Origin of the sequence: Capnocytophaga sp. oral taxon 903 (assembly GCF_013394785.1) — a bacterium.
GTDB classification, from domain to species: Bacteria; Bacteroidota; Bacteroidia; order Flavobacteriales; family Flavobacteriaceae; genus Capnocytophaga; species Capnocytophaga ochracea.
Window position 1 is genome coordinate 461,372 of sequence record NZ_JABXYW010000002.1, and the last position, 57,671, is coordinate 519,042.

40 protein-coding genes (1 of these 40 cut by a window edge) are annotated in these 57,671 nt (G+C 41.2%); 31 read left to right on the top strand and 9 right to left on the bottom strand.

What is annotated here, in order from left to right:
- The first annotated feature begins 711 nt into the window (after positions 1-711).
- Genes HW279_RS01895 through metF form a run of 5 tightly spaced genes read left to right on the top strand, consistent with a single transcriptional unit; the run spans position 712 to position 6,435 of the window.
- Positions 712-1,686, top strand: a complete 975-nt coding sequence (locus tag HW279_RS01895) for an alpha/beta fold hydrolase (RefSeq protein WP_178957751.1) — start codon at positions 712-714, stop codon at positions 1,684-1,686.
- Complete coding sequence (locus tag HW279_RS01900; protein ID WP_178957752.1) at positions 1,686-2,459, top strand: hypothetical protein; 774 nt, start codon at positions 1,686-1,688, stop codon at positions 2,457-2,459. Before HW279_RS01895 ends, HW279_RS01900 begins: the two co-directional genes overlap by 1 nt.
- Positions 2,460-2,463: 4 nt before the next feature.
- Positions 2,464-4,878 carry a bifunctional aspartate kinase/homoserine dehydrogenase I gene (thrA, locus tag HW279_RS01905; RefSeq protein ID WP_178957753.1) on the top strand — a complete coding sequence of 805 codons (2,415 nt, stop codon included), beginning with the start codon at positions 2,464-2,466 and terminating at the stop codon, positions 4,876-4,878.
- 32 nt (positions 4,879-4,910) lie between these two features.
- On the top strand, positions 4,911-5,504 hold the full coding sequence (locus HW279_RS01910; protein WP_178957754.1) for a GrpB family protein: 594 nt from the start codon (positions 4,911-4,913) through the stop codon (positions 5,502-5,504).
- Complete coding sequence (gene metF, locus HW279_RS01915) at positions 5,482-6,435, top strand: methylenetetrahydrofolate reductase [NAD(P)H] (RefSeq protein ID WP_178957755.1); 954 nt, start codon at positions 5,482-5,484, stop codon at positions 6,433-6,435. Before HW279_RS01910 ends, metF begins: the two co-directional genes overlap by 23 nt.
- A 35-nt stretch (positions 6,436-6,470) precedes the next feature.
- On the opposite strand, the gene yihA is transcribed toward metF, so the two are convergent.
- The 5 genes from yihA to HW279_RS01940 form a co-directional block, all read right to left on the bottom strand.
- Positions 6,471-7,076 carry a ribosome biogenesis GTP-binding protein YihA/YsxC gene (yihA, locus tag HW279_RS01920; RefSeq protein ID WP_178957756.1) on the bottom strand — a complete coding sequence of 202 codons (606 nt, stop codon included), beginning with the start codon at positions 7,074-7,076 and terminating at the stop codon, positions 6,471-6,473.
- Complete coding sequence (locus tag HW279_RS01925; protein WP_048746249.1) at positions 7,073-7,837, bottom strand: alpha/beta fold hydrolase; 765 nt, start codon at positions 7,835-7,837, stop codon at positions 7,073-7,075. Before HW279_RS01925 ends, yihA begins: the two co-directional genes overlap by 4 nt.
- Positions 7,838-8,050: 213 nt before the next feature.
- Positions 8,051-8,407, bottom strand: coding sequence for a hypothetical protein (locus HW279_RS01930; RefSeq protein ID WP_178957757.1), 357 nt, complete (start codon positions 8,405-8,407; stop codon positions 8,051-8,053).
- A 180-nt stretch (positions 8,408-8,587) separates the two neighbouring features.
- A complete protein-coding gene (gene pdxH, locus HW279_RS01935) occupies positions 8,588-9,229 on the bottom strand; it encodes a pyridoxamine 5'-phosphate oxidase (protein ID WP_015781734.1) in 642 nt (213 codons plus the stop codon).
- A gap of 225 nt (positions 9,230-9,454) precedes the next feature.
- On the bottom strand, positions 9,455-11,572 hold the full coding sequence (locus HW279_RS01940) for a peptidylprolyl isomerase (protein WP_178957758.1): 2,118 nt from the start codon (positions 11,570-11,572) through the stop codon (positions 9,455-9,457).
- An 894-nt stretch (positions 11,573-12,466) separates the two neighbouring features.
- On the opposite strand from HW279_RS01940, the gene HW279_RS01945 reads away from it, so the two are divergent.
- From HW279_RS01945 to rpoB, 8 genes are all read left to right on the top strand, one after another.
- Positions 12,467-13,849, top strand: a complete 1,383-nt coding sequence (locus HW279_RS01945; RefSeq protein ID WP_178957759.1) for a leucine-rich repeat domain-containing protein — start codon at positions 12,467-12,469, stop codon at positions 13,847-13,849.
- A 266-nt stretch (positions 13,850-14,115) separates the two neighbouring features.
- The gene (secE, locus tag HW279_RS01950) at positions 14,116-14,301 is read left to right on the top strand and encodes a preprotein translocase subunit SecE (RefSeq protein WP_002673667.1); all 186 of its coding nucleotides are present in this window, start codon (positions 14,116-14,118) and stop codon (positions 14,299-14,301) included.
- Between the two features lie 11 nt (positions 14,302-14,312).
- Complete coding sequence (gene nusG / locus HW279_RS01955; RefSeq protein ID WP_002673668.1) at positions 14,313-14,864, top strand: transcription termination/antitermination protein NusG; 552 nt, start codon at positions 14,313-14,315, stop codon at positions 14,862-14,864.
- Between the two features lie 48 nt (positions 14,865-14,912).
- Positions 14,913-15,350: a 50S ribosomal protein L11 gene (gene rplK / locus HW279_RS01960; RefSeq protein WP_002673669.1), complete on the top strand. Its 438-nt coding sequence runs from the start codon at positions 14,913-14,915 to the stop codon at positions 15,348-15,350.
- 12 nt (positions 15,351-15,362) lie between these two features.
- The gene (gene rplA / locus HW279_RS01965) at positions 15,363-16,052 is read left to right on the top strand and encodes a 50S ribosomal protein L1 (protein ID WP_178957760.1); all 690 of its coding nucleotides are present in this window, start codon (positions 15,363-15,365) and stop codon (positions 16,050-16,052) included.
- A 22-nt stretch (positions 16,053-16,074) separates the two neighbouring features.
- Positions 16,075-16,590, top strand: a complete 516-nt coding sequence (rplJ, locus tag HW279_RS01970) for a 50S ribosomal protein L10 (RefSeq protein ID WP_002673671.1) — start codon at positions 16,075-16,077, stop codon at positions 16,588-16,590.
- Between the two features lie 51 nt (positions 16,591-16,641).
- Positions 16,642-17,025 carry a 50S ribosomal protein L7/L12 gene (gene rplL / locus HW279_RS01975; RefSeq protein ID WP_002673673.1) on the top strand — a complete coding sequence of 128 codons (384 nt, stop codon included), beginning with the start codon at positions 16,642-16,644 and terminating at the stop codon, positions 17,023-17,025.
- A gap of 228 nt (positions 17,026-17,253) precedes the next feature.
- Entirely contained in the window at positions 17,254-21,063 is a 3,810-nt protein-coding gene (gene rpoB, locus HW279_RS01980; protein ID WP_178957761.1) for a DNA-directed RNA polymerase subunit beta, read from the top strand.
- 122 nt (positions 21,064-21,185) lie between these two features.
- Here rpoB and HW279_RS01985 read toward each other — a convergent pair whose 3' ends face one another.
- Both HW279_RS01985 and HW279_RS01990 read right to left on the bottom strand, forming a co-directional pair.
- Positions 21,186-21,785, bottom strand: coding sequence for a PD-(D/E)XK nuclease family protein (locus tag HW279_RS01985; protein WP_178957762.1), 600 nt, complete (start codon positions 21,783-21,785; stop codon positions 21,186-21,188).
- A 14-nt stretch (positions 21,786-21,799) separates the two neighbouring features.
- A complete protein-coding gene (locus tag HW279_RS01990) occupies positions 21,800-22,156 on the bottom strand; it encodes an RHS repeat domain-containing protein (RefSeq protein ID WP_178957763.1) in 357 nt (118 codons plus the stop codon).
- Positions 22,157-23,219: 1,063 nt separating this feature from the next.
- Between HW279_RS01990 and rpoC the strand changes: the two genes are divergently transcribed.
- The 5 genes from rpoC to HW279_RS02015 all read left to right on the top strand — a co-directional run bounded on the left by rpoC (position 23,220) and on the right by HW279_RS02015 (position 31,685).
- Positions 23,220-27,506: a DNA-directed RNA polymerase subunit beta' gene (gene rpoC, locus HW279_RS01995; RefSeq protein ID WP_009421992.1), complete on the top strand. Its 4,287-nt coding sequence runs from the start codon at positions 23,220-23,222 to the stop codon at positions 27,504-27,506.
- 3 nt (positions 27,507-27,509) lie between these two features.
- A complete protein-coding gene (locus HW279_RS02000; RefSeq protein WP_009418481.1) occupies positions 27,510-27,821 on the top strand; it encodes a DUF3467 domain-containing protein in 312 nt (103 codons plus the stop codon).
- 425 nt (positions 27,822-28,246) lie between these two features.
- Entirely contained in the window at positions 28,247-28,579 is a 333-nt protein-coding gene (locus tag HW279_RS02005) for a PadR family transcriptional regulator (RefSeq protein ID WP_002673691.1), read from the top strand.
- A gap of 3 nt (positions 28,580-28,582) precedes the next feature.
- A complete protein-coding gene (locus HW279_RS02010; protein ID WP_178957764.1) occupies positions 28,583-29,941 on the top strand; it encodes a PspC domain-containing protein in 1,359 nt (452 codons plus the stop codon).
- 112 nt (positions 29,942-30,053) lie between these two features.
- Positions 30,054-31,685 carry a S8 family peptidase gene (locus HW279_RS02015; RefSeq protein ID WP_178957765.1) on the top strand — a complete coding sequence of 544 codons (1,632 nt, stop codon included), beginning with the start codon at positions 30,054-30,056 and terminating at the stop codon, positions 31,683-31,685.
- Between the two features lie 131 nt (positions 31,686-31,816).
- On the opposite strand, the gene HW279_RS02020 is transcribed toward HW279_RS02015, so the two are convergent.
- Entirely contained in the window at positions 31,817-32,422 is a 606-nt protein-coding gene (locus HW279_RS02020; RefSeq protein WP_178957766.1) for a superoxide dismutase, read from the bottom strand.
- Positions 32,423-32,589: 167 nt separating this feature from the next.
- Here HW279_RS02020 and HW279_RS02025 point away from each other — a divergent pair, with 167 nt between their 5' ends.
- The 12 genes from HW279_RS02025 (at position 32,590) to HW279_RS02080 (ending at position 54,819) form a co-directional block, all read left to right on the top strand.
- Complete coding sequence (locus HW279_RS02025) at positions 32,590-34,098, top strand: sulfatase-like hydrolase/transferase (RefSeq protein ID WP_218975865.1); 1,509 nt, start codon at positions 32,590-32,592, stop codon at positions 34,096-34,098.
- A 540-nt stretch (positions 34,099-34,638) separates the two neighbouring features.
- On the top strand, positions 34,639-37,233 hold the full coding sequence (locus tag HW279_RS02030) for a DNA gyrase/topoisomerase IV subunit A (protein WP_178957767.1): 2,595 nt from the start codon (positions 34,639-34,641) through the stop codon (positions 37,231-37,233).
- Positions 37,234-37,365: 132 nt separating this feature from the next.
- Positions 37,366-38,997, top strand: coding sequence for a DUF6377 domain-containing protein (locus HW279_RS02035; RefSeq protein WP_178957768.1), 1,632 nt, complete (start codon positions 37,366-37,368; stop codon positions 38,995-38,997).
- A 162-nt stretch (positions 38,998-39,159) separates the two neighbouring features.
- Complete coding sequence (locus HW279_RS02040; RefSeq protein WP_178957769.1) at positions 39,160-42,129, top strand: SusC/RagA family TonB-linked outer membrane protein; 2,970 nt, start codon at positions 39,160-39,162, stop codon at positions 42,127-42,129.
- 13 nt (positions 42,130-42,142) lie between these two features.
- The gene (locus tag HW279_RS02045; protein ID WP_178957770.1) at positions 42,143-43,639 is read left to right on the top strand and encodes a RagB/SusD family nutrient uptake outer membrane protein; all 1,497 of its coding nucleotides are present in this window, start codon (positions 42,143-42,145) and stop codon (positions 43,637-43,639) included.
- On the top strand, positions 43,639-45,144 hold the full coding sequence (locus HW279_RS02050; RefSeq protein ID WP_178957771.1) for a glycoside hydrolase family 30 protein: 1,506 nt from the start codon (positions 43,639-43,641) through the stop codon (positions 45,142-45,144). Before HW279_RS02045 ends, HW279_RS02050 begins: the two co-directional genes overlap by 1 nt.
- A 110-nt stretch (positions 45,145-45,254) precedes the next feature.
- Positions 45,255-45,989 carry a GDSL-type esterase/lipase family protein gene (locus HW279_RS02055; protein WP_178957772.1) on the top strand — a complete coding sequence of 245 codons (735 nt, stop codon included), beginning with the start codon at positions 45,255-45,257 and terminating at the stop codon, positions 45,987-45,989.
- 454 nt (positions 45,990-46,443) lie between these two features.
- On the top strand, positions 46,444-48,648 hold the full coding sequence (locus tag HW279_RS02060) for a glycoside hydrolase family 3 C-terminal domain-containing protein (protein WP_178957773.1): 2,205 nt from the start codon (positions 46,444-46,446) through the stop codon (positions 48,646-48,648).
- Between the two features lie 175 nt (positions 48,649-48,823).
- Positions 48,824-50,422 (top strand): apolipoprotein N-acyltransferase, encoded by a 1,599-nt coding sequence (gene lnt / locus HW279_RS02065; protein ID WP_178957774.1) that lies wholly within the window; start codon positions 48,824-48,826, stop codon positions 50,420-50,422.
- Between the two features lie 88 nt (positions 50,423-50,510).
- Positions 50,511-51,899 (top strand): aromatic amino acid ammonia-lyase, encoded by a 1,389-nt coding sequence (locus tag HW279_RS02070; protein WP_178957775.1) that lies wholly within the window; start codon positions 50,511-50,513, stop codon positions 51,897-51,899.
- Between the two features lie 58 nt (positions 51,900-51,957).
- Positions 51,958-53,112 (top strand): lactonase family protein, encoded by a 1,155-nt coding sequence (locus HW279_RS02075; RefSeq protein WP_178957776.1) that lies wholly within the window; start codon positions 51,958-51,960, stop codon positions 53,110-53,112.
- A 39-nt stretch (positions 53,113-53,151) separates the two neighbouring features.
- A complete protein-coding gene (locus HW279_RS02080) occupies positions 53,152-54,819 on the top strand; it encodes a formate--tetrahydrofolate ligase (RefSeq protein WP_178957777.1) in 1,668 nt (555 codons plus the stop codon).
- Between the two features lie 224 nt (positions 54,820-55,043).
- On the opposite strand, the gene HW279_RS02085 is transcribed toward HW279_RS02080, so the two are convergent.
- A complete protein-coding gene (locus HW279_RS02085) occupies positions 55,044-57,620 on the bottom strand; it encodes a BamA/TamA family outer membrane protein (RefSeq protein ID WP_178957778.1) in 2,577 nt (858 codons plus the stop codon).
- Between the two features lie 40 nt (positions 57,621-57,660).
- Here HW279_RS02085 and HW279_RS02090 point away from each other — a divergent pair, with 40 nt between their 5' ends.
- Positions 57,661-57,671 carry the beginning of a TrmH family RNA methyltransferase gene (locus HW279_RS02090; RefSeq protein ID WP_178957779.1) on the top strand. 712 nt of this gene lie beyond the right edge of the window, so only the first 11 of its 723 coding nucleotides appear in the window; it begins with the start codon at positions 57,661-57,663; its stop codon lies beyond the right edge, outside the window.

Below are 57,671 nucleotides of genomic sequence, written 5' to 3' on the forward strand. Positions count from 1 at the left end.
AGGTAGCCATCGACAGCTGGGTATCTGTAAAGGGAAATGTTTCATTATTTTTTTCCGTCACCACATTCCCCTCTCCTTGGGAGAAGTCTCCGAATAGGAGAGTATGTGAACGGGGTGAGGATTCCTTTTCTTTCGCCTCGAAACCCCGTTTTTGCCACTTTTTATATCGCTGTATGATATTATGAATCAACTATTTATATACCCTTCCTATACCAATCGTCCAAGATTCGTATAAGCTTCCTATAAGCTCTCTATAAGCTAACCCCACCCATCTTACACCCCTTTTTCACCAAAATTTCTCCCTCTCTTCTTTCGAGCCTTTCCGTTTTCTTCCGAATCCTCCACATCCTCCCAACACATCGCTTTTTCATCTCAAACTTTGCCAAAGTTAAATAAACTAACAATCCCTCCTCTAGCGCGAAATTGTAGTTCCACCTCATTCTCTCATTCTCTCATTTCCTCATTTCCTCATTTCCTCATTCTCTCATTTCCTCATTTCCTAATTCTCTTGCCTTTCTGAATGATTGTAATAAATGTAATAAAAACTATTTGTCTATTTAGAAAATTATTTTTACTTTTGCGCCTTTCAAAATCAATATAAAAATAATAGCGTTTTAACACAGAATTATTTTCCGATTAGAGTATCTGAAAAAGAAAATAATTCTAAATATATCTAAATGCTTTTCATATAAACTATTTCGCAACGCCTTTATGTCCGATATTCTACATTACCCTCTTACTGATTTCGTTACCTCTTGTGGGGTGCGTATTCCCGCTCTTAGGGTGTATTATCAAGTGTTTGGAAAAGCCTTAGGCACAGCTCCGGTGGTAGTGGTGAATCACGCTTTTACAGGCAATTCACAAGTTACGGGTGAAAACGGCTGGTGGAAAGAAGCCATCGGTGAAGGGAAATTGATAGATACCCTCAAATACACGGTAGTAGCTTTTAATATCCCTGGCAATGGTTTTGGAGCACGCGAAGAAGATATGATTCCTAACTATGAGCATTGGGCGGGTATAGATATAGCGCGCATTTTCAACCAAGGGCTCACCGAGCATTTAAGACTTAAAGAAGTATTTGCCCTTGTAGGGTGCTCGTTAGGTGGCGGTATTGCTTGGGAAATGGCTACCCTCGCTCCTACCCTTTTCAAAGAATTGGTAATCGTAGCTGCCGATTGGAAAGCAACCGACTGGATTATAGGCAACTGCCTCTTGCAAGAGCAGATACTCAAAAACTCTACACACCCCTTGCACGATGCACGTCTCCACGCGATGTTGTGTTACCGCACTCCTCAATCGTTAAAATTGAAGTTTGAGCGCACCACCAACATTCCGTTGCAGTTGTACAATGTAGAAACGTGGCTTTTGCACCACGGAGAGAAGCTACACAAACGCTTTTCACTCTCCGCCTACAAACTAATGAACCAATTGGTAAAAACGATAGATATTTCAAAAGAACACGGTAGTTTTGCCGAAGCAGTAGCGCCTATCACCGCACACATTACCATCGTAAGCACCGATTCTGATTTGTATTTCGTTCCTCAAGAGAACCGCGATACCGTAACCGAACTCCGTGAAATGGGTAAACCAGTAGATTATTACGAAATCCACTCCGTACACGGTCACGATGCTTTCCTGATAGAACACAAACAGTTAGAACAGTATTTAAAGAAAGTGTTTAATTAATGATTGATGATAAATTATTGATGGATAATGAGCTCAAAATTATAGCTAAAAGCAACGGAGCTCAAAATGCAAATATAAAACTCCTCTTATTATTGCTATTTTTTATAAGTGCATATGCGTTTACTTTTGCGCAGAGAAAAATAGAAGGTAAGTATTATATAAAGGAGAAAGAAATGCACATAGAGTGTTGTGCTACTGATACCTACACGTTTTATAGCAATGGCATTTTTGATTATGCTGAGGAAAGTGAGTTAGGAATTGTTCATTATGGCAAAGGTCATTACACCCTCACGAAGGATTCTTTAGTGTTAAATTACGATTTAACAGAGGTAAAATACCCTGGATATTATATCGCTAAACCTTATACTAATTATAAAGATTACATCACTTTAAACTTAACAGTATACGATTTAGAAAAGAAGCCTTTACCGAATGTAGATGTTTCTCTGTTTAAAGAAGGAGCGCCTACAGGAGGTGATACTGACGAAAATGGGAAATTGATTATAAAAGTACCTAAGACGAATGAAAAGTGTGATTTATTACTCACCTATAATCACGAATCTATGTATAAAGTGGAATCTATAGACCTTAATTTATGCTATGATTTAGAATTTTACCTCACTAAAACTCCAATGAGCTTTTTTGATATAGGAAATGCTATTAAAGATGAGGTAAGTCGTTTTAAAATTGTAAAACTTAGAGGAGATGAGTTTGTGGTGCGTAATGATAAAAAAGGAGAAGTTACTTTCAAAAAGGTAGAAGATAAAAAGTAAACAAATGAAGATATTAAAATTTGGTGGAAAATCACTTGCCAATGACGGCATTGAAAAGGTACTCAGTATCATTGCTGGGCTTGCTAAAACTGAACCTATATCAGTAGTAGTTTCAGCACGAGGCAACACTACCGATGAATTAGAGGCTTTGCTCGAAAAAGCGAGTAAAGGCGAGGATTATACTGCCGACTTTCAACAACTGAAAGACGAACAACAGTATAACGATAGTGTGTCGTTTGAGCCTGAATTTCAGTTGCTCGAAAAACTCCTTGAAGGCGTTTCGCTACTGAAAGACTACAGCCCTAAGACCAAAGATTTGGTATTGGCACAAGGTGAACTGATGTCGGCTAAGCTCGTGGTAGCACTACTCCAGCGCAAGGGCTTGGAAAGTACCTTTGTAGATAGTCGTGAAATCTTCAAAACCGATGCTGTGGTAGGCAATGCACAAATTATCAACTCAATATCCGAAAAACTCACTCGCGACCGCTTTGCAACCATTCCTCCTAATTGTGTGGCAGTGGTTACGGGCTTTATCGCTTCCACTGAAAAAGGCGACACTACTACCTTAGGACGCAATGGCAGTAACTATTCGGCTGCCCTTTTGGCTAACTACCTCAACGCTTCCGAACTGCAAAACTACACCCACGTCGATGGTATCTTCACTGCCAATCCTGAGTTAGTACCCGAAGCCAAAATTATACGTCATCTTTCTTACGAAGAAGCCAATGAGTTAGCTAACTTTGGAGCTTCTATTCTCCACGCTAAAACCATTATCCCACTCATTGAAAAAGGCATTCCGTTGCGTATCAAAAACACTTTTAACAGTGAAGACGCCGGCACGCTCATTCACCAAGAAAGCGTGCAAGAGGGCATCAAATCGATTTCGGTAATTAAAGACAATGCCCTTATCGTGATGGAAGGTCGTGGACTCTTGGGCAAAGTGGGCGTAGATGCTCGTATTTTTAAAGCCCTCGCACAAAAAGGTATCAGTGTGAGTATCATCTCACAAGGTTCATCGGAGCGCGGAGTAGGCTTGGTAGTAGCTTCTAAAGATGCTAAACTTGCCAAAGCTGCTATAGACGAGGAATTCTCACACGATTTCTACACCAATGATGTGAGCAGTGTGAGCATCGTAGAAGATGTAGCCGTAATTTCTATCGTAGGGCAACCGCTTGCTACTTTTCATCACCCTTATAACGCACTGATACGCAACCAAATCGTTCCTTTGCTCATCAACAATGCCGTAACGGGTAGAAATGTGAGTTTGGTACTCAAAACCGAAAAACTCCACAAGGCATTGAACGTAATTCACGGTGAAATCTTTGGGGTTTCACGCCGTATCAACTTGGTAATCTTTGGTAAAGGAACCGTAGGTGCTACCCTCATCGACCAAGTGATTGCTGCACACGACAATATACTCCATCGCAAGAACATCAGTTTGCGTATCGTTGCTATCGCTAATTCACAACAACTGCTCACCAATGCAAAAGGAATTAATAACAATTGGCGCTCTACCTTCGATAAAGAAGCCGTGCCTTATAGCTTCGACACTCTGCAAGTCTTTGTAGATAAAAATCACTTAGAGAACCTCATCGCAGTAGATGTAACTGCCAGCAAAACCTTTGTAGACAACTATATTCCACTTATCAAGAGCGGTTACGACTTGGTTTCAGCTAATAAAATAGCAAATACTATTTCGTTTGGTTTCTACCAAGAACTGCGTAAAACCCTCAAACAACACCAAAAAACTTATCTCTACGAAACCAATGTAGGGGCAGGCTTACCACTGATAGACACTATTCGCCTCTTGCACCATTCGGGCGAGAACATCACTCGCATCAAGGGAATTTTCTCAGGAACGCTCAGCTATCTGTTCAACACCTTTTCAGCAGAAAACAAGCCGTTTAGCGAGGTGCTCCAGCACGCTATCAACAGTGGTTATACGGAACCCGACCCTCGTGAAGACCTTTGTGGTAATGATGTAGGTCGCAAACTGCTCATTTTAGCCCGCGAACTCGATTTAGGTAATGAGTTCACCGATGTGAAGATACAAAACCTTATCCCCGAACATTTGAGAGAAGGCTCAGTGCAAGACTTTTTGCAACGTTTAGACGAGTTCAATGCGCCTTATCAGCAAATCAAAGAAGCTCAAGCCCCTGACCACGTACTGCGTTATGTAGGCGACCTTCACGGCGACTTAGCTTCTACCGAAACGGTACAGTTAGATGTATCGCTCGTATCGGTTCCGCGCAACAGTGCCCTCGGTCAGGTAAAAGGTGCCGACTCTATTTTTGAGATTTACACCGAATCTTACGGCGATAACCCTATCGTGATACAAGGAGCAGGAGCAGGCGCTTCGGTAACCGCACGCGGGGTATTTGGCGACATTTTAAGATTAGCAGAGAAGAGTAGGTTTTAGGCATCAGGTTTCAGGTTTTAGGTGTTAGGACTATGAATCAAGAAGAAAATCCTTTGTTACAAATGTCGTTGCAGGAATTGTGGCAACTGTTCCCTATCAATCTTACGCCGCACAACCCGTTGTGGAAAGAATGGTATGAGGAAGAACGCTGTTTCCTTTTAAAACAATTACCCTCTAACGAAATAATACGACTAAGCCATATAGGCAGTACCGCTGTGGAAGGGATACAAGCCAAACCTATTGTAGATATGCTATTGGAAGTGAAGAAAGACAGTTCATTTCAGAAGCTAAAAGAAGTCATTTTACAATCAGGTTATCTATGTATGAATGAAACAAGCGATAGAATTTCTTTTAATAAAGGCTATACTATTAATGGCTTTGCAGAACGTGTATTTCACTTGCACTTGCGTTATGAAGGCGATAATGACGAACTCTATTTTCGCGATGAACTGCAAGCACACCCATCGGTAGCCAAAGACTATGAAACGCTTAAATTATCACTTTGGAAGCCTTTTGAGCACGACAGAGATGCTTATACCGCTCACAAAACAGACTTTGTGAAACAATATACACTGATAGCAAAAGAAGAATTTAAAGGAAAATATGAAAATAACAGACCATATTAAGAATGCCAAAGGAAAAACACTCTTCTCCTTTGAAGTAGTACCTCCTAAAAAGGGAAATAATATTGAAGAACTTTACCAAAACATAGACCCCCTAATGGAGTTCAATCCTCCGTTTATAGATGTAACTACCTCACGCGAGGAGTATTATTACATTGAACACCCTAATGGGCTATTGGAAAAGAAAGTAACCCGTATGCGCCCTGGTACGGTGGGTATTTGTGCGGCTATTCAGCATAAATACAAGGTAGATACAGTACCTCACGTACTTTGCGGTGGTTTTTCAAAAGAAGAAACTGAGTACCTATTGGTAGATTGCCTCTACTTAGGTATTGACAACATAATGGCACTGCGCGGCGATGCGATGAAAGAACAACGCTACTTTCAGCCTACTGAGGGCGGACATACTTACGCTACCGAACTCGTTACTCAAATCAGTAATTTGAACAAAGGGATTTACCTCAACGGTATTGCTGCCGACCATAAGGCTAATTTCTGCATAGGAGTAGCAGGATATCCTGAAAAACACATTGAAGCTCCCTCACTCACCTCGGACTTGGCGCGCCTTAAAGAAAAGGTAGATGCCGGTGCCGACTATGTGGTAACACAAATGTTTTTTGACAATCAGAAGTATTTTGAGTTTGTAGAGAAAGCCAAAGAAGCGGGCATCAATGTGCCTATCATACCAGGGATTAAACCTATTGCTATTAAAAAGCACCTCAACCTTCTGTCACAAGCCTTTAAAATAGATTTTCCCGAAGAGCTCATCAAAGCTGTGGAATCTTGCAAGAACAATAATGAGGTAAAACAAGTGGGTATAGAGTGGGCAATTCAGCAGAGCAAAGAGCTCAAAGCCGCTGGGGTACCTGTTTTGCACTACTATTCAATGGGAAAATCGGATAATATCGTGAAAGTAATATCAGAAGTATTTTAATTAGATAAGAGATAAGAGGTAAGAAATCCTACTTTTTATCTCTTATTTTTTATTTCTTCATTAATTTGTTCGATGTAATGGGTTAGTTCTTCTTTGCCGGTTTTGTTTTCGGCTGAAGTGATGAAGTAAGGAGGAAATTCTTCCCAAGTTTCGAGAAGTACTTGTTGATAAGCAGCTATATTGCGCTCAATTACCAAAGGTTTGAGTTTATCAGCTTTGGTGAAGACAATAGCAAACGGAATGCCGTGTTCGCCTAACCATTGCATAAACTCTACATCTATCTTCTGAGGTTCGTGGCGCACATCTACTAATACAAATGCACATACCAATTGTTGTCGTTCCTCAAAATATTTAGTAATAAATTGCTGAAATACCTTTTTAGTTTCTTTGGACACTCTTGCATACCCATAACCAGGGAGGTCTACTAAAAACCAACTATTGTCTATTTTGAAGTGATTGATGAGTTGGGTTTTTCCTGGACGACCAGAAGTTTTAGCCAAATTCTTGTGATTGGTAAGCATATTGATGAGCGACGATTTCCCAACATTAGAACGCCCTATAAAAGCATATTCAGGTAAGTTTTCCTTGGGACACTTACTCACCTGAGAGTTACTCATCACAAATTCAGCTTTTTTTATCATCTTACCTCCTTATTTTCAAGCCACTTATTTAAAATCTCATTGAACTGTTGAGGGTGCTCCATCATTGGGGCGTGACCACATTTGTCTATCCAATGCAGTTCGGAATTAGGCAATAGTTCGTGGAATTCTTCAGCGACTTTAGGAGGGGTTACATTGTCGTTTTTACCCCAGATAAGGCAAGTAGGGGTTTCCATTTTAGGCAAATCCTTTGCCATATTATTGCGGATAGCACTTTTGGCAAGTGCCAAAGTTTTGATAAGTTTAGAACGATCGGAGATATTAGCAAATACCTCATCTACAATTTCTTTAGTAGCTACGGCAGGGTCGTAGAACACTTCTTCGCATTTCTTTTTGATGAAATCGTAATCACCACGACGTGGATAGCCATCGCTCATTGCTTTTTCGTATAGCCCAGAACTACCTGTGAGCACTAATCCGAGTACGTTTTTAGGGTGCATTTTAGCATAAAGCAAGCCTACGTGTCCACCAAGCGAATTGCCGAGCAGGATTACTTTTTCAAACTTCTTGTGTTTGATAAATTTCTGTATATATTTAGCCAATGTTTTCACTGAAGTTGTGAGCAAAGGCATAGAGAAGAGAGGCAGTTCGGGGACTACCACTTTATATTTGCTGGAAAAAAAAGAAACTACTTCTTCAAAGTTACTAAGCCCCCCCATCAAGCCGTGTAAGATAATGATAGGAGTGCCCTCACCTTTTTCGATGTATGAAAATTTACCTTCTTTTTTTACTTCTACTGTCATTGGTTTTTATCAAAAAGTTTTTTGAGCTACAAAGGTAATATTTTTATTTCTATTTACGTGCAGGAAAGTGAAAATATTTTTTACTCTCTCTTCTTATTATTAACGCAAATAGTTATTTATTAAGCAAATACAATAAAATATCACATCGTACAACAATGTTTTTTCCAATGTGAAAAATAAGAAATAGTTACAAATTAGCAAATTAACCAAAGGTTATTGTAACTTATGTATGAGTTCTTGTAAATGAGTATTTCTTCTGAAAGAATATTCTTTGCTACTACGATTGAGGTATTTTATAATATCAGCGGTTTTCTGGAGGGTAGCTTTATCATCGAAAAAAAACAATAGTTCTGAGATGATTTCTAAGGTATCTTCACTATTTTTATAGGCTAAAAGTATTGTTTCAGTAGGAGTATTGATGAAATAAGTAAGTGTGTGTGGAGTATATTTTTCGGCTAAGTAGTCCAAATATTTGAGTTGCTCTTCTTTTGCGGGCTTTTTGCTCAATAGTGCGGTGAGCTCTTCAAAGAAAAGGTTTATTTGCCGTTTGAGGTAATCTTTCTCTATCATAGGATTTAGGTGTTAGTTTTTAGTCTTTAACTTTTGGAAAGGAGACGTCAATAGTTGCTAATTTTATGTTGTATTATTATGGCGCGAGCTACAAGCTCACGCCAGCGGAGAAAACATTCATAAATAATTGATAATTCAACTTTGCCTAAATTTGAAACTTTGGGAAAGTGTGCGACTCTTTCACGGTGCTAATCGCTCTAATTTCCAATCGTAGTCTTCAGTAAGAGTGTAACGCAGGCGGTCGTGTAGACGATTAGGGCGTCCTTGCCAAAATTCAAGGCTTTGTGGTCGGACTAAGAAACCTCCCCAATGCTCAGGACGAGGTACTTCTTTGCCCTCGTATTGTTTTTCTAATGCGTGCAGGTGCTCTTCGAGGTATTCTCTTGAAGGGATTACTTCGCTTTGTGGCGATACTATTGCCCCTAACTGACTGCCCAAAGGGCGTGACTCAAAATAACCGTCGGAGGTATTGGCAGGGACTTTTTCAGCAATACCTTTGATGATGATTTGCCTTTCGAGAGAGGGCCAGAAAAAAGATAAACACAAGTGAGGATTGGCGAGAATGGCTTTCCCTTTTTCGCTGTTGTAATTGGTGTAGAAAATAAAGCCTTCGTAAGTGTACTGTTTGAGGAGTACTACGCGGGTCTTTGGGTAACCATCGAGCCCTATGGTACTTACTGACATCGCATTAGCTTCGTCTACACTGTTGCTCTCATCGGCTTCGTAGAACCAGGTTTGAAAGAGCTGCATAGGATTCTCAGGAGCATCGCTTTCTAAAAGAGCACGCTTGTCGTAGGTTTTTCGGTAGTTGCTTAAATCCATTTGTTTAGGTAAAAGATAAAGAGTAAAAGGTAAAAGGTAAAAGGTTGGCGGTGCAAAGATAAAAAATAATTAGCAAACTTGAAAATTAGAATGGGCACGAGCTACAAGCTCGCGCCAGCTGAGATTAACAAATTAGCAAATTTGAAAATTACTAAATGTAAGAAAAAAGGAGTTAAAGAACATACATCTTTAACTCCTTTTTTCTATTTTCCTAATTTCTATTTACTAATAGAAAAGGCTTAGGTTTTCTTTAATGGTGGCGGTGCTTTCCAATGATTTGAGAATACCTTGAGCAGCACGGTCGGTGCGGAGTTTCTCAACAGTTTCAGCATAGGTTTTATAGTTGTCCAATGCAGGAGCTACGGTAGCTGAGGTGAGCTGGATTACGTATACCGCATTTTCGCCGTCGATAGGTTTAGAAAGCTGACCTTGTTTAAGACCGAAGGCTGCACCTACTACTTTAGGTTCACGCCCTTCGCCTATGATAGTTGGGTTTTTCATTATAAGGTTGGCAGCGCTTTTCACTTCGGTTTTGTTAGCTGAAGCGATAGCTTCGAGGCTATTGCCTTTGGCTTTCTCTTTTAAGATAGCGGCTTTTTTCTCGCGAATGAGAATTGGTTTTACTATAGGAGCAGCATCTTGTACTGAGCTAATACCTTCTTCGCCTTGTTTTACCAATTGGGCTACAATATAGTTACCACCACTGGTGAATTTCTTGATATCGCCTATTTTAGTATCCTTTTGGAACAACCATTGTACGATAGAGCGGTTAGAGCCCAAGCCTATAATTTGGTCGTCGTTCTTATGTAGGTTATCGGCACGGAGCACTGAAAGTTCACTTTTCTTAGCGATATTAGCAAACTCTTTGGGATTTTGAGCTGCCTTCATTTCGAAATTGGTTACCTTAGAGAAAAGAGAGTTGATAGTCGCTTCGGAAGGGTCTACTTTACGGCTGATAGTAGCGATGTTCACTGCTTCGGCTTTATCAGTTACTTTTACTACGTGGAAGCCAAAATCGGTTTCTACTAACCCGATAGTACCTACAGCATTGTTGAAAGCAAATTCTTCAAAAGGTTTTACCATAGCGCCTTTGGAGAAGAACCCGAGATCGCCTGCACTGTAAACAGCTCCTGGTTCTTCGGAATTTTCACGAGCGAGTTGCGCAAAATCAGCACCTGCTGTTTTGGCTTGAGCTAAAAGCTCTTCGGCTTTTGCCTTAGCTTCTTCCTTAGTACGGGTAGTATTAGGCGTAGCTGCCTGACTGCCGGCGTAGGCTATAAGAATATGGCTTGCTTTCACAGCACCGCCTGGTTGTTTGGCAATCATACGGCTGAGTTTGAGACTTCCATCTTCTTGATAAGGACCGAACACTTTGCCTACCGGAAGGTTAAAAAGAGTATCGGCGTAAGAAGAACGAAGATTGTCTTTATTTACAAAAGTGCTATCGTAAGGCACATCGGAATGACGGTCTACGAAATCTTTGATATTTTTTGTTTTAGCAAAGCCTGCAATAGTATCGTTTTTATTGGTTTTGCTGTTAAACACTACTTCGGGTTGCAAAAGCTTGAGTAGGCTTTCTTTTTCGGTTTCAATATCGGTTTGCGATGGTTTTTCACTCACGACTATATATTGGATATTGCGATAAGCCTCTTGCTTAAATTGTTTTTCGTGTTTCTTGATATAATCTTGTATCTCGCTATCGGTTACCTTTACGCTTTTATCATCGATAGAGCTGTATTGCAAGGCTACATAGCTGATATCGGCGAGGTCTTTTTCTTGATGGTATTCCATTTCGGCTTCGGTATTGGTAACGCCAAGACCTGCGCGGATAAGGCTGAAATACATTCGCTGTTTAGCATCTTCGATAATAGCATCTTCTTGCATTTTCCACTGAGCATAGGCTTGTGGATTGGTGTTTTTGAGGGTTGCCAAATAGTTGGTGAATTTATTTGCGTCGAACACTCCGTACTCATTCACAAACTGAGGGTTTTGAGCGAGCGGTGTTTTAGCAAGAATTGCCAAAATCTGGTCTTTTTCTACACTGAGACCTAATTTTTCGATTTGTTGGTTGAGTAGGATTTGTTGGACGTTTTGTTCCCAGACGTATTTAGCGACTTCGATGCTAGATACTTGTCCGTTAGCTTGACGGGTAGCATTTTCGACTTGCTGACGGAATGCATCGATAGGTACATCTTCGCCATTTACGCTACCTATTTCGTTAGGGTTATGGTTGCTAAAGCGCCCTTTACCTATGAAGTCGGAGATGATGAAAGCGAAGAGGGCGAGCCCAATAATCGCAATAAGGAATACGGTTTTACTTCTAATCTTTTCGAGTACTGCCATTGTTTATAAATCGTTTATAAAAGTATAAATTTGTATTGGTGTTATTAATCAAACGGCAAAAGTAATGCTTTTTGTGGAAATGCAAAAATAATTCTGAAAATTATTTAAGTAAAAGGTAAAAGGTAAAAGGTAAAAGGCTGTTGATTAAATGGTTAGTGGTTAATGGTTAGTGGTTAATTGATAAATTAGAAAATGAGGGAATGAGAAAATTAGAAAATTTGAGAATTAGAAAATGAGGTGCGAGCTTGAGTTAAGAGGAATGAGGCTGTGCCTCAGAAATTAAACAAAATCAAGGCTACGCCTTGTGAAATGGGGAGAGAGGTTAGTCGGAGTTTTCGGAGAAACTCGAAGAGACTCTGAGCTATCGGAAGGAAACGAAAAAGTTCGGAAGTGAGTCGGGAGGGGTTTTGGTGAAAAAAGTGTGTAAGAAGGGTGGGGTTAGCTTATAGAGAGCTTATAGGAAGCTTATACGAATCTTGGACGATTGGTATAGGAAGGGTGTATAAGCAATTGATTCATAGCACAATACAACAAGGTTAAAAATGGTAAAAAGAGGGTTTCGAGGCGAAAGAAAGAGAAATAGGTGATAGGCCTTAGGCCATAGGCACTAGGGGGAGTGTGACGGAAAAGAGAAGGGATAATTAGAAAATTAGCAAATTTGAAAATGAGAAAATGGGGTGGTGCGAGTCGCACGGACAGTTAAATTAGGAATTTTGAAAATGAGAAAATGGGGTGGTGTGGGGTCTTAGGCCATAGGTAATATTGACGAAGGGAATATGAGAGCATAACGCGACTGGTAATTTAATTAGCATATTTGAAAATTAGAGAATTAGAAGATGTGTTTGTGAGTTCTGCTAAAAATATGTACTTTTGCCCCCTAAAAACATCAGAATAATGACTACCGCTATCTACAAATACTTCTTTTTGGGGTTTCTCTTTTTAAGTCAGTTTATCTTTGCACAAAAGGGATTGGAGGCGCTTATCATCAGTGATGGGGTACTGCTGAAATGCGACAACAGTAAGTTGCCCCGCGATGGAAGCATCGAACTGCCTCGCACTGTAAACAGAATTGCCAAAGAAGTCTTTAAAGACTGTCTTCCACTGAAATCTATCAGCATTGCGGGAACGGTAACTACTATTGAAGAGGGGGCTTTCTCGGGCTGTACTAACCTTACGAAAGTGGAAATATTGCCTAATTCGGTAACCTACATAGGAGCTCGTGCTTTTGCGAATTGTACTAAACTGTTGATGATATATCTGCCTAATTCGGTTACTAATATAGGGGAAGAAGCGTTTAGAGGATGTTCTTCACTGAAAAAGATAGAGATTCCGGAAAATGTGAATGAGTTGGGCAATCGGGCTTTTATGGATTGTTCGGGCTTGCAACAGGTGAATTTTCTCGGCGAAAAACTATCGGTGATTTCTTCACAACTCTTCTACCAATGCAAGCAGTTACAGAAGACGGTGCTCCCTGAAAGCGTGAAAAATATAAGAAGTAGTGCTTTTGCGTACTGCGAAAACCTCTCTTCGGTAACATTTCCTAAGCAATTAGAAAGTATAGGTGACGATGCTTTTGAGTATTGCAGACGATTGATAAGCATTGATATCCCTGATAGTGTAGTGTTTGTAGGGGCAAGTGCTTTCAATAGTTGTAGCAGTTTGATGAAGGTGAAACTGCCTTACGGGTTGCGCCATATCCTAAACGATACTTTTTTGGACTGTACGAGTCTTACTGCTGTTGTGATTCCGGATACGGTAGAGAAAATCAATATACAGGCTTTTAAGAATTGTAGTTCGCTAGTGCGGGTGCAGATGCCTTTGGCACTTACCAATATTTATTACGCAGCTTTCTACGGCTGTAAGAGTTTGCAATACATTGATTTGCCTGATGAGGTAAAATATATAGGAGGTTTTGCTTTTGGTGAATGCCAGAATATACAAACGGTAGAACTACCCAAAGCGGTAACTGTAATTGCTTCGAAGGTATTTTACAACTGCACAAACCTCACAGAGGTGAAACTATCGAAGTTTACGACTTCAATAGGGGTGCAGGCGTTTTACGGTTGCGCGAATTTAAAAGAGCTGAATTTGCCGAGCTCCATAGAAAAAATAGATTTAGGAGCCTTTGAGAATAGTGGACTTATGGAATTACACAGTAAAGCTACAACACCTCCTATTATAAATAAAATAGGCTACCGCGGTAAAGTGGTAGTGCCACATAGGTCACTAAGTTTATACAGAGAAGCGGTAGGGTGGAAAGATTGTGCTTTGGAATAGTGGGAGGGAAAGGTAAAAGGTAAAAGATAAAAGGTAAAGCCAGCGAGGGCTCACAGCTGGGTATGTGAGTAAAAGATAATGAGGTGGACGGGAATGGTAAAAGATAGGAGATAATAAGGTGAGAGGTAAAAGAATGAGGTAGGGAAGAATAAATATTAAAAAAATAATGTGAAAAGTTTGGCGGATTGAAAAATTCGCCGTACTTTTGCCACCCAAAAGCGCACATAAATAGGCGTAATATTACTCACTTATAACACTAATAAGTTATGATTCAATACATTAAAGAGTCTTATGAAGAGCTAACGAACCACGTTACGTGGCCTACTATTTCGGACGCACAGAGAGAAATGGTGGTAGTAGTGGTGTTTTCCATTTTATTTTCATTGGTAATTTGGGGAATGGATTCTTCATTTGAATACCTTATAGGTAAGTATTTTGAATTTATGAAATAAAAACAGCGAGGATGTCTGGATTAATAGAAAAAAAATGGTATGTAATTAAAACCGTTACCGGTCAGGAGAACAAAATAAAGAACTACATAGAGAACGAGACCTCACGATTGGGGTATGCGGACTATGTGGAAGAAGTATTAGTGCCTACTGAAAAGGTGGTTCAGGTGCGCAATGGCAAGAAGACCACTAAGGATAGGGTTCATATGCCCGGTTATGTAATGGTGAAAGTTCACTTAGCAGGTGAGGTAGTGCATATCATTAAGTCTATCCCAGGAGTAGTAGGTTTTTTGAGTGAAACCAAAGGAGGCGACCCGCTACCCTTGCGCAAAGCTGATGTAAGCCGTATGCTCGGTCAGGTAGATGAATTGGCTGAGACGGTAGAGACGGTAGCGATTCCGTTTGAAGTAGGTGAAATGGTGAAACTTATAGATGGACCTTTCAACGGCTTTAATGCTACCATAGAGCGCGTGAATGAAGAGAAGCGCAAACTTGAGGTGATGGTAAAAATCTTTGGACGCAAAACGCCATTAGAGTTAAGCTACACTCAAGTAGAGAAATTGTAACAAAGCCCTCGTAAAAGAGGCATTTAAATAAATTATTAATTATAAACAATGGCAAAAGAAGTTAGTAAAGTAGTTAAACTACAAGCTCGGGGAGGTCAAGCGAATCCTTCGCCACCAATTGGACCCGCATTAGGTGCTGCCGGTGTTAATATTATGGAGTTCTGCAAGCAGTTCAACGCACGTACGCAGGACAAACAAGGAAAAGTGCTTCCTGTGGTTATCACCGTATACAAGGACAAGTCATTCGACTTTGTTATCAAGACTGCGCCTGCTGCTGTTCAGCTGTTGGAAGCCGCTAAGGTTAAAGGAGGTTCCGGAGAGCCAAACCGTAAGAAAGTAGCAAGTATCACTTGGGAACAAGTGAGAGCAATTGCAGAAGACAAAATGCCGGATTTGAGTGCATTTACAATTGAATCTGCAATGAGTATGGTTGCTGGTACGGCACGTTCAATGGGTATTACAGTAACTGGAGAAAAACCTTTTTAATCGCAAAGCAATATGGCAAAATTAACAAAGAAACACAAAGAAGCTCTTGCAAAAGTTGATAGAAACAAACTCTATTCATTAAAAGAGGCTTCAGTATTACTCAAAGAAATCACTTACACTAAATTTGATGCTTCTGTGGACATTGCAGTGCGTTTAGGGGTAGACCCACGTAAAGCAAACCAAATGGTGCGAGGCGTAGTTACGCTTCCTCACGGAACAGGTAAAGACGTGCGAGTGCTTGCCTTAGTAACTCCAGAGAAAGAAGCAGAAGCTAAAGCTGCTGGAGCTGATTATGTAGGGCTTGATGAATATCTGCAAAAGATAAAAGATGGCTGGACAGATGTAGACGTAATCGTTACTATGCCAGCAGTAATGGGTAAGTTAGGTCCTTTAGGACGTGTATTGGGTCCTCGAGGCTTAATGCCAAACCCTAAAACTGGTACTGTTACTATGGAAATCGGAAAAGCTGTACAAGAAGTAAAGTCTGGTAAAATCGACTTCCGCGTAGACAAAACAGGTATCGTTCACGCCTCTATCGGTAAAATATCCTTCACTGCCGATAAGATTGTAGACAACGCCAATGAGTTAATTCAAACATTAATAAAGATGAAACCTACTGCCGCTAAAGGTGCGTATATGAAATCGATTTATCTTTCATCTACTATGAGCCCAAGTATTGCAGTAGATACTAAAACAGTTTAATTTGTAGTTAAAAACCGAAATTATGACAAGAGAAGAAAAATCATTAGTAATAGATAATTTAACTGCACAGTTAGCTGAGAGTAATGTTATTTATGTAACAGATTTAACTGGTTTGAATGCTCAGGACACAAGCGCATTGCGTCGTGCTTGTTTCAAAGCAAATATCAAATTGGCAGTTGTAAAGAACACTTTGCTTGCCAAAGCAATGGAAGTTTCAGAAAAAGAGTTTGGTGAATTGCCAACTATTCTTAAAGGAAATACCTCATTGATGTATGCTGAAGTAGGGAATGCTCCTGCTAAGCTCATTAAAGAGTTCCGCAAGAAATCAGAGAAACCTATCTTGAAAGGGGCATATGTAGATGCAGCTGTATTTATCGGCGACAATCAATTAGACGCCTTATCAGCTCTCAAATCTAAGAACGAAGTTATTGGTGAAATCATTGGCTTGCTCCAATCACCTGCCAAGAACGTTGTTTCAGCTCTTAAATCAGGAGGAGGTAAATTGGCTGGTATCATCAAGACCTTATCTGAAAAATAAAACTAAACGCACAAAATTATTTTTAAACAATTAAACAAAAACGATAGAAAAATGGCAGATTTAAAAAAATTCGCAGAACAATTAGTAAACTTAACCGTTAAAGAAGTAAACGAGCTTGCACAAATCTTGAAAGATGAGTACGGCATTGAGCCAGCAGCTGCAGCAGTAGCAGTAGCAGCTGGAGGTGCAGTAGCCGGAGGTGCAGCAGAAGCTGGTGCTGAAAAAACAGAATTTGATGTATTCTTGAAATCAGCAGGTGCTAACAAATTAGCGGTTGTTAAATTAGTAAAAGACTTAACTGGTCTTGGACTAAAAGAAGCTAAAGAAGTAGTAGACGGCGCTCCTTCAAAAGTAAAAGAAGGTGTTTCTAAAGAAGAAGCTGAAGGGCTTAAAAAATCTTTAGAAGAAGCTGGCGCAGAAGTAGAATTGAAATAATTTTACTTATAAACCCTATAAGGTTTAGGTCTTTTTCAGTAGGAATTAGACCTAAACCATTTTGTAATTTAAGGCAACAATACAACAACGATATTATGGCAAGAGATTTGTGCCATATGAACTTTAAAAAAGTTTAGGACTTTGACAAAGTCTTAACTATGACAAACTCACGACTAACGACTAACGACTTACTACTAACGATTAAACAATAATATTAAAGTAAAGAAAATGCTTACGAATCAAACCGCAAGAGTGAATTTTGCTTCCGTGAAACACGTTCCTGAATATCCTGACTTCTTGGATATTCAAATCAAATCGTTTCAAGAGTTCTTTCAGATGGAGACCAAATCGGAAGACCGAGTGCACGAGGGATTGTATCATACCTTTAAAGAGAACTTTCCTATATCGGACACTCGCAACCAATTCGTATTGGAGTTTCTCGACTATTTCGTAGACCCTCCTCGCTACACTATCCAAGAATGTATAGAACGCGGTCTTACCTATAGTGTGCCTCTGAAAGCCCGATTAAAGCTTTATTGTACTGACCCCGAGCACGAAGATTTTGAAACTATCGTACAAGACGTTTATTTGGGGACAATCCCTTATATGACGGCAAGCGGAACATTCGTTATCAACGGAGCTGAGCGTGTAGTAGTATCGCAGTTACACCGTTCACCAGGGGTATTCTTCGGTCAGTCGTTTCACGCTAATGGTACTAAACTCTACTCCGCACGTATCATTCCTTTCAAAGGTTCGTGGATTGAGTTTGCTACCGATATCAACAACGTGATGTATGCCTATATCGACCGTAAGAAGAAACTTCCTGTAACAACACTTTTCCGTGCGATTGGGTTTGAACGCGATAAAGATATATTGGAAATATTCGACCTTGCAGAAGAAATAAAGGTTTCTAAAACAGGGCTTAAAAAATACATCGGTCGTCGTTTGGCTGCCCGTGTGCTCAACACTTGGCACGAAGACTTCGTAGATGAAGATACCGGAGAGGTAGTATCTATTGAGCGTAATGAGATTATCCTCGACCGCGATACTGTACTCGACGAAGATAACATTCAAGAAATCTTAGAAGCTGATGTAAAGACCATTCTTCTCCACAAAGAAGATAGTCAGGCTACTGATTATACCATTATCCACAATACTTTACAAAAAGACCCTACCAACTCTGAGAAAGAAGCGGTGGAACACATTTACCGACAGTTGCGTAATGCTGAACCACCCGATGAGGAAACTGCTCGCGGTATTATCGACAAGCTATTCTTCTCAGACCAACGTTACAACTTGGGAGACGTAGGGCGTTACCGTATCAACAAAAAATTGGGATTGGATACCCCTATGGAAAAGCAAGTGCTTACCAAAGAGGATATCATCACCATCGTGAAATACTTGATTGAGCTCATCAACTCTAAAGCAGAGGTAGATGATATCGACCACTTGTCTAACCGCCGTGTACGCACAGTAGGAGAGCAATTGGCAGCTCAATTTGGCGTAGGTCTTTCTCGTATGTCGCGCACTATTCGCGAACGTATGAACGTACGTGACAACGAGGTATTTACTCCTATTGATTTGATCAATGCGAAGACCCTTTCGTCTGTGATTAACTCGTTCTTTGGTACGAACCAATTATCTCAGTTTATGGATCAAACGAATCCATTGGCTGAGATTACCCACAAACGCCGTTTGTCTGCCTTAGGACCTGGAGGTTTGTCACGTGAGCGTGCGGGATTTGAGGTGCGAGACGTACACTATACTCACTACGGGCGTTTGTGTCCTATTGAAACCCCAGAAGGACCAAATATCGGTTTGATATCTTCGTTGGCGGTATTCTCGAAGGTAAACGGTATGGGCTTTATAGAAACCCCTTATCACAAAGTTACTAATGGTAAGGTAGATCTTAAAGATATGACCTACCTCACTGCCGAAGACGAAGAAGGACTCAAAATTGGTATGGCTAATATCGCATTAGACGATAAAGCTAATATTACTGAGGAAAAAGTGGTTGTAAAAGAAGATGGTGACTTCCCTGTAATTGAACCTAATGAGGTGCAATATATAGACGTTGCTCCTAACCAAATCGCTTCTATTTCGGCTTCCCTTATTCCGTTCTTGGAACACGACGACGCGAACCGTGCGTTAATGGGCTCGAATATGATGCGTCAAGCAGTACCTTTGTTAAGACCTGAAGCGCCTATCGTAGGAACAGGTTTGGAACGCCGTGTAGCTTCAGATGCCCGTGTGCTTATGAACGCAGAGGGTGATGGTACCGTTGATTATGTAGATGCTGATAAAATCATTATCACTTATGACCGTACTGATGAACAAAAATTGGTAAGCTTTGATGCTGATGAAACAGTATATAACCTTATCAAATTCCAAAAAACAAACCAAGGCACTTGTATCAACCTAAAACCGATAGTTGAAAAAGGTGAGAGAGTGAAAAAAGGTCAGGTGCTGTGTGAAGGTTATGCTACTGAAAACGGAGAGTTAGCACTCGGTCGTAATATGAAGGTAGCGTTTATGCCTTGGAAAGGTTATAACTTTGAGGACGCGATTGTGATTTCGGAACGCGCTGTACGCGAGGATTTATTTACTTCTATCCATATTGATGAATACGCTTTGGAAGTGCGTGATACTAAATTGGGAGCTGAAGAGCTTACCAATGATATCCCTAACGTATCGGAAGATGCGACCAAAGATTTGGACGAATACGGTATGATTCGCATTGGAGCAGAAGTACGCCCAGGGGATATTCTTATCGGTAAGATTACTCCTAAAGGAGAATCAGACCCTACCCCTGAAGAGAAACTCCTCCGTGCTATCTTTGGTGATAAAGCGGGCGATGTGAAAGACGCTTCTCTAAAAGCTTCACCTTCACTTTACGGGGTGGTTATCGACAAGAAATTGTTCTCACGTGCGGTAAAAGACAAGCGCAAACGCAGTAAAGATAAAGAAGACGTAGCACAATTAGAAGCTGATTACAACGCTAAGTTTGAAGCTCTTCGCTCTAAATTATTGGAAAAATTATATAGCTTGGTAGCTGAAAAGACTTCGGAAGGAGTAGTGAACGACCTCGGTGAAGAAATAGTGCCTAAAGGTAAGAAATATACTAAGAAAGTGCTTGAAGGCATTGAGGATTATGCACACCTTACTTCTGCAGGTTGGACTGACGATAAGCACATCAACGGTCTTATAGACGACCTTTTGCACAACTATCGCATTCGTGAAAATGACCTACAAGGAGGATTACGTCGCGATAAATTCACTATTGCTGTTGGTGACGAATTGCCTGCAGGTATCCTCAAATTAGCTAAGATTTATGTGGCTAAGAAACGTAAGCTAAAAGTAGGGGATAAGATGGCAGGTCGTCACGGTAACAAGGGTATCGTAGCACGTATCGTTCGCGATGAGGATATGCCTTTCCTTGAAGACGGAACTCCGGTAGACATCGTGTTGAACCCACTTGGGGTACCTTCACGTATGAACATCGGTCAGATATACGAAACTGTATTGGGTTGGGCAGGACAAAAACTCGGCAAGAAGTTTGCAACTCCTATCTTCGATGGAGCATCGCTTGAGCAAATCAACGAGCTTACCGATGAAGCAGGCGTACCGCGTTTCGGTCATACTTACCTATACGATGGTGGTACCGGCGAACGTTTCGACCAAAAAGCAACCGTAGGTGTGATTTATATGATTAAGCTCGGACATATGATTGACGATAAGATGCACGCACGTTCTATCGGTCCGTACTCACTCATCACCCAACAACCATTGGGAGGTAAAGCCCAATTTGGTGGTCAGCGTTTTGGAGAGATGGAGGTATGGGCATTGGAGGCTTATGGAGCTTCTAGTACCTTACGCGAAATCTTAACTGTAAAATCCGACGACGTAGTAGGTCGTGCAAAAACTTACGAAGCGATTGTAAAAGGTGAGACAATGCCAGAACCAGGCTTACCAGAATCGTTCAACGTATTGATGCACGAGCTTAAAGGTCTTGGATTGGATATTAGACTTGAAGAATAATGATTAATTATTAACGGTTAATGGTTAATAATTAATTGTTGAAATTATAATAAAATTCCAAACTATTGAATATTCAGTAGTTTGGAATTTTTGTTTTTATAGGAGTTAGGGAAAAGGGATGATTATCCCCAAGTACTTAACCAAAATTCATCAAAAAGGGCATTATCTGTCCAATCCCATTCTTTCCCCTTTCTTGCTGAGTTAAATACCTCATCCATAGTATAAGCTCTATAGCTTGCTGAGATACATTCTTCTTTTTCCCAATCGCTCAGTTCACCTTTGCAAGAAAAAAATACGTATTCACAGTTGAATTCTGTATCTTTATAGTATTGCTCAAAAGTTTCTTTATAGTTATGCAATTGGTTGTTATGAATAGAAGTATAAACTTTATTTTCAAGAAGGAGTGCGTACTTTTCTTCCTTTTGTGCTTCGTTGTTAAACAAATAAAACTCTGCACGGAGGTCTATGTTTTTCCATTGCAACCAAGTTTTTACTTGTTCAACTTTGTAGTTATTTAGTTTCTCAGCATCACCAAAAAGCAGTACAGAAGTTATACTTTTGCAGTATTCTTCCATTTTAGGGTTACGATAATCTCTTTCTTTGTTAGTAATGCAACGAAGTGTCCAAGATAAAAAGAAGTCTACCAAACTTTCTTTTTTGCTTGTATTTTTCTCATCGTGCATAAAGAACGATTTTGTTTGGGGCATTCTGTTTTTTTCCATTTTCATATAATTTTTTAATAATATTCTATGCTTCTTTCGATGAGAATTTTATTTTGACACTTTTCTACCCAATTACCTTTTTCGTCGTATTTATAAGTAATTTTATCTCCTCCATTAGAAACTTCTTCTATAAGATTGTCCTTATGGTCATACTTATAAAAAGTTTTGTTACCATCTGAGGTTGTTTGTTCTACAAGATTATTACTCTCATTGTACTTGTAGATAGCTTCTGTTCTTTCTAACACAGAATTTGTATGGTAGACTTGGATTTTCTTAATCAAATTATTACTGTCATCATAGTTATAAAAGTAATCTATATCACCCAATCTTCTTTCTTCTACTATTCTACCTTGTGAATCATATTTTTTCATTTCACCATCTGAAGAGTTTTCTTCTATTAGATTCCCATTTTCATATTTGTAGTTATAAGTACGTACTATATCTATAGGTATCTTTTCTATCTCAAAGTCTCCACCTTCAGAATAATAAAACCCTTTTAAAGTTTCTTTGACAAGTTTATCTTTATCATCATATTTTTATGATAGGAAAATGTAACGCAAAACGCTAATATTTCTTATGTCTTTAAATTATTCTTGGTTATCTAATTTTGGTGTATAGTTACAGCAAATTTTTGTACTATGCAAGTTTTTAACATTATTTTTTTAAGTATCTTTTATAAAATAATGTAAATCAATAATATTTTAGATTTTTATTAATTAGCAAATGTGTTAATTATTTTCTATTTTTGTTGCTTAAAGTTTAAACACAAATTATTAACAATTGAAGATTTTATCGAAGAAGATTGAGAGATTCGGAAGGAAACGGAAAAGTTCGGAAGAGGGGAGGAAGGGTTTTTGATGAAAAAAGGCTGTAAGTAGGGTGTGGTTAGCTTATAGAGAGCTTATAGGAAGCTTATACGAATCTTGGACGATTGATATAGGAAGGGTATATAAGTAATTGATTCATAATGTAATACAACAATGCCAAAAATACCAAAAATGGGGTTTCGAGGCGAAAGAAAGAGGAAGTAATGACGAGAGACGAATGACGAATGACGAGGGAAGAGGGACGAAAAAAGGGGAATGTGGCGGCTGAAAAGAGAAGAAACGACGAGTGACCAGGGACGAATGACGAAGGTAATACGAAGGAGATTTCAACTTTGAGAAAGGGCATAGCACGACAAGCAAATTAGAAACTTTGGCAAAGGCTGTAGCAGGACAGACGTGCAGAAACTTTGAAAGTGTAAAAGTTTAAGACTTTGAGAAAGTTTATGCTACTAACTATCAACCTCTTAAAATATTCTTCTAAAAATATTACGAAAAAATAATTGCTATTTTAAAAAATAGTTGTACTTTTGCACGATATTTTGTAAATAGGCTTCGTGGGGAGACCTCTATGAAGCCCGATAAATTTATTATATTCACCATAAATAATATGGCAAGAGAAAAAAATACAGCTGTTCCTAAATTTGATAAGATTTCGATTGGTTTGGCCTCTCCTGAATCTATCTTAGCCGTTTCACGCGGTGAGGTTACTAAACCTGAAACTATCAACTATCGTACTCACAAACCTGAACGCGACGGGTTGTTTTGTGAGCGTATTTTTGGTCCTGTAAAGGACTATGAATGTGCTTGTGGTAAATACAAACGCATTCGTTATAAAGGCATCGTCTGCGACCGTTGTGGCGTGGAAGTAACCGAGAAAAAAGTACGCCGCGAAAGAGTAGGACATATCAACCTTGTGGTGCCTATCGCTCACATTTGGTATTTCCGCTCATTACCTAACAAAATAGGTTATTTGTTAGGGCTTCCTTCGAAAAAGTTGGATATGATTATCTACTACGAGCGCTATGTAGTTATCCAACCAGGTATTGCCAAAGGACCAGAAGGTGAAGATTTACAATACTTAGACTTCCTTTCAGAAGAAGAATATCTCGCTATTACTGAGAGTCTTCCTGCTGATAACCAATATTTAGAAGATACTGACCCTAATAAGTTTATCGCTAAAATGGGGGCTGAGTGTCTTCTTGAACTCTTAGAACGTTTGGATTTAGACGCTCTTTCTTACGACTTGCGTCACAAAGCTAATAACGAAAGTTCTAAACAACGCAAAACTGAAGCTCTTAAACGCTTACAAGTGGTAGAGGCGTTCCGCGAATCTCAAAGAAACCGCGAGAACAAACCTGAATGGATGATAATGAAGGTGATTCCTGTGATTCCGCCTGAATTGCGCCCGTTAGTACCACTCGATGGGGGACGTTTTGCGACTTCCGACCTTAACGATCTTTACAGACGTGTGATTATTCGCAATAACCGTCTAAAACGCTTGATGGAAATCAAAGCGCCTGATGTGATTTTGCGCAATGAGAAACGTATGCTTCAAGAGTCGGTAGATTCACTTTTCGACAACACACGTAAATCATCAGCTGTAAAAACAGAGTCTAATCGTCCGCTTAAATCACTTTCTGATTCATTGAAAGGTAAGCAAGGGCGCTTCCGTCAGAACCTCCTCGGTAAACGTGTAGACTATTCAGCACGTTCGGTAATTGTGGTAGGTCCTGAACTCAAAATGTACGAATGTGGTTTGCCAAAGAATATGGCAGCCGAACTCTATAAGCCGTTTGTAATACGTAAGCTCATTGAGCGCGGTATTGTGAAAACGGTGAAATCAGCTAAGAAAATCATTGACAAGAAAGAGCCCGTAGTATGGGATATCTTGGAGAATGTAATTAAAGGTCACCCTGTACTACTGAACCGTGCTCCTACTTTGCACCGTTTGGGTATTCAGGCATTCCAACCTAAGCTTATCGAAGGGAAAGCAATACAGTTGCACCCACTTGTATGTACAGCGTTCAATGCCGACTTTGACGGTGACCAAATGGCGGTGCACTTGCCATTAGGTCCTGAGGCTATCTTAGAGGCACAACTCTTGATGTTGGCTTCACACAATATCCTCAACCCTGCGAATGGTTCGCCTATTACTGTACCTTCACAAGATATGGTCTTGGGGCTTTACTACATCACCAAAGGTCGTAAGTCTACCCCTGAACATCCTATTAAAGGGGAAGGCTCAGTTTTTTATTCAGCAGAAGAAGTGAATATCGCTTATAACGAAGGAAAGCTCAGCTTAAACGCCTTTATTAAAGTGAAAGTGCGTGACCTCGACGAAAATGGCAATGTGTATTACCCCGTAGTAGAAACAACCACTGGACGTGTGCTCTTCAATGAGCTTGTGCCTTTGGAAGTAGGCTACATCAACGAGGTACTTACCAAAAAATCATTGCGTGATATCATCGGTCGTATCCTCAAAGCTACTAGCATTCCTGTAACGGGAGACTTCCTTGACAAAATCAAGAATATGGGATACCGTTTTGCCTTTAAAGGCGGATTGTCGTTCAGTTTAGGGGATATCATCATTCCGCAAGAAAAAGCTGATATGATAGCCGAAGCTAACGGACTCGTAGATGGTATTATGATGAACTATAATATGGGGCTCATCACCAACAACGAACGTTATAATCAGGTGATTGACGTGTGGACATCTACCAATGCGCAACTTACTGAATTGGCGATGAAACGCATCAGTACAGACCAACAAGGGTTCAACTCAGTGTATATGATGCTCGACTCGGGAGCGCGTGGTTCTAAGGAGCAAATTCGTCAGCTTACCGGTATGCGTGGTTTGATGGCAAAACCTAAGAAATCGAGCGTAGGGGGTGGTGAAATTATCGAGAATCCTATCTTGTCAAACTTTAAAGAAGGTCTATCTATCCTTGAATACTTTATCTCTACCCACGGTGCCCGTAAAGGTCTTGCCGATACTGCTTTGAAAACAGCCGATGCGGGTTACTTAACTCGTCGTTTGGTAGACGTTTCGCAAGACGTGATTATTAATACAGAAGACTGTGGAACCTTGCGTGGGGTGGAAGTGCGTGCGCTCAAAAAGAACGAGGAAGTAGTAGAAACTCTTGGCGAGCGCGTTTTAGGACGTGTGTCGCTCCACGATGTATACAATCCTCTCACCGAAGAACTTATTGTGGGTGCTGGTGAAGAAATTACTGAAAAAATAGTAGATAAAATAGAAGCTGCTCCTATCGATATGATAGAAGTACGCTCGGCACTTACCTGTGAAGCAAAACACGGTATTTGTGCAAAATGTTACGGTCGCAACCTTTCTACCGGACGTATGGTACAGAAAGGGGAAGCCGTAGGGGTAGTTGCTGCCCAGTCTATCGGTGAACCAGGTACCCAGCTTACCTTGCGTACCTTCCACGCAGGTGGGGTTGCGGGTAACGTATCAGAAGAAAATAAAACTGAAGCCCGTTTTGACGGTGTATTAGAGATAGAAGACTTACGCGTAGTTCGTGGTAAAGACAACGAACAAAACCCTGTGGACGTAGTAGTGCGTTCATCTGAGCTCCGCGTGCTTGACCCTACTACCAAAATGGTACTTCAAACACACGATATCCCTTATGGAGCGCATATCTTTGTAAAAGACAAAGAAGAGGTGAAAAAAGGAACTTTACTCTTCCAGTGGGATCCCTATAATGCGGTAATCATCTCGGAATACTCTGGTAAAATCGCTTATGAAGATATCGAACAGGGAGTTACTTACCAAGTGGAAATAGACGAGCAAACAGGCTTCCAAGAAAAAGTGATTGTAGAATCGCGTAACAAGAAGTTGATTCCTACCTTGCTCATCACTGATAAGAATGGTGAGACGCTCCGCTCTTACAACTTGCCTGTGGGTGCTCACATTATGGTGGACAACAACAGCAAGATTGAAGAAGGTAAGGTGCTTGTTAAAATACCGCGTAGCTCTGCCAAAGCTGGGGATATTACAGGAGGTCTTCCTCGTGTTACCGAGCTCTTCGAAGCACGTAACCCATCGAACCCTGCCATCGTATCCGAAATAGACGGGGTAGTATCGTTCGGTAAAATCAAACGCGGTAATAAAGAGGTAATCGTTACCTCACGCTCGGGCGAAGAACGCAAATACTTGGTGAAATTATCGAGTCAAATCTTGGTACAAGAAAACGACTTTGTACGTGCAGGTAAACCACTTTCCGACGGCTCTGTAACACCTGATGATATCTTGCGTATTAAAGGACCATCGGCAGTACAACAGTATTTAGTAAACGAAGTACAAGAGGTATATCGCTTGCAAGGGGTGAAAATTAACGATAAACACTTTGAGGTTATCGTCCGCCAGATGATGCGTAAAGTGGAAATCCAAGACCCAGGTGATACTCTTTACCTCGAAGGTCAGTTGGTTCACAAAGACGACTTTATCGAAGAAAACGACCGCTTGTTTGGTAAGAAAGTAGTAGAAGATGCCGGAGATTCTGAAAACTTAAAAGCCGGACAGATAGTGAGCTTACGTGAATTGCGCGATGAGAACTCTCTGCTCAAACGCTCCGATAAGAACTTGGTAATCGCTCGCGATGTGATTCCTGCTACTGCTATGCCAGTGCTACAAGGTATCACTCGTGCATCGCTACAAACCAAATCGTTTATCTCAGCAGCTTCTTTCCAAGAAACTACGAAGGTATTAAATGAAGCAGCGGTAAGTGGTAAGGTAGACTTCCTCGACGGTTTGAAAGAAAATGTAATCGTAGGTCACCGTATACCAGCAGGTACTGGACTTAAAGAATACGAGAAAATCATCGTAGGCTCTAAAGCCGATTTAGAACCTGTGGTAGAAAAGAAAAAATCGAGATAACCAATGGACGAAGTAGAAGAAAAAGAAGGACAGTTGAGCATTGAGCTCGACGACAAGGTTGCCAAGGGAGTATACTCTAACTTAGCAATTATCAACCACTCGTCTACCGAGTTTGTAGTCGATTTTGTGAGTGTAATGCCAGGGATGCCCAAAGGGAAGGTGCGCAGTCGCATTATCCTTACCCCTGAGCACGCCAAACGCCTGCTATTCGCCTTAGATGATAATATCCAGAAGTTTGAACAAGCCAATGGCACTATCACCAATAGCGACGACCGTCACGCCATTCCTCTCTTTGGTGTAACCGGACAAGCCTAATTTAATTACAAATAATCATAACTTTGCCAAAGATGTTAACCGCCTATGCGGCTCACACCTTTGGCAATTTTTTATTACACTTTCTTCAAAAGCAATTCCTTTTTTAGCTTTTTACCTTTTATCGCCCTACTAAACTTATTTTTAATGTCGTTTTTCTTCACTCTCTACCTCTCTCATACATAGTGCATTATACACTCTTCCTATACCAATCGTCCAAGCTTCCTATAAGCTCTCTATAAGCTCCCCATACCCAAAATACATCTCTACCACCAAAAAAATATATCTTTTTCTTACCTTTTCTTTCTATCAATAAATCAGCGACTTAAGTATTTCTAATACAAAAATATTGATTATTTCTGGTACTATGCATTGCATAATACTTATTTTTGTCGTATCTTTGCCCCGAATTTAAAAACATCAAAACTATGGAAGAATTTAATGTCGAAAAAACAAGAACACAAATGCGCAAAGGCATCTTAGAAATGTGTATTCTTTCCATTATTGACAAAAACAAAGAAGCTTATGTTTCCGACCTGATTGAGGCGCTCAAAACAGCTGATATGATAGTGGTCGAAGGAACGTTATACCCTTTGCTTACCCGATTGAAAAACAGCGGGCTACTTACCTATCAATGGAAAGAATCTACTTCGGGTCCTCCTCGTAAATACTACATACTAACCGAATCAGGCAGACGCTTCTTAAACGAAACCGTAAAAGCCTGGCGTGATTTACAAACAATGATTGATAAAATTATTTAAATTATGGACAAAATAAAAAACATCAGTTTGGGTGGTTTTTCTTTTATCATCGAAGAGACCGCCTACAATGCCCTCAATAACTATCTCAATGAGGTGCGTAATCATTTGAACCAAAATACCGATAGAGAAGAAATTCTCTACGATGTAGAGCAACGTATGGCTGAACTACTCAAAGTTCGTCTTAAAGAGCGCGAAGTAGTAATCGGTCAAGACGTGCAATATCTTATAGAAGTATTAGGCCGTCCCGAACAATACGTTGAGAGTGAAGAAACCTCTTCTGCTGAAACCAAATTTACCTTTTCTTCTTTGAAAGGGCGAAAGTTATACCGCGATATCGATGATAAGAAAATCGGTGGCGTACTCTCAGGCATAGCCCATTACCTTCAATACGACGTTACTTGGGTACGCATCTTCTTTCTATTAGTCTTACTGGTAAATATCTTCATTCTTCACTTTTTTACCTCTGCTCTGTTGCTTTTGTATATTGCGTTTTGGGCTGTGGTACCTCCCGCACGCACAGCCGCTCAGAAGTTAGAAATGAAAGGTGAAGCCGTAACCATCGATACCCTTTCCAACTTCTCTTTTACGGGTAAAGAAACCCTAAAACCTCAAAGGAATGGCTTCCCTATCTTACTGAAAGTAATACTCTACTTTATCGCAATTCTATTACTATTGCCATTGTTTATATCCTTAGTAGCCATAGTGCTCTCCTTATTTGGTATAACCGTATTCGGAAGCATTAGTCTGCTTGCTCTTAACGATTTTCTCCCTTTTATAGTGACGGCAACTTGGCAACGCTCTTTGTTGTACCTTTCAGCAGTATTATTACTCTTGTTTCCTGTTTCAGTTATTTTACTGCTTTGCTTCAAACTTTTTGTAAAGGATTTTCATACGCCCAAAAGCTGGATAGTGTTCAATGTGTTGAGCTTAACCGTAGGTATCATAGGAGGTTTCACAGTCTTAGGAACTGTTTTAAGAGACTTTACCTCCGAAACCGTTATACAAGAAAAAATACCCGTTGTTACCACTTCCGATACTTTGGTAGTACACCGTAACTATACTCACAAGATGAGTCTTATGGGTATCAAAAACGATAGTCTTGTGGTTGCCGATTGCAATTTCAATGTTAATGAATTACCCAAAGACGCACAGCCCTATATTGAAGTTTCTACCCATTCAAGAGGCAGGAACATAGGTCAAGCCGAACAGTATACTAAAAATATCCATTATACCTTACGAGTGAAAGATAACCAAATCACTATCCCTGAAACCTATCAAATAGCAAAAGGAGATTTCTATCGCGCACAACGCCTGCAAATCACTCTATTTGTACCCAAAGGTAAGGAAGTAAAAAGAGATTAATGTAATTTTTTTGTCATTCGTAATTTGTAATTCGCAATTATTTCGTACTTTTGCACGGTTTTTGTTATAAGATGAAAATCTATAGAATTTAAATACGTAATTAACTAATAGAATGAAAAAATCATTTATCTGGGTTGCCTTAGCAACTTTCCTATTTGTGGGCTGTCGGGCTACTAAAGTTAGTGCCGATATGGACAAAGCTCCCGCAACACCTTTAGCTCAGAAAACTTACAATGATGCTACCCTCAAAGGTTGGCCTCACGAAGGTTTTAAACAAAACTTCCCTGGACTGAACTTGCAAGAAGCCTATGCCCTACTCAAAGGTCTTACCCCTAAAAAAGTAATCGTAGCAGTGGTAGATTCCGGTGTGGATATCAACCACGAAGACCTTAAAAACGTAGTGTGGGTAAACACTAAAGAAATTCCTGACAACGGAATTGACGACGACAAAAACGGTTATGTAGACGACGTACACGGCTGGAACTTCCTCGGTAATATCGCTCAAGAAAATACCGAGATGACTCGTATTTACAAAACTAAGGATAAGAAAAATCCTGATTATGCCAATGCTAAAAAAGAATTCGATAAAGAAACTGCTGAGACTAAAAAGCGCAAAGGCTATTATGAGCAACTTATCCAAATAACTGAATTTGCCGATAACAACTTGCGTAAAATCACAGGTAAAGAAGTGTATACCTCTGAGGACATCGATGCTGCTACCAAAGGCAAAACTTTCGATGCCCCTACTACCGAGATGATTCAGTTTATGAAACAGCTATTAGCAGGCGCCTCTAATTCTGGTGATATCAAAAAAGAACTCAACGACGCTATTGAGTATTTCGATACAAAACTGAAATATCACCTCAACCCCGATTTTTCGCCTCGTAAAACTATCTTAAAAGATAATGAAAACGACTTTACCAAAAAGTATTACGGCAATAATAACGTAATAGGTCCTAATATCAAAGATGCCCTACACGGCACACACGTGGCAGGTATTATTGGAGCTGAACGCAATAACGGAATCGGTATAAATGGGGTTGCCGATAATGTGCTCATTATGGCAGTACGCGCTGTCCCCGATGGTGATGAGTACGACAAAGATGTCGCCCTTGCTTTGCGTTATGCAGTAGATAACGGAGCCAAAGTAATAAACACTAGCTTTGGTAAAGCATTTTCTCCTCACAAAGAATGGGTGTATGACGCTATCAAATACGCAGCTTCTAAAGATGTTCTTATCGTGAACGCTGCGGGTAACGACTCTCAAGATATCGACGTGAAAGATACTTATCCTAACGACGAAGTAAACAAGAAAGAAATCTCTGATAACTTCCTTACCGTAGGGGCTTTAAACTATGAATATAACAAGAATTTAGTAGCCTCTTTCTCAAACTATGGTAAACGCAATGTCGATGTATTTGCCCCTGGGGTAAAAATCTATTCTACCACTCCTGAGAATAAATACGAGTTCTTGCAAGGAACCTCAATGGCTTCTCCTATAGTTGCCGGAGTTGCAGCCTTGTTGCGCTCTTACTTCCCAAGTCTCAGTGCTGCCGAAGTGAAGAAAATCATTATGGAGTCTGGTGTAAAAGTAGATATGAAAGTACTCGTAGGTGAAGATGATGAAGGTAAAAAACGCAAAGAAATGAACTTCGCCGACCTTTCTACTACAGGTACTATTGTAAATGCTAAAAATGCAGTAATCTTAGCCGCTAAAATTACTAAAACAAAACTTAGCAAATAGAAATTTATATAATACAATGAAAAGCCGTGTGAGAAATTCTCATACGGCTTTTTTCATATTTGCTTGTTATTCATATAAGTCATTAGCATTTAAAATGCCTGTCGTGCTACGACTGCTACGACTGCTACGACCTATTTATGAGCGTTGTAAAGCTCGGCAACTTTCTCCCAATTAATCACGTTAAAAAACGCCTCAATATAATCAGGACGACGGTTCTGATAGTGCAAGTAATAAGCGTGTTCCCACACATCTAATCCCAAGATAGGAAAACCACCACAACCAGTGTTAGGCATTAGCGGGTTATCTTGGTTTGCAGTAGAGCAAATCTCAAGCTTACCTCCTTTGTGTACACAAAGCCACGCCCAACCAGAACCGAAACGAGTAGCCGCAGCCTTGCTAAAAGCTTCTTTAAAAGCTTCAAAACTTCCAAAAGCCTCATCAATTGCTTTAGCCAATTCTCCCGTAGGTTTACCTCCGCCATTAGGACTCATCACTTCCCAAAAAAGATTGTGATTGTAAAAACCACCAGCGTTATTGCGAAGAGCAGCATTGTCCATATCAAGTGAGGTAAGAATTTCCTCAATAGTTTTGCCTTCTACCCCTGCTGGAGCCAAAGCCGTATTCAGGTTCGTAGTATAAGCGTTGTGGTGCTTAGTATAGTGTATTTCCATTGTACGCGCATCGATGTAAGGTTCAAGCGCATTGTAAGCATACGGTAATTTAGGTAATGTAAACATAGTATTTTCTTTTTAAATTTTTAGCAAAAGTACTATAAAATCTAATTGGTTGAGATACTTTAATGATAGATTTTCTTTATATAGGTATAATTATATTTTGGGAAGTATAATTATTTTCGTACTTTTGCAAGGTATTTTTATTTTACAAAAACCACTACCCTATAATTATGAAACATTGTATCTTTTTTCTCCTTTATAGCTTTATTTTCGCTACTTATGCTCAAAAACCTAATGTCATCATCATTGTAGCCGATGATTTAGGCTATGGCGACCTAAGTTGCTATGGCGAAAAGACAATTCATACCCCGCAGGTAGCTTCACTCGCCAAACAAGGAATGGTCTTTACGAACGTACATTCCACCGCTGCCACTTGCACACCTTCGCGCTATTCACTCTTCACGGGATTGTACAATTGGCGACGCAATGACACTGGTATTGCTCCTGGTGATGCTGCTATGGTCATTCGTCCTGAGCAAACCACCATTGCCGATGTGTTCAAAGCAGCAGGCTATACTACTGGCGCTATTGGCAAATGGCACTTGGGCTTAGGAGGCGAACGTGGTAAACAGGATTGGAACGGCTTTATCACCCCTGGACCTTCCGATATAGGCTTCGAATATTCCTGCATAATGGCTGCCACAGCCGACCGTGTGCCTTGCGTGTGGATAGAAAACCAACGCGTAGCCAATTACGACCCCTCAGCACCCATCGAAGTGAGCTATAGCAAGCCTTTTGAAGGTGAACCTACGGGTAAGAACAACCCCGAACTGCTCACTAAGCTCAAACCTTCCTTACACCACGGTCACGACCAAGCCATAGTGAACGGCATTTCGCGTATCGGCTATATGAAAGGAGGTGGCAAAGCGCTCTGGACGGACGAACATCTCGCCGATACCATTGTAGCCAAAACAGTAAAATACATCGAAAATCACAAATCTCAACCTTTCTTTCTCTATGTGGGTACTAATGATATACACGTACCTCGCTACCCCAATCCGCGTTTTGTAGGCAAAAGTGGTATGGGTTATCGCGGTGATGCAATTCTCCAATTCGACTGGACTGTGGGTGAAATCGTAAAAGCCCTCAAAGCTAATAAGCTATACGATAATACGCTCATCATCATCACCAGCGACAATGGTCCTGTGATAGACGATGGTTATCAAGATCAAGCCGAAGAACTCTTAGGCAAACATCGTCCGTGGGGAGCTTTTCACAACCACGGAGGCAAGTACAGCAATTACGAAGCGGGTACGCGTGTGCCCTTTATCTTACGCTATCCTAAGATAGTGAAAAAAGGTACTTCCGACGCTTTGCTTTCACATATCGACCTCTTTGCCTCTTTGAGTAAATTTATTGGTGCTGAGATACCCGCAGGAGCAGCCACCGATAGCGAAGATTACCTCAAAGCCTTCTTAGGCAAGGACAAGAAAGGTCGCCCTTATGTAATAGCCTCTGGGGGAGCGCTCTCCATCACCGATGGTCGTTGGAAATATGTAGTCCCCAGCGATAACCCTTCTTATCAACTCCTCACTCGCACACATCTGGGCAACTATCCTGAGCTCCGATTGTACGACCTTAAAGAAGACATAATGGAGCTCTACAATGTAGCAAAAGACCATCCCGAAGAGCTCTCCAGACTCAAAACAATGCTCCACAATATTAAAAACAGAAAATAGCGCTTTAACAATCAATAATGATATTCGCTCCAAAAAAGTATCTATCTTTTTTGGAGCGATGTAATATCAATACTTTTTCTTTTATTCTCCCTTCTATTTCCCTTTTTCTTTCGTTTATTCTTCATCTGTTCGTGCGGCTTGCACCGTCTTTTGTGTAAACTTTGCCAAAGTTTCAAACATTGCCAAAGTTGAAGTCCACTAATAACCTTCTTTCTATCTCTATCTTAAATTCGCCTTACCTTCATCGTAGGTTCGTTTTCTGTTCATCATTCCTTCGTCTTTTGTTCGTTGTAGACCCACTGTAGAGCCACTCATCGTTCGCCTTACCTTTGTCTTTCCATCGCTACATACTTTGCCAAAGTTGAAATCCCCTCCGCTTTACCTTCGTCATTCGTCATTCGTCATTCGTCATTCGTCACTCGTCATTCGTCACTCGTCATTTCTTTTTTTACCTTTTACCTTTTACCTTTTACCTAAAACCTATTTTTTGTCATTTGCTAATTATTTTCTATTTTTGCATTTTAAAAAGAATCTGTTCCGATGGAAGACAATACACCTCAAAACACTACTCATCAAGGAGATAGCATCATTAAAATCACGGGTATGTACCAAGATTGGTTCTTGGATTATGCTTCGTACGTAATCCTCGAACGCGCTGTACCAGCAATCGAAGATGGCTTTAAGCCCGTACAACGCCGTATTATGCACTCGCTTAAAGAATTAGACGATGGTCGTTACAACAAGGTGGCTAACGTGGTGGGGAATACAATGCAGTATCACCCTCACGGCGATGCGAGTATAGGCGATGCTATTGTGCAAATCGGTCAGAAGGACTTGCTCATCGATACGCAAGGTAACTGGGGGAATATCCTCACAGGTGATGATGCCGCAGCCCCTCGTTATATCGAGGCACGCCTTTCTAAGTTCGCCCTCGATGTGGTGTTTAGCCCTAAGGTAACCGAATGGCAATCCAGCTATGACGGTCGTAAGAAAGAGCCTATCAGTTTGCCGGTGAAGTTCCCGCTCCTCTTGGCACAAGGCACCGAGGGGATAGCCGTGGGTCTTTCTACTAAGATATTGCCCCACAACTTCATCGAGCTTATCGAGGCTTCCATTGCTTACCTCAAAAATAAACCTTTTGAATTATACCCCGATTTCCCTACTGCGGGTATTATGGACGTAAGTGGCTATAACGATGGGGCAAGAGGCGGACGTGTGCGGGTGCGTGCTAAGATTTCGCAACTCGACAAGAGTACGCTTTGCATCACCGAAATTCCGTTTACTACCACCACTACCTCGCTCATCGACTCTATACTAAAAGCCAACGAAAAAGGCAAGATAAAAATCAAAAAGGTAGACGATAACACAGCTGCCAATGTAGAGATATTAGTGCACTTGCCCAACGGCACGTCGCCCGATAAGACTATCGATGCACTCTACGCCTTCACTGCCTGCGAAACGGCTATTTCGCCCATTACTTGTGTGATTGAGGACAACAAACCGCATTTCCTCACCGTTTCAGAAGTGTTGCGCCGCAGTACCGACCGCACAGTAAGTCTGCTAAAACAAGAGCTCGAAATTGAACTTTCTGAACTCGAAATGCAATGGCACAGTGCCTCGCTCGAAAAGATTTTCATCAGAGAAGAGATGTATATCGACTTCAAGAACTACACCGATAGAGAGAGTTTGTACGAGTACTTGTACCAGCGTTTTGAACCTTTCAAAAAAGATTTGATCCGTGAGATTACCGATGACGATTTGGCTAAACTCACTCAAATACCAATGATTCGTATCACCCGCTTCGACTCTTATAAGGCTGATGAAAATATCCTCAAAATAGAAGCCGATATCGAGGAAGTGAAAAACCACCTCGCAAACCTTATCGATTATGCGATTTCCCATTTCGAACGACTCAAAAAGACTTATGGTAAGGGGCGCGAACGGAAAACCGAAATGCGCGTATTCGATACCATCGAGGCGACCAAAGTAGTGGTGCGTAATACCAAACTCTATGTGAACAAAGCAGAAGGTTTTATAGGTACAGGCTTGCGCAAAGACGAGTATGTAGGTGATTGCAGTGATATCGACGATGTGATTGTATTTACCGAAAGCGGTGCAATGTACGTTACCAAAGTAGCTGAGAAACAATATATAGAGAAAAACATCATACACGTAGCGGTCTTTAAGAAAGACGACAAGCGCACTGTGTACAATATGATTTATAAGGACGGACAAACGGGCTTCTCTTATATCAAGCGCTTCAACGTTACGGGTATTACCCGCGATAAGAAATACGAGCTCATTCCTCAACACAAAGAGTCGCGTGTGCTCTATTTCACAGCCAACCCTAATGGTGAAGCCGAAGTGGTAACCGTGAACTTGCGTCAGTTAGGCACTTTGCGCAAACTGCGATGGGATATCGATTTTGCCGATACCCTCATCAAAGGGCGTGGCGTGAAAGGAAACCTCGTGAGCAAATACGCTATCAAGCGCATCGAGCTAAAAGAAAAAGGCGTATCAACCCTCAAACCGCGCAAGATATGGTTCGACGATATTGTAAAACGCCTCAACACCGAAGAACGTGGCACGCTACTCGGGGCTTTCAAAGGCGATGACCGTATGCTTCTCATTACCAAAGAGGGCGTCGTGAAGACCATTATCCCCGAATTGAGTCTGCATTTCGAGAACAATATCGCCGTAATGGAGAAATGGGTGCCCGAGAAACCTATTTCAGTAATTTACTACGATGGCGAAAAAGAACGCGTGTTTGTAAAACGCTTTGTGGTAGAGAACGAAAACCGCGAAGAGTTAGTCATTACCGAACATCCTAAATCGCAATTGCTCTTTGTCTCTGCCGATTGGCGACCTATGGCTGAGGTGGTCTTCACCAAAGAAAAAGGCAAGGAGAAAGAGAACCTCACGGTGAATTTAGAAGAGTTCATCAGTGTAAAAGGCATCAAAGCCTTGGGCAACCAGCTCACCACCGACAAGGTGAAAACTGTCAACACGCTTGAATCTCTCCCCTACGAAGAACCTCAAGAAGAGGAACCCGTAGAAGACCTCGGCGATGAAGAAATCGTACCTCCTTCGTCTGAAAATGATAGCGACGGCACCCAAACAGAATTAGAATTTTAATTAGGTAAGAGATAAGAGGTAAGAAAATAATCAAGTCGCTTTTGCGTCGCTACACTTTGCCAAAGTTTTTAATTCCTCGTCATGCTACGACCTTTGGCAAAGTTGATTAAGCAAAATAAAAAAGCAAACCTTATGAAAAACTATATCACACTCTTTGTCATATTGTTGTTGGGTAGGAATGTAGCGGTGGCACAAGAGAGTAAAGAAGCTGTACTCCACCGGCTCAACCAAACCATTGAGCAGAGTGCCACTTATATACAAGCCAAAGAACAGCGTATTACTTCTTTGAAAAAGGCTCTTAAAAAAGCCTCTCAACCAACAGAAAAATACGACCTGCACAAACAATTGTATACCGAATACCGAAAATTTAAGGTCGATTCGGCAGTAGCCTATTTGCTGAAAAACGAACAAATAGCAATAGCTTTAAACGATGCTGAAAAGCAAGACGAAACCCATATTTTACTTTCTAAACTCTACTCGGTAAAAGGAATGTACGTAGAAGCGTTGCAACTACTAAAAGCTATCGATAAACACAGATTACCCAAGAAATCTCTGTGTGAATATTACGATTCGTGTTATGCCTTGTGCAGTCATTATGGGCAAAGTATCAACAATAGTGCTTATTTAAGTGCCTCCAACCGCTACCGCGATTCCTTATTATTGTGCATAGACAAACAGTCGCTTACTTTTAAAGTAAACAGTGCTATCGATGAGTTCTTTACAGGAGACAAAAACCGTGCTATGCAACAGTTTCAGCAACTATTGCCTCAAACTACCGAAGAGGAACCTGAACGTGCTATAATAGCTTATTATTTAGGTCTTGTAGAACGAGAAAAAGGAAATGACGACCTTCAAGAGTACTATTTTGCCCTTTCTGCTATCGCCGACATCAAAAATGCAATCAAAGATAACGCTTCCTTGCAGAGCTTAGCGCTTACTTACTACAAACGAGGGAATATAAGCAAAGCCTATCAGTTTATCAAAATGGCAATAGATGATGCTGCCTTCTGCAATGTGCGACACCGCGCCGAAGAAGGTGCCTCTTTCTATTCTATCATAAACACCGCCTATCAAGAGAAAGAAGCCAAACAAAAGAAAGAATTACAACTGTATTTGGTACTCATCAGTGTGTTATCAGTAGCCTTGATTATCGCTTTGGTATATGTGTACAAACAAGTTAAGCGACTGATAAAAATGCGTAGAGAGCTCTCACATAACAATCAGCAACTCGAAAAGCTCAACACCGACCTGCAACAGATGAACCAAACCCTCGAAGAGGCAAACCTCAACCTCGAAGAGGCAAACCTTATCAAAGAAGAGTACATTGCACGTTTCTTCAACCTTTGTTCAGCGTATATTGATAAGATTGAGAACTATCGGAAACTACTCTACAAAAAGGCTTCTAAACATCAGTTTGACGACCTTACCAAGGTGCTAAAATCTACCTCCGTAGTAGAAGAAGAATTAGAGGCTCTCTACAAGAATTTTGATACTATCTTCCTCAATATATACCCGCATTTTGTAACCCACTTCAACGCTCTTTTAGAAGAAGGAGAGCAAATCTTCCCTAAAAAAGGTGAACTACTGAATACCGAATTGCGTATTTTTGCCCTCATCCGTTTAGGCATCACCGATAGTAATAAGATAGCCGAATTCTTGCGCTATTCTCTTCGTACAGTGTACAACTATCGCACCAAAGTACGGAATAAAGCGAAAGGAGAACGCGATACTTTCGAAGAAAAAGTGAAGAAAATACGTAATTAATAGGTGAAATTTCAGTACTTTTTTAAGCCTTTTTCACAATTCAATTAGCTAATATTCAATTCGATATTTTTTGAAAGCAGTACTTTTCTAATACCCGATTGCGCACAAGTGTTTTTTTGCTGTACTTTTGGAGCGACTAAACAAACGTAATGTTTTTATTTTATGAAAGTACTCAAAGAACATTTAATGCTAACAGTGGTACTGTTGCTCGGTGTGATAGGACTTGCCCAAGCACAATACAGCAGAGTAACAGGTACCGTAACCGATGACAAAGGAGCACCTCTTCCTGGTGTTTCTGTAGTAATAAAAGGTACTAACAAAGGCGTAGCTACTGATTTCGACGGTAAGTATACACTTACTGAAGTAGCTCGAGGAGCTGTTTTAGAGTTTTCTTCTGTAGGCTACAAAACCCTCGATTTAAAAGTAACAGGTGAACAGCTCAATGTTAAACTTTCTGAAGTTGCCCAAGACCTCGATGAGATAGTAGTAGTGGGCTATGGTACTCAAAAACGTGGTGATGTAACCACTGCTATCACCTCAGTAAAGACCCAAGACCTCGACCAACGTCCTGTAACTTCAGCAGCTCAAGCTATTCAAGGGCGTGCTGCGGGTATCCAAGTAGTACAACCTAGTGGTGCTCCAGGCGCAGGCTTGGCAGTGCGCATTCGCGGGAACACCTCTATCAGCGCTTCCAACGACCCTCTATATGTGGTTGATGGTATCCCTGTGCAAGACATCAGTGGGATTGCCCCTACCGATATCGAGAATATGCAAGTACTTAAAGACGCTTCCTCAGCAGCTATCTACGGTTCACGTGCTGCTAATGGCGTAGTGCTTATCACTACCAAACACGGAAAACGCAACGAGCCTAAAGTATCTGTTAATACTTATGTGGGTATCTCGCAAGTAGCCAAACGCATAGAATCCTTAAATACGGCTCAATACAACGAACTGATGAAAGAAACAGGTGCTGTTACTCTTCCTTCAGGACTTACCGATAAAACTGATTGGTTTGATGAAACCTTCCGTAAGAGTATTATCCGCAATACACAGCTTTCTATCTCAAATGCAACTGAAAATACCAAGTATTACATTTCAGCAGGGAACTCTAAAGATGAAGGGGTTATTCGCTCTTCTTTTTTCGAGCGTTATAATGTGCGCCTCAACTTAGAAACCAAAATGCGCAAATGGCTCACTTTTGAAACTAATCTATCCTATTCCGATTACTCGTCTAATGGAATTATCACTGGTACAGGTTCTAACCGTGCAGGGGTAGTGCTTTCGGTAATCAATACGCCTAAATACGCCCCTATATGGAGTGATAAACCCGGTGAAGAAGGTTGGTATTACTACAATTTCTATGGAGCAAACCTCACTCACCCTGTAGAGAATATCTCTCGTAATGCTGACAATACCTCTAAGAGCAATCGCTTGGTAGGAAGTGTATCGGCTATTGTAACTTTCTTGCCGAGCTTGAAGTTCAAATCTACAGTAGGTATCGACCGTTTAGGACGCACTCAAACTCATTGGACTGACCCTAAACTCACCGAATATGGACGTAAGATCTTCGGTACTGCCGACGATATTCGTACTAACAACACTGTGATGACTTACGACAATTTGCTTACCTTCGATAAGAGTTTCGGCAAGCACAACCTTTCTGCTTTGGCAGGTACTTCAGGAACGGTATCTAAATGGAACGAAAGCTATTTGTACGCCTCTCACTTCCTTACACCCGACATCAAAACCCTCAACGCTGCCAATAAGATAGAACAAGGTAGTGGTTCGAATGCTGCCGAATGGGCGATTATGTCCTATTTAGGTCGTATTTCTTATAACTACGATAGTAAATATCTTCTTACAGCTAATTTCCGTGCCGATGGTTCTTCAAAATTAGCACCAGGAAAACGCTGGGGCTACTTCCCTTCAGTATCTGTAGGGTGGAGACTTTCACAAGAAAACTTCTTGAAAGAAGTAGATTGGCTTAGCGAACTCAAATTGCGTGGAGGCTGGGGGCAAACAGGTAACCAAGCGGGTATATCCGATTATGGCTACTTGCAACGCTTTTCTATCACCCGTCAAAACTGGTGGGAGGCTGGCAAAGGTGATGCAATGGTAACCTTGCGCCCTAATTCATTCTCTAACCCTAACCTCACTTGGGAAACCACCACTCAAAGCAATATAGGGCTCGACCTTTCACTTTTCAAAAACCGTATCTCTTTAGCGGTAGATGCTTACCTTAAAAAGACTACCGATTTGCTAATGGATGTGCCTCTTCCTGCTACTTCACCAGTGCCCTCTATCTATCGCAATGAGGGCGAAATGACCAATAAAGGGATTGAATTTGCGCTTGATACGCGTAACCTCACAGGAGATTTTACTTGGAATACTAATTTCAATATCTCGTTCAACCGCAATGAGCTAACTAAACTTACCCTTCAAAAAGTGTATTACTACGCCAGCACTTCCGAAGCTATTACTGAACAAGTGGTGCGTATTACCGAAGGGCAGCCTTTGGGCAAGTTCTGGGGATTTATAAGTGAAGGAGTAGATCCTAAGACAGGCGATATCAAATACAAAGACCTCAATGGCGATGGTAAAATCTCAGTTTCCGATAAAACTTATATAGGCGACCCTAACCCTGATTTTACCTTTGGGCTTACCAATGACTTCACTTATAAGAACTTTACTTTGAGTGTTTTCTTCCAAGGTTCTTATGGTAATGATATCTACAACGCTTCTCGTATAGAAACTGAAGGTATGTACGATGGTAAAAACCAATCAACAGCGGTACTCAACCGCTGGAGAAAACCTGGTGATATTACCGACATCCCTCGTGCTGTAAGAAGTACCGATAACATCAAAGCTTCTTCGCGTTGGGTAGAAGATGGTTCGTATTTGCGTCTCAAAACGCTTACTTTAGCTTATAACCTCTCCAATGACGAGTTGTTGAGATACGGTATCCGCAAGATACAGCCTTATTTCACCGCTCAAAACCTTTGGACACTCACTAACTACAAAGGTTTTGACCCCGAAGTAAACCAAGGGCTTTCAGGTCCTACGATGGGTATTGATTGGGGTACTTATCCTCAAACCAAAACCTTTATCTTTGGCTTAAATATTGATTTTTAATACCTGTACAAAAATGAAAAGATACATATTCCTTGCACTCTCGTTAGCAACGCTAACGGCGTGCAGTTTAGATAAAGACCCTATTTCGGAGTTCAACGAGAAAAACACAACTGCCGAGGGCAAAAGCTCTTCTGCCATAGAAACCAAAGCACAAATGCAAACCCGCTACGATGCTATCTATGCTTTTGTACGAGGTTCTGCACAAGAGTTCTGGACGTTAGACTTCCTACAAAATACCGAAACTCGTGCCGACAACGCTTATGCAGGTACTTCTGGTGTTGCTATTACTTCTATTGAACAGAATAGCCAAGATGCATCTAACGGAAATATCAAACGTGATTGGCAAAAATACTTAGAAGGCATCAACTTAGCCAATGTAGTAATTGCCAATGTAGATAAAGTACCCGATGCCTCGCTTACAACAACTGAACGAAAACAGTGGAAAGCCGAAGCTAAAATACTCAAATCGTGGCTTTTATTTGATATGGTGCGCTTTTGGGGAGCAGTACCTATTCCTCCTATTGAAGTCCCTGAAATATCTTCTGAGAATGTAGAAGAAACCTACAAATTGCTCTTTCCTGAACGCACTTCTGTTGCCGAGGTGTACAACATCATTCGCACCAACCTCGAGGAGGCTCTCGTCGATGCTCCTGCTGTGAAGGCTAACGATAAGTTCTTTTTTAGTCGTGCGGTTGCTAATGCGCTCTTAGCTCACGTATATGCCGAAAAACCTATACGCGACTACAACAAAACCATTCAGTATTGCACAGCCGTAGAAGCCGATGGTTTTTCTCTATTGCCCAATTACGCCGATTTATTTCAAATCAATGATGCTAAAACCGATGTAAAAGTGCGTAATTCTGCTGAGTCTATTTTTGAGATTACCTACTCTCAAGGTGGACAAACGTGGTTACCAGGGCTCTTCGGCTTAAACTACACCAACCCCAATAGCACTTACAACTGGGCAAAATGGGTAACCCCTTCACGCGACCTCATAGCTGCTTTTGATGCTGAGGGCGATACTGTGCGCAAAAACCAAGCTATCGTTTACGGGCAACCCTCTTGGGAAAATTATTACCCTTCTAAACACTATCCTTTTATGTATAAAATACGTTCAGGAGGCAGTAGTATCATTAAGTTGCGTTTAGCCGATATCCTCTTGCTAAAAGCTGAAGCCTATGCTGCTTTAGGTCAAACCGCTCAGGCGGCTGCCTTAGTAAATCAAGTACGCGCAAGGGTAGGACTTGCCGCTATTTCCTCCTCTCTTTCACAAGAACAAATGAAAGCAGCCGTGCTTAAAGAACGTCGCCTTGAATTGGCTTTTGAGGGCTTCCGTTGGTTCGATTTGTTGCGCAATGATAAAGCTATTGAAACAATGAATTCTCTCAATGCAAGAGATACTGGTAGACTAAAACAAACCTACCCTCTCAATGAGAATACAGTGCTTTATCCTATACCTCAAACAGAATTAGAAAACAACAAAAAACTCACCCAAAACCCTGGTTACTAATGAAATTATTCCCGTCTTTTTTACTTGTAATACTCTGGAGCATCGCTTCTTGCAGCTGTCAGAAAAAATCCAATACAGGGGAGGAACCTACTCCTCCCCCTGTTGTTGAGCCATCGGTAGGAAAAGTGAGCGTATTGCTGACTACAGCCAATCGCCAAAAAGAATTCTACAAAGAGCAAACCGACCTAAAGCTCATCAAAAACCCTAACGCATCTTATAGTATCACCCTAAAACCTACTGAAAAATTCCAAAGTATCTATGGATTCGGCTCTGCCATTACAGGTTCTACCTGCTATAACTTGATGCAGATGTCCTCTGCTGATAGAAAGAACTTTCTCACCCAAACTTTCTCTGAAACCGAAGGCTTTGGGCAAAGTTATGTGAGGGTTTCTATTGGCTGTTCCGACTTTTCCCTAAGTGAATACACCCTTTGCGATACCAAGGGAATAGAGCATTTTGCCCTCACCAAAGAGGAAACGCAATACGTGATTCCTATACTCAAAGAGATTCTCGCTATCAACCCCAAAGTGCAAATCATAGGCTCTCCTTGGACACCTCCCCGCTGGATGAAGGTCAATAACCTTACCGATTTGCAACCTCATAACCAATGGACAAGCGGTCAGCTGAACCCTGCTCACTATCAGGATTACGCGTTGTACTTCGCCAAATGGTTGCAAGCGATGAAAGACAATGGCTTGAATGTCAATGCTATCACTATACAAAATGAACCTCTCAACAGGGGCAACTCGGCTTCTATGTATATGGGATGGGACGAGCAACTAGCCTTTATCAAAAACGCCTTAGGAAAAACCCTGCGCGACAAAGGCTTTGCTGAGGTTAAAATCTACCTCTTCGACCATAACTACAACTACGATAATAAGCCTTCACAACAGCAATACCCCTTGCATATCTATAAAGATGCCGATGCCTCTCAGTACGTTGCGGGGGCTGCTTACCATAACTACGGGGGGAATCCTAACGAATTGAGCAACATTCATAACCAATATCCTAATAAAGAACTCATTTTCACCGAAACTTCCATAGGTACTTGGAACGACGGTCACAACCTTGAACGCCGTCTCACCGAAGATATGCAAGAGCTTGGTATCAAAACTCTCAACAATCATTGCAAGGCAGTGATAGTGTGGAATTTAATGCTCGACGAGCACGGAGCTCCCAATCGTGAAGGCGGTTGCAAAACTTGTTTTGGTGCGGTCGATATCCAAACATCCGATTATAAGACGATGCAACGCAATTCGCACTACTATGTCATAAGTCATCTTTCGGCGGTCATCAAGCAGGGTGCGACCCGTATAGGCGTTGAGAAAACCACTGATGACAATGTGCAATGTACGGCATTCGAGAATCCCGATGGCTCTTTGGCTTGTGTGCTACTGAATAAAAAGAAAGAAGCAACCTATCTGACCCTAAGCACCGGCAAGCATTATTTCTCTTATGAAGTGCCTGCTAACAGCGTGGTATCCTTTTTGATACCCAAAATATAAATAGAAATTACAAACTTTCTCAAAGTCAAATCAAATAGAGTAGAATAGCTCCTCTTCTACGGATTGTCCCCCTTCGGGGGACGGGGGCTTAAAATAATTAAATTACGCAAATGAAAAGAATATTATTGTCACTATTCGCAATTGCTTCTGTAGCATTTGCCAAAGCGCAAACCGCAACCCCTACAACCCTTATCAAAACCGTTATTCCATTTGAACAACGCGACGAAACTTCTTGGATTACCCGTTATCAAGGCGATATCAATCGTTATCAAAAGGAGAATAAACGCTTAAAAGACCTCTCTTGCGATGTACTCTTTCTGGGGAGTTCATCTATCAATCTGTGGGATACTATCTATGAAGATTTCGCCCCACTGAAACTCATTCGTCGTTCTTATGGAGGGGCTACTTTGCGTGATATGATTTACAATTACAACACTATTGCCAAAGGCTATACTCCTAAGAGCATTTTGCTATACGTGGAAAACGATTTGGGCAATCATAAGGAAGGTGTAAATGCCGTGAAGTGTTTTGACCTGTTCCGTATATTTATCGACAAGCTCAAAAAAGACTACCCTAATACGCCTCTGATTGTGGTATCGCTAAAACCCTCACAACACAAAGCCGACCAGCTGAAAGACCAACTCTTGGTAAATGCTTTGTTGGAAGAAAACGCGACAACACAAGGCTATACTTATGTAGATATTACCAAAGTAATGTACGATGAAGCGGGTAATCTTCGCACTGATATCTTTAAAGAAGACAACCTACATATGAATGCCGAAGGTTATAAGCTCTGGACAGCCATTCTCAAACCACTTCTGCTCAAAAGTATAAGAGGAGAATAGATTAACAAATAAGCAAATAAGCAGATTTGTAAATGAAGTATGAGACGTATGTTAGGTGATATAGAACTTTTATATTGCTGAAAAAATGTTAAAGTATGCTAAAAGGACAAGAAAAACACAAACTTTTTTAGGAGGTACTCATTTTTTACCTTAAATAACTAAAATACTAATAATCATTTTATTACATTACTTTTTATGTTTTACTTTTCAGCCACTTTGGACGAAGCTAAAGCGAACCTAAGGCGAAGGTAAGGCGAAGCTAAACCGAAGATAAGGTGTTACTAAACTGAAAATCAATTGGCTAAAAAAGGGTATGAAAATCTGAAAAAAATATGTTAAAAATGAGTTTTTGACGAAAAAAACGCAAAAATATTATCTCTAAAAAAAATGAAATTTGTTTTATTGATAGGTAGTATTTCTATTTGCTCAATTCTAAGAACACTAACAACTAAAAATGACTAATATGAAAAATATAAAAACTTTATTGCTTTGCTGTGCCGTAGGTACGCTCTCAGCCCAGCAAATGCCAGTTTATTTAGACACTTCGCAACCCATTGAGAAGCGTATAGACGATGCTCTCTCGCGAATGACCTTAGAGGAAAAAGTAGCTATGTGCCACGCTCAATCTAAGTTCAGTTCACCTGGCGTGCCCCGCTTGGGTATCCCCGAAAACTGGATGACCGATGGCCCTCACGGCATACGCCCCGAAGTACTCTGGGACGAGTGGATTCAAGCAGGATGGACAAATGATAAATGTACCGCTTTCCCCGCCCTCACTTGCCTTGCTGCTACGTGGAATCCTGCTCTCAGCAAAGCCTACGGGAAAGCTATAGGCGAAGAAGCCCGCTATCGCAACAAAAACGTACTCTTAGGCCCTGGGGTGAACATCTACCGCATTCCTCTCAACGGGCGCAATTTCGAGTATATGGGTGAAGACCCTTATTTGGCATCCAAAATGGTCGTGCCTTATGTACAAGGCGTGCAAGCCAATGGTGTGGCTGCTTGTGTGAAGCATTATGCCCTCAACAATCAAGAAATCAACCGTCATACCGTGAATGTAAAGGTAGACGACCGTGCCCTGTATGAGATTTACCTCCCTGCTTTCAAAGCTGCTGTACAAGAAGGAAAAGCGTGGAGCATAATGGGAGCTTATAACAAATACAAAGACCAATGGGCTTGCCAAAACCAATACCTATTGCAAGACATCTTGCGCAAAGAATGGGGTTTTGACGGCGCCGTAGTATCCGATTGGGGTGGAGTGAACAACACTGATGGCGCTGCTCTCCACGGATTGGATATGGAATTTGGAACTTGGACTGATGGAATGGTCGAAAACCGCTCGAATGCTTACGACCATTACTTCCTTGCTCAACCTTTTCTTGAGAAACTGAAATCAGGAGAAATAAAAGAAGAAGTAGTGAATGAAAAGGTGCGCAATATCCTCCGACTCGTATTCCGCACCAATATGGCGACCAATCGACCCTTTGGGTCATTCGCTTCACCAGAACACTTTGCCGTAGCTCGCAAGATAGGGCAAGAAGGCATCGTACTACTCAAAAACGATAAAAATGTATTGCCTATCGACATTAAAAAGGCAAAAACCATAGCCGTAATAGGCGAGAATGCTATCAAAATGATGACCGTAGGTGGAGGAAGTTCCTCACTGAAAGCCGTTCACGAGATACTTCCCTTAGACGGAATTAAAAACCGTGTAGGCAATACAGCCAAAGTGCTCTATGCACGTGGCTATGCCAGCGACGATTACAAAGACCAAGACGGGCTTGCTGCTAACGACATCACCGATAAACGTCCGGCACAAGAACTCCTTGCCGAAGCTGTTAAAACCGCTAAACAAGCTGATGTAGTTATCTTTATAGGCGGACTCAACAAACACGACGGTCAGGATTGCGAAGGCAACGACCGCAAACAATACGGCTTGCCTTACGGACAAGATGCTGTGATTGAGGCTTTGGCAAAAGCTAATAAAAACTTAGCAGTAGTGCTTATTTCGGGTAATGCAATGGCAATGCCTTGGGTCAAAAGTGTGCCCGCTATCGTACAAGATTGGTATTTAGGCTCCGAAGCAGGCAACTCCCTCGCCGATGTACTCTTCGGTGATGTGAACCCTTCGGGGAAATTGCCTTTCACTTTCCCAGTGCGTTTGGAGGACAATGCAGCCATAGCCTTAGGTGAATACCCAGGGGACAAAGAGGTTGCCTACAATGAAGGCATTTTGGTAGGCTACCGCTACGCCGATACTAAAGGCGTAAAACCGCTATTCCCTTTCGGTCACGGACTCTCTTACACCACTTTCAAATACGGCAAACTCACTGTCAATAAGAAAACCACCAACGGCGATATCAGCTTCTCGGTAACAGTACAGAACACCGGCAAACGCGATGGTGCCGAAGTAGTACAACTCTATTTGCACGACGAAGAAGCCTCTGTATTACGCCCGTACAAGGAGCTCAAAGGATTTGAGAAAGTATTCTTGAAGGCAGGAGAAACCAAAACCGTAACCTTCCACATCACCAAGCAAGACCTCTCCTTCTTCGACCCTGAGCAACACGCTTGGGTAGCCGAAAAAGGAACTTTTAAAGCCTTAGTAGGCACCTCTTCTGGCGACATTAAAAGCACAGTAGATTTCACCTTAGAATAAATATTTTTTACTTTTCATATGAGAAAAGCTTGAAGTCTTGTGGACTTCAAGCTTTTTTGCTTAAAAGAGCTTGAGACATTTTGCCAAAGTTGAATTGGTGACAACATTTTTTCATCATTTATCATTTATCATTCGCAATTGTTTTTTATCTTTGCCACATTATTAAGTGTCTATAATGAAGAAAAACATACTCCTCGCCCTACTTTCAGGGGCTTTACTCGCTTGTGCGTGGGTAACTTATGGCATTACTGCTCTTATATTCATTGCCTTAGTGCCTCTTTTACTAATGGAAGCGCGTATTAGGCGTGATTACCAACATACCAAACGCAAGGTGTTTGCACTCTCTTATTTGGCTTTTCTCACTTGGAATATCCCCACCACCTGGTGGATATGGTACTCTACCCAAATAGGGGCAGTTTTTGCTATTTTGGCAAACACTCTCTTAATGACACTCACTTTCTTTCTCTATCATATCGTAGCGAAACGTATGAACCGCAAAGTGTCGCTCGTTTTCTTAGTAGCTATATGGCTCTCTTTTGAGAAATTCCACCTCACGTGGGATGTTTCTTGGCCTTGGCTCAATTTGGGCAACGTCTTTTCCGAACAAGTTACGTGGATACAGTGGTACGAATATACGGGTACTTTTGGAGGCTCACTATGGGTGTGGTTAGTGAATACCATCTTGTATTTAGCTGTTGAAAACTACCTCACAACTAAAAACCACAAGATACTCGCCCAAAAAGTAGGATTGGCAATGCTCTTTTTTGCTGTTCCTGTGGTAATTTCGTATTTTCAATACATCAATTATAGCGAAGCAGGCAAAAAAACAGTCGATGTTATTGTTTTACAACCTAATATTGATCCTTATCAAGAAAAATACGCACTTTCCAATCAAGAAGTAGGTAGGCTCTTGGTACGACTTGCCATTGAAAATATAGACGAAAAAGTGAATTTTATCATCACTCCCGAAACGGTTTTTGCTGAGAACATTAAGTTACAAGATTTACCTATTTCGTGGGAAGTATCTATTTTGCGTACTTTACTCAGTCACTATCCTAATGTAAACTGGATAGCAGGAGCTTCTATGATTGAGTTTGTAAGAGACAAAGCCCAGACAACCTCACAAAGCAACTACTTACCCAACTATGGTTTTTGGTACAACGATTACAATTCAGCTTTCTTACTCAATCGCAATGCAGAAGTACCACTGTATCACAAGAGCAAACTGGTGGTAGCAGTGGAGAATTTTCCTTATCAGCAGGTGTTAAAACCTATTTTAGGCGAAACCCTTATCAACCTTGGCGGTACGGTAGCCCTGAAAACTACCCAGCCTGAACGCACTGCCTTTGCAGGAGTAGACACCGAGGGCAAGGCAGCACCTATCATTTGCTATGAGACTATCTATGGTGAGTTTGTAACAGGTTATATTAAGAAAGGGGCTAACTTCTTGGCAATTCTCACCAACGATGCGTGGTGGCGCGATACGCAGGGTTACAAACAGCTACTCAGTTATACCCGCTTGCGTGCGATTGAAACCCGTCGCAGCGTAGCCCGCAGTGCTAATACAGGTATTTCGGCTTTTATCAATGGTAGGGGAGACATACTCAAAACCCTTCCTTACGACACCCGAGGTAGTTTGAAAGGTACCATCGCCTTAAACGACGAACTCACATTTTACGTTCAAATGGGCGACTATATCGCTCGCATTGCGTATTTCTTGGCGTTTTTTGTTTTCTTGTATGCGGTATTGAGGAAACGTGAAAAAAGGTCGTAGCACGACGGGCAATTAAAAAATTTGGCAAAGTTGAATACCTCTATTTGCATCACTTTTCTAACGACTAAAAAACTAACAAGTAAATCGTATGGAACACTACATTTCAAACGAAGTCCTTCTGCTTGAGCAACTAACAGCTATCATAGAAGGCGATACACAACTGAAACTCTCAGAAGAAGCGGTAATTAATATTGAAACTTGTCACCGTTTTCTCAGTGATTATCTCCAAAAAGACCCCCAAGCTCTGAACAAGCTCTCGGTAGACTCTATGTCACTCTTGCGCCATTATGCTTGTGGCATAGGTGAGCGCATTCCTAACGAGATTGTCAAGCTGATGCTTTTCCTAAAAATACAATCCTTCTCCTACGGCTATAGTGGGGTGCGATTAGCGTTGGTACAACGTCTCATCGACTTTTATAATCAAGGGGTCTTCCCTGTAGTTTATTCCAAAGATATCCCCGACGAACGCATTGCCTTAGCACACCTTGCCTTGCCTCTATTTGGTGAAGGCGAAGTGTGCATACAGCACAAAGTTTATTCGGCTCAAGAGTTAGAAGGTAAATACGGTTGGCAACCTCTATCGTCAGAAGGACGCGAAGCCGATGCCCTGCTAAATGGAACCCAGCTCACCACCGCTTATGGCATCTACAACCTTAGCAAATCGCTCAAACTTATTCAGTGGGCAGACTTTGTAGCATCGGTTTCTACCCAAGTATTTGGAGGCAACCTCTCGGCATTCTCGGAAGCAATGCAAGTGGTACGTCCGCACAAAGGACTTGTAGAAACTGCCGAACACCTTCGTATGCTTCTGATGGACAGTGTCCTCTCTGAGCACCCACAAGCCTTCTCTTCTATGCCCGAAGCCTTTTGCTCTATCCCTCAAATACACGGAGCCGTCCGAGAGTCGATTGCGGCTATTCGTAAGGTAATTAAAACTGAGATGAACTCAGTTACCGATAATCCTATTCTCTTCCCCGAAACTCAAGAAGTTATCTTCGGAGGTAACTCACATACTCTGCCTCTCTCATTGGCAATGGACTTTTTGGCGATTACCCTCACCAGCTTGGGCAATATCAGCGAGCGACGCGTGTTCTACTTGCTTTCTAATATCGGTAAAGAGATAGAAAATGAAATAGATTATCCTATTTTCCAACGTATCATAGAAGGGATATTGAACGAAAATCGTCGTCTTTCCACTCCTGCGAGCATCGAGAGTCCAATTTTATTTGAAAAAACAATAGATATTAAAGGAATGGGTGGCAGTTCGGCTATTAAATGCGAGCAAGTAGTGAAGAATATAGAAGAAATATTGGCTATTGAACTCATTTTGGCTACTTCACTGTGGAAAAAGAAACAATTTGAGCATCATTCAGCTTTATTTAAGGAATATCTCTCTTTTATGGCAGAAGAGGAAGTAACTACCCTCAAGAAGCAAATAGAACACACAATAAGGTTTTTTGAAATGAACGATGAATAATTGATAATTAATTCATATCTTTGGGGCGAAATTGTTCAATTTTTAATTATTAAAAGTTATGCTGAAATTACAAACTGTTCTTTCTTTGGTATTATCGATGTTTGTCTTTCATATATTTGCACAAGGCGAAAAACCTAATAACTTGACGATGTTTGTAGGCACTTATACCGAAGGAGGCTATTCTAAAGGTATTTATACCTATCGTTTTAATCAGGAGAATGGAACTTTCGAACTGCTGAGCAGTGCCACCGCTGCTAATCCTTCTTTCTTGACGTTATCTCCCGATGGAAAACGTCTGTACGCAGTAAGCGAATATAACGACGGGCAACAAGGAGCTTATTCGTTTGATATGAGCCAAGATAAAGTGCATTTGAGTCATCCCGTTTTTCAATCCACCGTCCCTAAGGAGAGTTCTAAGGAAGAGCCGAAACAGGCGGGTGCCGACCCTTGTCATATTGTTACTGACGGGAACTATGTAATTACGGCTAATTATACAGGGGGCGACATCAGTGTTTTCCCGCTGGATGCAGAAGGTAAATTAAAAGCAGAGACACAACATATTGCTTTTGTAGGAAAGACACCCAAGCGCGTGGCACATATCCACTGCATTATTCCCACCCCTGATAAAAAGTATATATTAGCAACTGATTTGGGCAACGACCGCGTGTATCGTTTTCGTTACAACAAGAAAGCAGGTAAAAACGCTAAGGTACTGACCGCTCAGCGAGTAGTTTATGAGGTGAGCGACGGACAAGGCCCTCGTCATCTTACGTTTAGTAAAGATGGACGTTTTGCTTATTTGATAGGCGAATTGGGTGGAGAGTGTGTAGTGCTCGGCTATCACAAGGGGAAACTGAAAGAAGTGCAACGCTTAATGGCTGATGAAGGCGGCGGACGAGGCAGTGCCGATATACATATCAGCCCGGATGGGCGTTTTTTATATACCTCACACAGATTAAAGAAAGACGGCATTGCTATCTTTGCTATCGACCCTAAGAAAGGTACTCTCACGAAAGTAGGATACCAACTCACAGGTATTCACCCCCGTAATTTTGCGATTACTCCCAATGGTAAATATCTTTTAGTAGCTTGCCGAGATGATAATAAGATACAAGTGTTTCGGCGGGACGAAGCAACTGGTAAGCTCTCCGATACGTCGTTTAGTATCAGTGTAGATAAACCTACCTGTGTGGTATTTGCCTCACCGAACTAAAATCAGTACTTTTGTCACACTATTAATTATCAATTGTTTATGACCGACTTAGAAATCGCCCAAAAGGCACAGATGCTCCCTATCAGAGAGGTAGCTAAAAAACTAAACATCAACGAAGATAACCTCGATCCTTATGGAAAATACAAGGCTAAACTACCGTTGTACCTCATCGACGCTGAGAAGATGAAAAACAGTAAGTTAGTGCTTGTTACGGCTATTACCCCTACCCCTGCGGGTGAGGGCAAGACCACGGTGAGCATTGGTCTGACGGAAGGACTTAACAAAATAGGCAAAAAAGCAATTGCCGTATTGCGTGAACCGTCGTTAGGTCCTGTTTTTGGTATCAAAGGAGGGGCAGCTGGTGGAGGATACTCACAAGTGGTGCCTATGGAGGACATCAACTTGCACTTTACAGGAGACTTTTCGGCTATTGAGAAGGCTAACAACCTATTGGCAGCAGTCATTGATAATAATATCCAAAGTAAAACACACTCTATTGGCATTGACCCACGCACCGTAGTTTGGAAGCGCGTGATGGATATGAACGACCGTGCGCTACGCCATATAGTAGTAGGCTTAGGAGGCACTACTCACGGCGTACCCCGCGAAGACGGTTTTAACATCACTCCTGCTTCTGAGATTATGGCGATACTATGTCTTGCCGAAAGTTTTTCTGACCTGAAAAAACGTATTGGTAATATCTATGTAGGCAAGAAGTTTGACGGCACCCCTGTATTTGCGCGCGACTTGAAGGTGGTAGGGGCTATGGCACTTTTGCTCAAAGAAGCCATCAAGCCTAACCTCGTGCAAACCCTTGAAAACAATCCCGCTATCTTGCACGGCGGTCCGTTTGCCAGCATTGCACAAGGTACGAACACTGTATTGGCTACCAAAATGGGACTATCGTTGGGTGACTACGTGATTACCGAAGCAGGTTTTGGCGCTGACCTTGGGGCTGAGAAATTCCTCAATATCAAATGTACTTCAGCAGGATTAGCTCCCGATGCAGTGGTGATTGTAGCAACGATTCGCGCCTTGCGTCATCACGGAGGGGCTAAAAAAGAAGAGTACAACACTCCTTCCTTGCAAAAAGTGAAACTCGGTATTGCTAATTTGGAAAAACATATCGAGAATGTGCAACTTTTTGGTCTCAAAGCAGTGGTAGCGATTAACTATTTTCCCAACGATAGTGAAGAAGAGATAGCCTATGTAAAAGAAATATGTGCTCAAAAAGGGGTAGAAGCTATTGTAAGTAAAGGGTTTAGTGAAGGAGGTAAAGGTACCGAGGAACTTGCTCGCGCTGTCGTGGCTATAGCCCAAAGTGGTGAGAGTCATTTTAGTCCGCTATACAGCAATGAAGCGAGTATAGAAGAGAAAATAACAGCAGTAGCTACTAAGATTTACGGAGCGAGCAAGGTGAATTACAACAGTAAAGCCGTAAGTCAGTTGAAACAAATCAAAACATTAGGCTTTGATAAAATGCCTATTTGTATAGTGAAGACGCCTAAATCGCTCAGTGATGACGAGAAGAAACTCGCCCGTCCTACCGATTTTGAGGTAACCGTGCGAGAGTTTGAGTTTGCCTCAGGGGCGGGCTTTGTAATCCCAATCTTGGGCGATACTGTGCGTATGCCGGGACTCCCTAGTGTGCCTGCCGCCGAAGGTATGGATATAGATGACGAGGGAGTTATCACAGGACTCTCTTAAAAGGTAAAAAGAGCTTGTTCGGAAAGTTTTGCTTTGAAGAGTCTTTACAAAATTCCCCTACGAATGTAACGAAAATATGATTGATTAAGTTAGTTTTCAACTTTGCCAAAATTTAAAACTTTGGCAAAGTTTGCGATGCAAAGCCAGCGAATACTTGTAGCTGGGTATGTGACGATTTTTAGACTTTTTGGACACTCTTTACTCAGCTTGTACTCATACTACACTTAAAACGGATAGTTGATACCGAAGTTGAACACGGTTTCTTTAATTCTGAATTTCTTTATCCAGCGGTTGCTCATTTCTTCGGCAGGGTCATATGTAGGTATACCCATATCGAGGCGAATTACAAAGAAGTTGAAGTCGTAACGCAACCCAAATCCGGTACTTAACCCCACATCTTTTAATGAAGAAAGGTCTTTAAACTTGTATTCATCAAAACGAGTATTATCGGCTACGTTCCAGATATTTCCCACATCGGTGAAGAGGGCGCCTTTGAGTGCCCCTAAGATAGGGAAACGATATTCGAGATTGAGCGTAATCTTCATATTGGCTTCGTTGTAATCTAAAATCGAACCACTTGAACCAGGTCCTAAACGATAGGCTTTAAAACCACGGTTATCGGTAGTACCTCCGGCAAAGTAGCTTTGTGAAAACGGAATATTATCGGAGTTGCCATAAGGGATAGCTATCCCTAAGAAGGAACGGAATGCTAATGAACTCTGTTTGGCTATGGGGAAGTGCTTGATAAAATCGACTTCAGCTTTGGCATATTGAGCGTATTCTACCCCAAAAATCTTATTCTTAGTACTACCTTCGGTATTGACCACTTTGTAAGTAGCTGTTAAAGCATTGAGCAAACTCCCCGCTCCTTCTATCTTGAAACGCAATTGTGAGAAGTTGCGTTCAAAAAACTGTGATTTGCTATTGATGATATAAGTAAAACTACTTGATACAATAAAGTCATTATTTGTAATACGACGATAGCGTTCAGAAATAGCATATATAGGCAAAATATCTTCGCCTTGAACTACCAAATTCCTTTCGAATACATCATTTATAAAGTTAAAAGTCCCCTCAGTAGGGGTAAGATTGCCTTTGTCGTCTACATATCGGCTACCTAAACTGTATTTTTTAGCAATATCGTTCAGCCTTTCATAAGTACTTTGGTAAATATTGAAGAAATTACCTGGGTTGATATTGTTTACGTATTGTACGTTTATCAAATCGAAAATGACTTTGTTCTTCTGCTTACGCGGATTCCATACATAGCGCAACAAACCCGAAGTGGTACGTTTGTCGAGCCCTATATTTGTTTGGTAGCTCATACCCGTTTGCAAGATAGTTTGTGGGGTCATATAATAGGGGATGAGCTTGCGCGTATTCAGCGGGAAAACGATAGAAGGAAAGATGAAACGTATATCGCCACTGACTTCTGAGGTATTGAAAAAGCGTGTATCTTTAAGCGTAGGTTGCGAGGCAAAAGTACCTTGTAAGTTCAGTTCTAAGGTTTCTGCTCCACGAAAGACATTGCGTGCTGCAAACGAAGTTCCTACCCCAAAACCTATCGCCTCAATCTCAGAACGCTTTACCTCATTGGTAAGTCGCAATGAAAACTTATCTAAGGACGAAAGGTAGATATTCGCATCGAGTTTGTTTTGCAAAGTGTCATTGGTAGCGTATTTGAAGTCCATATTTGGGTAGCGGAACACGCGCAGGTTGTTGAACTGTCGGTAAGTATTTCCGCGCTCTAAATCGGAGTAGATTTGTCCTTTTTTGAGGCTTGTAGCGTGATACAACACACGTGGACGATAACGCAACTTGTCCTTGTAATAAATAATCATATTGCGATACTCCAAAGAATCTAAAGAGCTCTTATCTACCTTGTTGTCGTAATCGGTATATAGACGTACTTTATTGATGTAGTGCATCTTATACTTCTTGGCGGTAATCACATCGCCATCGCGTTCTATAAGGTCGCCTATATCAGTAGTTACTTGCAGTTTGTTGTCTTTTTGAGTTGTAACCGTATCGCGCTCGATTTGGAAGTTGATGGAGCTTTGCTGAAAAGTATAAAAACCGTTGTTGCGAAAGAGTTCGTAGAGGCGTGAACGTTCATTGCTAAAATCGGTAAGCTGGTAAGGTGCTCCTGATTTTAGGAACGTTTTTGCCTTGTTTTGCTGGTAAACTGAATCTATTTCAGGGGAAGTGATATGGGTCTTTAAGCTATCGATATAATAGCGCTCGCCGGTAGTGATATAATAGCCCACTTTGGCTTGTTGTTTTTCTTCATTAGGAAGAATGAAGATGCTATCAGTTACTTTGTTATTGAAATAGCCTATACTTCTGAAATAAGCTCCCAACTGCTTGGTGGATTTGTGTACGCGTGCTGTATCTAATACCGATGGGGCTTCTCCTATCTTCTGCAACTGGTGATCGATGCCTGAAACGAAAAACGACTTCTGTAAGCGACCTACTTGTTTTTTAGAGAGAAAACCATCTAAAAACCTATGCCAACGAGGGTGTGTATCGAGCCATTGAACAAAATCCTTTTCGGCATTAGGGTTTCCTAAATTGTAGATATATAGACTGATAGGCATTCCTAAAACATACGAATTGGGCTTTTGTAATACAAAATTGTTTATCTTTGCATCGTCGGTCTTAGTACCATTCACATATACGAGGTTTTCACGGAGCAAATGGCGGTCGTTAGGGACACGCTTGGTAGCATCGCACGAAAAGAGAGCAATGGCTAACACGAATAACAGACTGATAACGCTTAGTTGGGAAAGAGATTTTCTCACAAGTTTTTGTTTTTAGGGCTCAAAAATACACAATTATTTTATGCTTAGCAA

What these genes read in the sequence shown, in the direction of transcription:
- rpoB (WP_178957761.1), top strand. Translation starts at nt 17,254, where the DNA reads ATGCTTACGAATCAAACCGCAAGAGTGAATTTTGCTTCCGTGAAACAC.
- thrA (WP_178957753.1), top strand. Translation starts at nt 2,464, where the DNA reads ATGAAGATATTAAAATTTGGTGGAAAATCACTTGCCAATGACGGCATT.
- HW279_RS02055 (WP_178957772.1), top strand. Translation starts at nt 45,255, where the DNA reads ATGAAAAGAATATTATTGTCACTATTCGCAATTGCTTCTGTAGCATTT.
- secE (WP_002673667.1), top strand. Translation starts at nt 14,116, where the DNA reads ATGATTCAATACATTAAAGAGTCTTATGAAGAGCTAACGAACCACGTT.
- HW279_RS01900 (WP_178957752.1), top strand. Translation starts at nt 1,686, where the DNA reads ATGATTGATGATAAATTATTGATGGATAATGAGCTCAAAATTATAGCT.
- rplA (WP_178957760.1), top strand. Translation starts at nt 15,363, where the DNA reads ATGGCAAAATTAACAAAGAAACACAAAGAAGCTCTTGCAAAAGTTGAT.
- nusG (WP_002673668.1), top strand. Translation starts at nt 14,313, where the DNA reads ATGTCTGGATTAATAGAAAAAAAATGGTATGTAATTAAAACCGTTACC.
- HW279_RS02015 (WP_178957765.1), top strand. Translation starts at nt 30,054, where the DNA reads ATGAAAAAATCATTTATCTGGGTTGCCTTAGCAACTTTCCTATTTGTG.
- HW279_RS01895 (WP_178957751.1), top strand. Translation starts at nt 712, where the DNA reads ATGTCCGATATTCTACATTACCCTCTTACTGATTTCGTTACCTCTTGT.
- HW279_RS02045 (WP_178957770.1), top strand. Translation starts at nt 42,143, where the DNA reads ATGAAAAGATACATATTCCTTGCACTCTCGTTAGCAACGCTAACGGCG.
- HW279_RS01930 (WP_178957757.1), bottom strand. Translation starts at nt 8,407, where the DNA reads ATGATAGAGAAAGATTACCTCAAACGGCAAATAAACCTTTTCTTTGAA.
- HW279_RS02000 (WP_009418481.1), top strand. Translation starts at nt 27,510, where the DNA reads ATGGACGAAGTAGAAGAAAAAGAAGGACAGTTGAGCATTGAGCTCGAC.
- metF (WP_178957755.1), top strand. Translation starts at nt 5,482, where the DNA reads ATGAAAATAACAGACCATATTAAGAATGCCAAAGGAAAAACACTCTTC.
- HW279_RS01925 (WP_048746249.1), bottom strand. Translation starts at nt 7,837, where the DNA reads ATGACAGTAGAAGTAAAAAAAGAAGGTAAATTTTCATACATCGAAAAA.
- HW279_RS01940 (WP_178957758.1), bottom strand. Translation starts at nt 11,572, where the DNA reads ATGGCAGTACTCGAAAAGATTAGAAGTAAAACCGTATTCCTTATTGCG.
- HW279_RS01945 (WP_178957759.1), top strand. Translation starts at nt 12,467, where the DNA reads ATGACTACCGCTATCTACAAATACTTCTTTTTGGGGTTTCTCTTTTTA.
- HW279_RS02070 (WP_178957775.1), top strand. Translation starts at nt 50,511, where the DNA reads ATGGAACACTACATTTCAAACGAAGTCCTTCTGCTTGAGCAACTAACA.
- HW279_RS02075 (WP_178957776.1), top strand. Translation starts at nt 51,958, where the DNA reads ATGCTGAAATTACAAACTGTTCTTTCTTTGGTATTATCGATGTTTGTC.
- HW279_RS01990 (WP_178957763.1), bottom strand. Translation starts at nt 22,156, where the DNA reads ATGAAAAAATATGATTCACAAGGTAGAATAGTAGAAGAAAGAAGATTG.
- rpoC (WP_009421992.1), top strand. Translation starts at nt 23,220, where the DNA reads ATGGCAAGAGAAAAAAATACAGCTGTTCCTAAATTTGATAAGATTTCG.
- HW279_RS01910 (WP_178957754.1), top strand. Translation starts at nt 4,911, where the DNA reads ATGAATCAAGAAGAAAATCCTTTGTTACAAATGTCGTTGCAGGAATTG.
- HW279_RS02030 (WP_178957767.1), top strand. Translation starts at nt 34,639, where the DNA reads ATGGAAGACAATACACCTCAAAACACTACTCATCAAGGAGATAGCATC.
- rplL (WP_002673673.1), top strand. Translation starts at nt 16,642, where the DNA reads ATGGCAGATTTAAAAAAATTCGCAGAACAATTAGTAAACTTAACCGTT.
- HW279_RS02040 (WP_178957769.1), top strand. Translation starts at nt 39,160, where the DNA reads ATGAAAGTACTCAAAGAACATTTAATGCTAACAGTGGTACTGTTGCTC.
- HW279_RS02020 (WP_178957766.1), bottom strand. Translation starts at nt 32,422, where the DNA reads ATGTTTACATTACCTAAATTACCGTATGCTTACAATGCGCTTGAACCT.
- HW279_RS02060 (WP_178957773.1), top strand. Translation starts at nt 46,444, where the DNA reads ATGACTAATATGAAAAATATAAAAACTTTATTGCTTTGCTGTGCCGTA.
- rplJ (WP_002673671.1), top strand. Translation starts at nt 16,075, where the DNA reads ATGACAAGAGAAGAAAAATCATTAGTAATAGATAATTTAACTGCACAG.
- pdxH (WP_015781734.1), bottom strand. Translation starts at nt 9,229, where the DNA reads ATGGATTTAAGCAACTACCGAAAAACCTACGACAAGCGTGCTCTTTTA.
- HW279_RS01985 (WP_178957762.1), bottom strand. Translation starts at nt 21,785, where the DNA reads ATGGAAAAAAACAGAATGCCCCAAACAAAATCGTTCTTTATGCACGAT.
- lnt (WP_178957774.1), top strand. Translation starts at nt 48,824, where the DNA reads ATGAAGAAAAACATACTCCTCGCCCTACTTTCAGGGGCTTTACTCGCT.
- HW279_RS02080 (WP_178957777.1), top strand. Translation starts at nt 53,152, where the DNA reads ATGACCGACTTAGAAATCGCCCAAAAGGCACAGATGCTCCCTATCAGA.
- HW279_RS02025 (WP_218975865.1), top strand. Translation starts at nt 32,590, where the DNA reads ATGAAACATTGTATCTTTTTTCTCCTTTATAGCTTTATTTTCGCTACT.
- rplK (WP_002673669.1), top strand. Translation starts at nt 14,913, where the DNA reads ATGGCAAAAGAAGTTAGTAAAGTAGTTAAACTACAAGCTCGGGGAGGT.
- HW279_RS02010 (WP_178957764.1), top strand. Translation starts at nt 28,583, where the DNA reads ATGGACAAAATAAAAAACATCAGTTTGGGTGGTTTTTCTTTTATCATC.
- HW279_RS02050 (WP_178957771.1), top strand. Translation starts at nt 43,639, where the DNA reads ATGAAATTATTCCCGTCTTTTTTACTTGTAATACTCTGGAGCATCGCT.
- HW279_RS02035 (WP_178957768.1), top strand. Translation starts at nt 37,366, where the DNA reads ATGAAAAACTATATCACACTCTTTGTCATATTGTTGTTGGGTAGGAAT.
- HW279_RS02005 (WP_002673691.1), top strand. Translation starts at nt 28,247, where the DNA reads ATGGAAGAATTTAATGTCGAAAAAACAAGAACACAAATGCGCAAAGGC.
- yihA (WP_178957756.1), bottom strand. Translation starts at nt 7,076, where the DNA reads ATGATAAAAAAAGCTGAATTTGTGATGAGTAACTCTCAGGTGAGTAAG.